Consider the following 57,671-nt stretch of genomic DNA (forward strand, 5'->3'; position numbering starts at 1 on the left):
GGCACGCTCCCTCATCCCCAACAGACCGTAACCGGAGCCACTGACAGTGAGCTCTCCCCCGGCACCGTCTCCACCCGAATCGCTGATCTCCAGAGCGATGGCATCCGTTTGGTACTCCAGCCTGATCAGCACCCTGGCCCCCGGGGCGTGCTTGCGCACATTGGTGAGCGCCTCCTGCGCCACGCGCCGGACCGTCTGTCCGGCCTCGGCGGTCAGCGCCCGGTGCTCCCCCTCCACCCGCACCTCGACCGGCTCGGCAGCCACCAACTGCCGCAGGAAATCCTCCACCGGAGACACCTCGCCCCGCAGGGCCGAGAGTGCCTGCCGGGTCTCCGCAAGCCCCTCACGAGCCATGGAGCGGGCAGCGACCACCCTCTGCAGGACCTGGTCCCGGAACTCCCCCTCCGGCTCTCTCTCGATCAGCAGGCGCGCTGCCTCCAGATGGACCAGTTGCGCGGAAAGGCTGTGCGCGAGCACATCATGGATCTCGCGGGCGATCCTGGACCGCTCGTCCAACGCTGCCGTTTCGGCTTCCGCAGCCCGGGCCGCCCGCTCCTGGACCAGGAGCCGGAGCGCACTTCCGCGGGCCTCGGCGTCCAGACGCAGTACGTACCCCGCGAGGCAGAGGCCGGCTGTGGTCGCGGCCGTGCTCATCCAGTCGTCGGTGTTCACCACCGCGTACATGCCGAGCGCCACGGCCGTGGCCGGGGCACCCGCCGAAAGCGGCAACCGCTCCAGCGCGGTGACGGCACAGCCGCACCAGAGAACCGCCGCGGGCAGCCCGGCCCCCGCCTGCTGCGCGCCGCATGCCGCGAGCAGAAGCAGGGACAACAGGCCGAGAGAGAGCCAGAGTCGGTTCTCCAGCGTGGTCCGGAAGAAGGCCACGGCAACCGCCGCGCACCCGGCGACCCCCGCCAGACCGGCCACGATCTCCCACGGGCCGAACAAGCCGCCCGAAAAGGTCCCCCAGAGCATCAGGGCGAGCAGCCCGGCCCTCACGAACCAGCCGATCGCGGTCCGGGAACGGGAGCGGGTCTCCCGCGAGAGGGCTTCCCTCGACGGCCAGCTCGTCCAGGCAGCGGATGTCACACACGGTCCTTCCAGGCCGAGCGGAACGGAGTGCCCGCGGCAGGGTCAGGGCGCGGCTGCGGTATCTCCGCTGCCCGCAGGGCCAGTACACCGCTGCGCACCAGCAGCGTGGCCGCGAGAGCCATCATGAGGGCCGGGCCGCCCTGATGTATGCCCATGGCCGTGGCGAGCCCGTACAGGGCCGCTCGCAGTATCAGCCCTCCGGTCCAGACGTAGACGGTCGCCTTGGTGCCCTTGCTCCACAGACTCCCGTCCTCCGCGCGCCAGAGCCGGGTGGTCCACGCCCAGCCGGCACCGGTGATCAGGCCCACCGCCAGTTCGGCGCCCAGGACTACGACAGACAGCGCCTCGTCGTGCGGATCCACGAGGCCGGGCTCGCGCAGAGCCATGACGAGCAGCACGCCCGGCAGGACCCACCAGCGTCGGTCGCCCGAGATCTGCTGCGCAGAGCACTGACGGACGATGACGAGAGCGATGACCGCGGTGATCACCAGGACATTGACCAGCCCAGGCATGGGCGCCTCCGAGTTGCCGAAATTTTCTGCCATTCCGACGGTACGGAAACGACCTGCTCAACAGATCGGCTCAGGGGTGGACAACGGGTGGAGCCGTTGTCTCCACCCGTGGGTGGAGACAACGGCCCGGTCCGGCGGGATGCCGGGGAGAACGCAGACTCAGACGTCGATGCGGGAGCGGTCCAGTGTGGCCGCCGAGCTGGTGATGAACTCCTTGCGGGGCGCCACTTCGTTGCCCATCAGCAGGTCGAAGACCTTCTCGGACGATTCCAGGTCGCCGATGTTGATCCGACGCAGGGTTCGGTGGCGCGGATCCATCGTCGTCTCCGCCAGCTGGTCGGCGTCCATCTCCCCCAGACCCTTGTAGCGCTGGATCGAGTCCTTGTACCGGACGTTCTTGCGCTGGAGCTCCAGCAGCCGCTGGCGGAGCTCGTTGTCCGAGTACGTGTAGATGTACTTGTCCTGCCCCTTCTTCGGCTGGACCAGTTCGATCCGGTGCAACGGGGGCACGGCGGCGAAAACCCGCCCGGCCTCGACCATGGGCCGCATGTACCGCTGGAAGAGCGTCAGCAGCAGGATGCGGATGTGGGCCCCGTCGACGTCGGCGTCGACCAGCAACACGATCTTGCCGTAGCGGGCGGCGTCGATGTCGAAGGTCCGGCCGGACCCGGCTCCTATCACCTGGATGATCGCCCCGCACTCAGCGTTCTTCAGCATGTCGGTGACGGATGCCTTCTGAACGTTGAGGATCTTGCCGCGGATCGGCAGCAGCGCCTGGAACTCGCTGTTCCGGGCCAGCTTGGCGGTGCCGAGCGCGGAGTCACCCTCCACGATGAACAGCTCGCTGCGCTCCACGTCGTCACTGCGGCAGTCGGCCAGCTTCGCCGGCAGGGAGGAGGACTCCAGAGCCGTCTTGCGACGCTGCGCGTCCTTGTGCTGACGGGCTGCGATCCGGGTCCGGGCGGCTGCCACCGCCTTCTCCAGCACGGCCCTGGCCTGGGCCTTCGCGTCGCGCTTGGTGGAGGTCAGGAACGCCTTGAGCTCCTTGGCCACCACGTTGGCGACGATCCGGTTGGCCGCCGAGGTGCCCAGCACCTCCTTGGTCTGCCCCTCGAACTGCGGCTCGGCCAGCCGTACGGTCACGACCGCGGTCAGGCCCTCAAGTGCGTCGTCCTTGACGATGTCGTCCTCGGCGACGCGCAGCATCTTCGCGGAACGCAGCGCCTCGTTGATCGTCTTGGTCACGGACCGTTCGAACCCGGACACGTGGGTGCCGCCCTTGGGAGTGGCGATGATGTTGACGAAGGACCTGACGACGGTGTCGTAGCCGGTGCCCCAGCGGAGCGCGATGTCCACGCCGAGCTCACGGGTGACCTCGGTCGGGATCATGTGGCCCCGCTCGTCCAGGACCGGCACGGTCTCCTTGAAGGTGCCCTGCCCGGTCAGTCGCTGGACGTCGCAGACCGCCTTGTCCTGGGCCAGGTACTCGCAGAATTCGCTGATGCCGCCGTCGTAGTGGAAGGTCTCCTCGCTGACGGGCGCACCGTCGATCCCCCGCTCGTCGCGGACGACAAGGGTGAGGCCGGGCACCAGGAACGCCGTCTGGCGGGCGCGCTGGTACAGCGTCTCCAGGTTGAGCTTCGCTTCCTTCAGGAAGACCTGCCGGTCCGCCCAGTACCTCGTACGGGTTCCTGTACGGGTCTTCGGGATCCGCTTGGTCTTGCGGAGCCCGTTGGCGGGATCGAACGGGCTCTCCGCCCCCTGCTCCGTGAAGATGCCGGGGACACCGCGGCGGAAGCTGATCGAGTGGGTCGAGCCGTTGCGGTCGACCTCGACGTCCAGCCGCGCAGAGAGCGCGTTGACGACCGAGGCACCCACGCCGTGCAGACCGCCCGAGGCGGCGTAGGAGCCGCCGCCGAACTTTCCGCCCGCGTGCAGCTTGGTCATGACGACCTCGACGCCGGAGAGCCCCGTCTTGGGCTCCACGTCGACCGGGATGCCGCGTCCGTTGTCGCGGACCTCGACGGAGGCGTCCTCGTGCAGGATCACCTCGATGTGGTCACCGTAACCGCCCAGGGCCTCGTCGACGGAGTTGTCGATGATCTCCCAGAGGCAGTGCATGAGGCCGCGGCTGTCGGTGGACCCGATGTACATGCCAGGGCGCTTGCGAACCGCTTCAAGCCCTTCGAGTACGAGCAGGTGCCGCGCGGTGTAGTTGGAACCGTCTCGGTCTGCTCCGGTCAGCAGCGCAGTGGACGGCACGGACGTATCGGCGGTCACGCGGTTCGCTCCTCGCTGAATTTCATTTGGGGCCCAGTGGGTAACGGGCTCGGCTTCGGTCGCCGCTGAGAGGGTACCGAGGCCTGGTAGAGCGGGTGTAACGCCACCCTAGGGAAACCCTCACACTAGTCCAGCCTCGCATACACGTTCGATCCATCCTTTGAGTGACGTGCACATCACGTTCCCTTCCAGGCATGAACCATTTAGGCTCCGGGCACGTCCTCATGAACAACCGGCAAGCCAGCCGGCGGGACCGACCCTGACAAGCAACGCGAAACCGTAGCGCCACGCAATACGGCACATTCGCCGCGAACCGGCAACAGACAGCCATCCTGAGAAGAAGTTTCGAAGAAATGCCACGAGCGGGAACGTTTTCGGCCTGGTTGGATGTTGACCCTGGTACGACAGCTCGTCGAGCTAGAGAAGAGGCGACGTGACTACTGTTCTGACCCCCGCGAGCCCGCTGACCGCAGCAGACCGCTGTGACCGTTGCGGCGCCCAGGCCTACCTGCGCGTCGTCCTTATCAGCGGCGGTGAACTGCTCTTCTGCGCCCACCACGGTCGCAAGTTCGAGCCGGAACTCAAGAAGATCGCCGCGGAAATACAGGATGAGACGGACCGGCTGACGGCCGTGCAGGCCCAAGCCGCCGAAGAGGAACAACACTGACACCTCGCATCCACGACGAGCCAGGGACCGGTCCCACACCGGCCGACGGGCGGCTTCCCGCAAGGGAAGTCGCCCGTTCTCGTACCCGCTCGACCCGCGCAGGTCAGCTGGCGCCCTCCATCCACTCGATGGCGGCGGAGATGCGCGTGTAGACACCCGGGCTGCCTGCGCGGCCGCATCCGTTCCCCCAGGACACGAGGCCGACGAGCTTCCCCTGGGCCACCAGGGGCCCTCCACTGTCTCCCTGGCAGGCGTCGTACCCACCCTCCGGTTCACCGGCGCAGAGCATCGCTGAGGCGTCGTACGTGCCGTTTGCGCCCCCCGGGTAGGCCTGCTCGCACGAACTGTCCGGGAGTACGGTCACCTTCGCGGAGCGGAGCGACGACGCATAGTCACCGTTACCGGTCGTATCACCCCATCCGTAGACGACCGCGGCGGTACCCGAGTCGTACGCGGAGTCACCGGCCCCGGCCATGGGGATCACACTCTGTTCGGGCAGCGCCTCGGCGAGGGTGAGCACCGCGACGTCACCACTGTTGGTACTGGCGTCGAAACCGGGATTGACCCACGTTCCGCTCACCGCGATCTCCTTGCCGTCGGTGCCGTTCAGCTCGTCCCGGCCCGAGATGATCCGCAGATCGCGCACCTGACCGACGTCGACGCCCAACGCCTCACGGCTGAGGCAGTGCGCGGCTGTCAGCGCCTTCTTCGGCCCGACCACGACAGCTCCGCAGAACTGGCCGGCACGGGTACCACCGAACCGGTCACGGCTGGAGAGGGCCACCACCCACGGACTGTCCTTGACATGAGCGGGCTGGCCGCCGATGACGATGCTGTCCGCGACTGCTGGGGAGGGTGAGGCGAGCGGTATCACAGCCGTTGCGGCAGCGAGGGCGAGCGCCCTGGGCACGATGCGGACGACGGTACGGGACATACGTACTCCTGACTCTGTGATGGACCATGCCTACCCAGAGTCATTGGGTCGGGCCCGCCCCGCACCCCCACCCGCACCCGTGTATGGCCGAGGGCCCGGATCCCTGTGGGGATCCGGGCCCTCGGCCATACGACTGAGCGACCTAGTCGAGGTAGTCGCGCAGGACCTGCGAACGGGACGGGTGGCGCAGCTTGGACATCGTCTTGGACTCGATCTGGCGGATGCGCTCACGCGTCACGCCGTAGACCTTGCCGATCTCGTCCAGCGTCTTCGGCTGGCCGTCGGTGAGACCGAAGCGCATGGAGACAACGCCCGCCTCACGCTCGGACAGGGTGTCGAGCACCGAGTGCAGCTGCTCCTGGAGGAGCGTGAAGCTGACCGCGTCGGCCGGAACGACCGCCTCGGAGTCCTCGATCAGGTCACCGAACTCGCTGTCTCCGTCCTCACCCAGCGGGGTGTGGAGGGAGATCGGCTCACGGCCGTACTTCTGGACCTCGATGACCTTCTCGGGGGTCATGTCGAGTTCCTTGGCCAGCTCCTCCGGGGTGGGCTCGCGGCCCAGGTCCTGGAGCATCTGACGCTGCACGCGCGCGAGCTTGTTGATGACCTCGACCATGTGCACCGGGATGCGGATGGTGCGGGCCTGGTCGGCCATGGCGCGAGTGATCGCCTGACGGATCCACCAGGTGGCGTACGTGGAGAACTTGTAGCCCTTGGTGTAGTCGAACTTCTCGACGGCACGGATCAGACCGAGGTTGCCCTCCTGGATCAGGTCCAGGAAGAGCATGCCGCGGCCGGTGTAACGCTTGGCCAGCGAGACCACGAGCCGGAGGTTGGCCTCCAGCAGGTGGTTCTTGGCGCGGCGGCCGTCCTCGGCGATGATCTCCAGCTCACGCTTGAGCTTGGGGGCGAGCTTGTCGGCATTCGCCAGCTTGTCCTCGGCGAACAGGCCCGCCTCGATGCGCTTGGCGAGCTCGACCTCCTGCTCGGCGTTGAGGAGCGGGACCTTGCCGATCTGCTTCAGGTAGTCCTTGACCGGGTCGGCCGTGGCGCCGGCGACGGCGACCTGCTGCGCAGGCGCGTCGTCCTCGTCGTCGTCGGAGAGGACGAAGCCCTTGTTCTCGCCCTCGCCCTCCTCTTCCTCACCCTTGCCGGCCTTGACCTCCTCGGCGGCGTCGTCGCCGTCGAGGATCTCGTCGTCCTGCTTGCCGGCCTTCTTCGACGCGGTCTTCTTCGCCGCCGTCTTCTTCACGGCGGTCTTCTTGGCAGCCGTCTTCTTGGCTGCCGTCTTCTTCGCAGGCGCGGCCGCGTCATCGGCCGCCGCGTCCACGGTCTCGGCCGACGGGGCGGCGGTGGCCGCGACGCTCCGCGTCACGGTCGTCTTGGCCGCGACGGTCTTGGTGGCGGTGCGCTTGACCGGGCTCTTCGCTGCGACGCTCTTGCGGGCGCGCTTCGACGGCTCCGCGGCACTGACCATCAGCGTCACACCCTCTTCCTCGAGGATCTGGTTGAGGCTGCGCAGAACGTTCTTCCACTGGGTTGGCGGAATCTGGTCAGCCTCGAAGGCCCGACGCACGTCGTCGCCGGCGATCTGCCCATCAGCCTTTCCCCGCTCGATGAGCGCCATGACAGATTCGGACTCGGCGATCTCCGGCGGGAGCGTACGGGATGTGCTGGCCGACACGAACAACCTCTCGGAACGATGGAAACGGCTTCCGGCCCGGCCCTGAGAGGGCTGGAGCCGACGACCGTCGGGCTGGGAATGTACCGACGGCGCGGGCTAGGCCTCAGAACTGCACAGCGCACTCCATGGCTGCTGTATTCCTTCCGCGGCGGTCACCTCTTAAGTCATCGCGCTGTTTCGAGGAGTGTTACGCCCAATCCGCGTGGCCCGAGTCACACCTCATTTACGGCGAACCAGACCAGGGGCGACATCTCTCCACAATTGTGCCGCCGGACCGCGGGGGTCCGACGACACGTGGCGCGTACACCCCGACAGCGCCGCCGTCAGTGCTCGCGCGGCGCCGGGACCACTCGATCGGAGTGACCCACGAGCAACTGGCGCATGGCTGCCTCGGCGCCCGCCGAGTCGCCCGTCGCCAGGGCGTCGACAATGCGTGCGTGATGCCCGAGGGAGACCTCATTGGGCCGGTCGCAGCCGGTGACCGGACCACCCGAGACCTGAAGGGCGGCGGAAACGATGCCTGAAAGGTGCTCCAGCATCCGGTTGCCCGCGGCCTGGATGAGCAGGGAGTGGAATTCCGCGTCGGCGCGGGCACAGGTGATCGCGTCGCCCTGCCCGAGGGCGTGCCCCATGATCTCGACCATGTCCCCGAACCGCTGCTGAAGGTCTTCGCGTCCATGGCCGGCGGCCAGCCGGGCGGCAAGGGGCTCGATCGTCCATCGGAGCTCTACCAGCTCACGGCGCTGGTCGTCACGCTGCGGTCCGAACGCCCGCCATTCGATGATGTCGGGATCGAGCAGATTCCAGTCACTGACCGGTCGGACCCGGGTGCCCACGTTGGGGCGGGCGCTGACCAGGCCCTTGGCCTCCAGCACGCGCAGCGACTCCCGTACGACGGTGCGGGAGACCTCGAATCGCTGGCCGATCTCCTCCGGGACCAGGGGCCGGTCGGCGCCGAGGTCACCGGAAACGATCATCTGACCCAACTGCTGAACAAGTTGGCCGTGCAGGCCGCGGCCCCGGCTGGCCGATCCGCGACGGGTCATGCGGCCGAGCTCGGTATCGGAGCCGTCCCAGGGCGGCCGGACGGCGGCACGTTCACCGGGCGGCGCCTCCGCATAGGTGAAACGGTCGAGTTCGCCCGGGCCGGCGGCGTGGCCGGAGTCGGCGGTGCGGGCGGCGGTCATCATGGTGTGCGCAAGGGTACTCACGCATCCTTTTTCGGCGCAGCTCAGCCACCCCTTGAGGTCTTTGGTGAAAAGCACACGAAAGGGTGATCGGCACCCGCCTCACAATTGACGCCTTAATGGTATGAAACGGGCATTTCCAATGGAGTTGTGGTGCTGGATTCGTCCAGGATTTCCTCGCCGATCACCAACGCACTCTGCCGCGGAGGCTCATGAACAGATACGCGCAGACAAGGACGGACAACGACAGGGTCAGCGCGGTGCCCACGGGGTGTGCCACGACCCTCGCCGCGGCCAGCAGCCACCGGTCCGCCTCGCTCGGCCACATCAGCCAGGTGAGTTCCCTGAGTCGGCCCGGAAGTCCGATCACCGAACGCGCAGTCGGCACCTTCGGCACCGCCTGGATGAGCGGAACCATCAGTACGGGAACGGCGAGTACGGCGGCGACGCCGGCAGCCGTCACACGGAAGATCCCGGCAGCCAGCAATCCGGCCCAGGCGCAGCCGACCGTGAGGCCTGACCAACTCACGGCCAGGGAAACCGCATTCGGGGGGACCCGGACCAAGTCCCCGCCATACACGAGGCGCAGCGATTCGGCCGAGGCCAGCACGGCAAGCAGGCCCAGCAGCAGCGCGACGCCTGCCGAAACGGCCAGCTTGGCGAGGAGCAGCCCGAGCCGGCGGGGCACGGTCCCCCGGCCCGCAGCGAGGGCGGGGTAGCGGAACTCGTCGCCGAAGGAGAGCGCCCCGAGCAGTCCGGCACCGAGCGCGGCGGGGGGCAGCGGCAACAAGGAAGGCCAGGCGGCCAGTACGTCCGGCAGCGGGGTACGGCCGTTGCGGGCGAGCAGAACAGAAAGCGCGGCCGAGACAACGAGTGCGACGACGACGATCAGTGTCGTGGTCCTGACACCGAACAGGCGTCGCAGTTCATAACGCACCGGGCGCAGAGGCCCGCGGGCGGGTCGCCGCCTGATCGGGGGCAGCACCTGCGACGCGCCGGCTCTGACTGCCGGGCGCACGTCGGGCCCGTAAGAGTCGACGCCAGCCGCGGGGGCGGCGCCGGTCCCTTCGGAGAAGCCAACCCCCGGGGCAGCACCGCGGCTGCCGGCGCCAGCGGCGCCCACGACGGGACCGAAGGGTGCGGAGCCGGAGTTGAGGGTGGCGGAGGCGGAGAGGGCCGAGCCGGAGTTGAGGGTGGCGGAGGCGGAGGGGACGGGGGTCGAACAGCTGGCGAGGGCCGGGCGGCCGGCGGGACCGGCCGGGCCGAAGCCATTGAGGCGGCCGGTGTCGCCCACCTCGTCTGCGAGCTGATGAACGGGAAGACCGTGGCGGAATGCCGTGTCCCCGATCTCCGCGCAGCTGCTGCCGTAGACGGAGAGGCGGCTGCTGCTCGCCTCGGTGACGACCTCGACGGAGCGCCGGGCGGCGCGTGCCTCACGGCTGACGATCGCAGCGAGCCGGGCGGCGTGCGGAGTACGGACCGCGACGCGTGGGCGCAGACGAGTACGGGAGAAGTCTGCGACGTCCTGATCGGCGACAAGACGTCCGGCGTCGATGGTCACCACATGACCGGCCGACCGGGCGGCCTCCTTGGGATTCTGTGTGGTGTAGAGAACGGTGCCGCCCGCATCGGCGTGGGACCTGAGCATCCCGTACAGCCAGTCGGCCTCCCGTACGGTGAGGCCTTCCGCGGGCTCGTCGAGGATCAGGGTGTGAGGGTCGCCGAGCAGCGCGGAGGCCAGTGCCAGCCTGCGGTCCATGCCCAGGGAGAGCGTGCCGATGCGCTGGTCCCCCAGCCCGGCGAGACCGACGGCGTCCAGCAGGGCGTCGGCCCGGGAGGCAGGCACTCCGGCAGCGGCACAGAGCATGCGGAGCTGCCCGCGGGCGGTGCGGGCAGGATGACCCGGCACGTCTCCGAGCAGCACCCCCACTTCCCTGGCCGGGTGGGCCACGCGATGCAGCGGTCTGCCCCGGAAGTAGGTGATGCCGCGTCCCGGCTCGAGTTCGAGCATCAGCCGCAGGGCCGAGGTCTTGCCGGAACGGGGTGGGCCCAGCAGTGCGGTGACGCAGCCGGATCCCGCTTCGAACGTGAGGTCGTCCACGGCGGGCGCGACTCCGCGGCGGCGGGCGCTGGTGAGTCCGATGGCCTGGAGCATCGTTTCTCCCCCAGGAGGTGAGACCGCTCGACAGCAGAAGGTACGCAGCAAGATAACCCGATATATTGGACTTTTCGCGCAACGTTGCGCCCGCGTCGTTCGGGCACGCCCGTACCGATGAGCGCCTCGGGTTCAGGCCGGGGCGCACCTTCGGGCCGGGCAGCCGGACCCACCGGGTGGGCTGCGGTGGCCGGACCGCAGGGATCAGACCTCAGGCCGCAGCATCGGCGGATTCAGCACGGTGGCCGAACCCGATCGGAACAACTGGGCGGGGCGACCCCCCTGCCGGGTGGTCGTGCCGCCGGCGGGCACCAGGAAGCCGGGCGTACCCGTCACCTTGCGATGGAAGTTCCTCGGATCGAGCACCACGCCCCACACCGCTTCGTACACCCGCCGCAGCTCGCCGACGGTGAACTCGGGCGGGCAGAAAGCGGTGGCCAGGGACGAGTACTCGATCTTGGAGCGGGCCCGCTCCACGCCGTCGGCGAGGATCCGGGCGTGGTCGAAGGCCAAAGGCGCCTGGCGCTCACCGTCCCGCCCATAACCCCCCTCCGGTCCGAGCAGGTCCTCGACGGGTGCCCAGCGCGCACTGTTCGCGTCGCCGCCCGCACGTGGAGCGGGCAGATCAGGAGCCAGGGCGAGATGGGCGACGCTGACGACCCTCATTCGCGGATCACGCGCGGGGTCCCCGTACGTGGCGAGCTGTTCGAGGTGGGCCCCGTTGCCGACCGCCGGGGTCGCCGGGTCGTGCGCGCACAGCCCGGTCTCCTCGGCGAGCTCGCGCGCCGCCGCGGCGCCGAGGTCCTCATCGGCCCTGACGAAACCGCCGGGCAGCGCCCATCTGCCCTGGAACGGCGTCTCACCCCGGCGCACCACCAGGGCGCAGAGCGCGTGACGGCGCACCGTGAGCACGACCAGGTCGACGGTGACAGCGAAGGGCGGGAAGGTCGACGGGTCGTAGGGCGGCATGCCGTGATCATAGTCGTCTGCCTGACGATAAACACTCCCTTCGCGAGGGTCTTCGTCCGTCCCGGCCCGGGCAGGGCCCGGCGGTGCGGCGCCGGAATCCGGCACCGCACCGCTCTCACCGACCGGTCCTGGTACCGCGCCGGTTCTGGCTGCGCGGCAGTCCGGACCGGCGCCGCCCGGGCGCCGCGCCGGGCCCGTCGGAGCCGGGCCGCGTCCGGCGGCGCCCGGCCGTCTGCGAGGGCACGGAACGGATGGGACGGGCCCCCGCGACCCGTCCCGCACCGCGACCGCGTCGCACCGCCCGTGTGCTGCGCTCCCCGCGCAGGCAGCGCCGCAGCGTCTCCGGGTCGAGGCCCTGGTTGCAGGCCTCGTGCAGCAGTTGGGCAAAGGTGTACCCGGGGTCCAGCCGCAGGGCGAGACCGAGTGCGACCCTCGCCGCCGGCTCGTCACCCGTCGACCACGAGACCCAGCCCGCCAGGGTGAGCGGCGCCGCCGCATGCTCCTCGTACGGCGCGACGCAACGGCGCGCCAACGCCCGCCACAGTCTCAGCGCGGACTCCGCCTCAGGTCCCTCCATCCACTCCGCGGCCCTGTCGCGGGTCTCCCGGTCCTGGAGGCCGAGAATCACCGCTGCCGCCTCCTCATGGCTGATCAGCCGATCATCGTTGAGATCGGACAGCGAAGGCGTTGCCGCCGGGGCCCGGCCAAGGCGCTCCATGAGCCGTCGGGCCATTTCCAGGGTCGCGTCGCCCACCTCCTTGCGGCTCGTCTCGTCAAGGAGTTTCGGCACCAGCACGGACCCGGCCGCATCCAGGGCCCGTTGCTGCTCCAGTCCTGCCGCATTCGACTGGGGCGCCAGCCTGGCCTCCATCTCGCGCAGTGATCCCCGCACCTGAACGCCGGCGTAGGTCGCCGCCGCTGCCATCACGGAGGTGCCGGGCATAGCCATCGGATTTCCCTCGGCCGGGCAGCAGCGGGCGTCGGGGCAGACATAGGACCAGAACCTGTCGCCGGAGATGCAGAGCGCTTCGAGCACCGGCACGTCGAGTGCCCCGCAGGCCGTCCGCAGGTGCTGAGCGAAGGGCCGCAGCCGCTCCATGGTCTGCTTGCCCGATTCGCCGTCGGCAGGGTCCTGGCAGAGGAAGACCACGATTGCGTCGGGGCGCCCGCCGCGACGCTCGCTCCCCCTGATCAGGCACTCGGCCAACTGCTCGGCGACCGATGGCCACTCGTGCGCGGCCTGCGGAATACCGAGCCTGAGGCGCCCGCCGAATCGGCCCCGGCCGCCGTGCAGCGCGACCATGACCACGCTGTCGTTCGGGTGGAATCCCATGAGGTACGGGAGGGCGTCCGCCAATTCGGCGGGCCCTCGCAAGGTGATCTGCTGCTCGTCGGACGGTCCGGTGGATTCGTGGTGCTTGTTCATGGGATGACCGTCCCCCGGCGGAGCAATTTCCGCGACCCCCTGTGGATAACTTATCCACAGGGGGTCGCCTGTCACTCGCGGTAATCGCACCCTTCGGGTTGCATGGGTGCATGACCCGACCCGGGCCAGGCGGTGCTCCATCAGTGGCGCCGCTTTCGAGAGGAGGCGGCACCGATTCGGATCACGACGCCGTACGGGCGCGGGCCCTGCGGGCGCTTGGCCGTGCGTGTACCGCTGCGGCCTGCGCGCCGCGTCCTCGGCCTCTGCCGCGCGAGCGGTCCGGGCTCTCCAGCGACCGCGTACCGGGCCGCCGGTCGAACTGTGCCGGCCCGGGCACCACGGAAAGTTGGCACCGGCATGGACCGCACGCGCCCGAGTGGACCGGCCGCACCGGGCGCCCGCCAGGATCACCTCGTGCAATCAGCACAGCCCGCGCGAGGTCGGGCGCCTGCCCTACCCGGCCAGCGCCAGGACGAGGGGCAGCACCGGGCCTGCTCCGTTCTGGCGCAGGAGCCTCGCGCCGACGGCCAGGGTCCATCCGGAGTCGGCGTAGTCGTCGACGAGCAGGACCGGACCGGGAGCGGCGGCCAGGGCGGCGGAGAGCTCGTCGGGCACGGTGAACGAGGCGGCCAGGGCCCGCAGCCGCTGGGCGGAGTTGCTGCGGTGCGCGGCGTGCTCATCGGCATGCGGGGTGTAGGCGAGGCTTCCGAGCAACGGGAGCCTGCCGACCCTGGCCACCCCCTCGGCCAAGGACGAGACCAGCCGGGGGCGGGTGCGGGACGGCATGGCGACGATCCCCACAGGCCGTGCCACCGCGTCGGGAGAGCCGTCGGCCCAGCCGCCCGGCGAGCGGGCCCAGTCGGCCAGCACGGTCACGACGGCGTTCAGCACATCATCCGGAAGCTGTCCGTCCGCTGCCTGCTCCGACAGGAGCGGACGCAGGCGGTTGCCCCAGCCGATGTCCGACAGCCTGCCCAGCGCCCGCCCGGTGACCGCTTGCTGGCCCACGGGGATACGGCCCTTGAGATCCACGCCGACCGCGGCGAGCCCGGTCGGCCACATCTTGCGGGGCTCGACATCGACTCCCGGCCGGTCCAGCTCGCCCGTCGCGGCCGCGAGGGACGCGGAGGAGACGGCAGCATCGAGCCATGGGCCGGCGCAGGTGTCGCAGCGGCCGCAAGGAACCGCCTTCTCGTCGTCGAGCTGCCGCTGCAGGAACTCCATCCGGCACCCCGTGGTCCCCACGTAGTCCCGCATGGCCTGCTGCTCGGCCTCCCGCTGCCGGGCCACCCACGCGTACCGCTGCGCGTCGTAGGCCCACGGCTGCCCCGTCGCGGTCCAGCCGCCCTTCACGCGCTTGACCGCCCCGTCCACGTCCAGGACCTTCAGCATCGTCTCCAGCCGCGAGCGCCGGAGATCCACCAACGGTTCCAGCGCCGGCAGCGACAAGGGACGACCCGCCTGCTCCAGCACATCCAGCGTGCGGCGCACCTGTTCCTCGGGCGGGAAACCCACCGAGGCGAAGTAGGCCCAGATCGCCTCGTCCTCCTTGCCAGGGAGCAGCAGCACGTCCGCATGGTCCACGCCGCGCCCCGCACGCCCCACCTGCTGGTAGTACGCGATCGGGGACGAAGGCGAACCCAGATGCACGACGAACCCCAGATCCGGCTTGTCGAAGCCCATCCCCAGCGCCGAGGTCGCCACGAGCGCCTTCACCCGGTTCGCCAGCAGGTCCTCCTCGGCCTGAAGCCGGTCGGCGTTCTCCGTCTTCCCCGTGTACGAAGCCACCGGGTAGCCGCGCTGCCGCAGGAACGCCGCGACCTCCTCCGCAGCCGCCACCGTCAGTGTGTAGATGATGCCCGAACCGGGAAGATCGCCCAGTCGCTCGCCCAACCACGCCAGCCGATGCGCCGCGTTCGGCAGCTCCAGCACCCCCAGCCGCAGGCTCTCCCGGTCCAGTGGCCCCCGCAGGACCAGTGCGTCGCCACTCCCGGTGCCCAGTTGCTCCGCGACGTCCGCCGTCACCCGCGCGTTCGCGGTCGCCGTCGTGGCCAGCACCGGCACGCCCGCCGGCAACTCCACGAGCATCGTGCGCAGCCGACGGTAGTCGGGCCGGAAGTCGTGCCCCCAGTCGGAGATGCAGTGCGCCTCGTCGACCACCAGCAGACCGGTCGTGGCCGCAAGCTTCGGCAGCACCTGATCACGGAAATCGACGGAATTGAGACGCTCCGGGCTGACGAGGAGTACGTCGGTCTCGCCGCGCTCCACCTCCCCGTAGATCGTCTCCCACTCCTCCGGGTTGGCCGAGTTGATCGTGCGTGCCCGAATACCGGCCCGCGCCGCGGACTCGACCTGGTTACGCATCAGGGCCAGCAATGGCGAGATGATCACCGTGGGGCCCGCGCCACGTCGCCGCAGCAACGCGGTGGCCACGAAATAGACGGCCGACTTCCCCCAGCCGGTGCGCTGGACCACCAGCGCACGACGCCGGTCCTGCACCAGAGCGGCAACCGCCTGCCACTGGTCCTCCCGCAGCCGGGCCGGACCCCCGGGGGCGCCGACGAGCTCGGCGAGGATGGCATCGGCTTCGGTGCGGAGCTCCAGGTTGTCCATGCCTCCATGCAACCCGATGGCACCGACAATCGACGACTTCACCCCGCGTGATGATCCGCTCACCTGCGAGGCGGCCGAAGCGGATGGCGTGTTTCCGCTGGTCCCCGCCGTTCGGGCATGACGGGTGGCATCAGCAGGTACGGGACTGGGCAGGGATATCCGTGGCATTCCGGCTGATTACCGTCAGCTGCGCCAATTGCTCGTTGCCGCCTGCCGATACGCCAGGAAGAATTGGACTCGCTCCCCGCACGGTCTCTTCGCGGGCCCGGAAGGGCTGTGCCGCGGCGCGCCCTCACCCGACCCTGCCCGCATCGTGGGCGCGTATGCGAAGGGAGGACCGTGACCTTCGGATTCGCTCCGTCCGCAGCCACATCGATGTCGGCAGCAGCCGACTCCACCAACCGCCTTGCCCGAACGCTCGAACCGGCCGAGTGGTCAGCGGCGGGCATACCCCTGCTGCGCAGTCCGCGCGAGGTGGTCAACGGCCTGCACGCCAGGCACCGGCCGGCTCCGGAAACAGCCGTCGTCGCAGTGCTCGACCACGAAGAACGCCTGACGGCCAGCGCCTCGTTCGCCCGCCGTTCGGTGACGGCCGACGGATGGGAATTCCGTAACGCACTGCTGGCGCACCTGCGCCGGGTCATCCCGCACGACCTGCGCCGCCGCACGCCTGTCCGTACCGCGGTCCTGCTCTACTGCCGCGAGGGGGACGAGCGTTGGACGGAGGAGGACGGGGCGTGGATGTGGGGGCTGCGGGACGCCTGCACCCTGCACGGACTGCGGTGCGGCGCGTACATCACGCTGACGCGCGGGGGCTGGCAGGTGCTCGGGGAGGGCCGGGGAGGCCGTCGGCCAAACTCCACGTCTCAGCCCTCCGCTCTCGCCGACGCCGCTCTGGACCAGGATTCCGGTCCGCTGCGCACGGGCGGTGGTGCGGTCCAGGCGCTGCACCGCGTCGCGGCTCGCTGATCAGGTCGGGGCGACCCGGCTGCCGACAGGGGCAGCCGGGTCGCCCCGGACCGTCTGCGCAGTGGGTCAGACGCTCGCGCCGAGCACGGCGTTGATCCGCTGCGGGTCGCCGCAGACGATCAACAAGGCGTCGGCGCGTCCCCGCGCCGCCGACAGCGCGTGCGCGACAGCATCCTCGTCGGCGCCGTTGACACCGACGATCACGACCGGCCGCGACTTCACCCGGTCCGCGGCTGTGGCGGCGGCGAAGAACACGTCGTCACCCGCTTCGTGCTGGGCCCAGTAGGCGGCTTCCCCGAAGGAGAGCTCGTGCGTCGCCCACGGGTGCTGCTCGCCCGTGGTGAGCACCAGGATCTCGCCGGGTGCGCGGCCGGAGTCGAGCAGCAGGTCCACCGCCTCGTCGGCGGCGTCGAGCGCACCGTCGGCCGCGGCGGGGATCACCTGGAGCTGGGGTGCGGAACGATTCTCCTGCCGGTCCGCCTGGGGCCGGCCGGAGGTGGAGTGCGGGCGCGGCGCCGGGGGCGCGGGCCTCGCGGGGCCGGGGCCCGGACGACCGGGGCGCGGCGTGGCCGCGGAACGCGGACCGGGTACGGGACGAGGGGTCGACGCGGTACGGCCGGTGGCCGGCGTGGCGCGGGGACCCTGGACGCTCTCGTGAATCTGAGGCTCCTCGGGGATGAGAGGCATGGGTGGTTGTCTATCAAACGCCGACGCGCGTGGCGTCAGCGGGTGGGCACATGTGCGCGATCAGAAATCGAAGCCGAGCTGGCCCCCGCTTTCGAGTGCGGCCGCCTCGGCGGGCAAGCGGACCTTCTTGAGGTGCTGCCACCTGGGCAGCGCGTCGAGGTAGGACCACGAGAGGCGGTGATGGGCCGTGGGGCCCCGCTCCTCCAGCGCGGCCCTGTGCACAGGGGACGGGTAGCCGGCGTTGGCCCCGAAGGCGAAGTCCGCGTAGTCGCCTGCCTCCGCGCCGAGTTCGGCCATCACGGTGTCCCTGCGGACCTTCGCGATCACCGAGGCCGCGGCGACCGCGATGCAGGACTGGTCGCCCTTGATGACCGTACGCACTTGCCAGGGCGGGCCCAGGTAGTCGTGCTTGCCGTCCAGGATCACCGCGTCGGGTCGCACCGGCAGCGCTTCCAGGGCCCGCACGGCGGCGAGCCGGAGCGCGGCGGTCATGCCGAGCTCATCGATCTCCTGCGGCGACGCGTCGCCGAGACCGTACGCCGTGACCCAGCGCTCCAGGAGCGGCGCGAGCTCCGCGCGGCGCTTCGGGCTGATGAGCTTGGAGTCGGTGAGTCCGGCGGGAGGCTTGCGGAGGCCGGTGACTGCGGCACACACGGTGACCGGTCCCGCCCACGCTCCGCGTCCGACCTCGTCGACACCGGCGACGGTCTTGGCACCGGTGGTGGCGCGCAGTGAGCGCTCGACGGTGTGCGTGGGTGGTTCGTACGGCATGGCGCCAGCAAGCGTACGCCGATGGGAGCGCCCGGAACACCCCGGGGCGTACCTCTGCCGCCTCCGTCCGGTTCGCGGACGCCGGAAGGAGGCGGGAGGAGGCCTTGGTGCGGGTCGGGCAAGGCGCGATGCGGAACCCTCAGCGGGGGCCGGCGCGGAAGAACGGAACCGCCACCTGATCGATCAGGTCGGCGATGTCCCCATCGGTCCATTCACTGCCGCACACTTTGCTCCGATACATCATCATCGCGGGGATGACATCGAAAGCCAGCCCGCGGAGCGCGTCGGCGCGCACCTCGCCGCGCTCGACCCCCCTGTTCACCACTTCCCTTATGAGGGCGGTCGTCGGCCCGATCACACCGCTGAGGATGACCGACTGGAACCGTTCGGCCGTGTCCGCGTCACATTCGTGAAGGACTGCGCGGAGCGCCGAACCCGACTTGGAGAGCATGGCATCGCGGAGCCCGCAGCACAGCTGGTAGAGGTCCTCGCGGATGTTCCCGGAGTCCGGCGCATCGGCGATCGCCGGAAGGGCACTGCGCAGCGCGTCCGCGACGAGGTCCTCCTTGGAGGGCCATCGCCGGTAGATCGCGGCCTTGCCCGTCTGGGCGCCGGCCGCGACCCCTTCCATCGTCAGTCCGCTCCAGCCGACCGTACTCAGCCGTTCCAGCGCGGCATCGAGGATCGCGCGTTCCAGCACGGGCCCGCGGCGGCGCAGGGAAACCACCGGCTGCCGGGCGGCGGCGGCCGATCGCGAAGTGACCATGAGCTTCTCTCCATCGGAACAGGTCGGTACGCCCGCACCGGCCGGCGCTCGGAACCGGGCAGGCGGCGGCTGGACGGGCGTAGGCAACGGGTCGGCGCGGAACTGAGCGATTCCGGGCCGGAATCGGTGGATCCGGACGCGCCACGACAACGAATGATTCAGTGAACGCTTGCGTTCACTGAAGGGGACTCACTAACGTTGACGCGACAGTGAACGGATCCGTTCACTAATTCACTTGTGGGGGACCCATAGTGACAACCTCTCAGTTAGAAGCACAAAGCGCACCGGGCGCGGCACGACGACAAGGGCGCCCGGGGATCGCTCTGGCCGTCATCGCCGCCTGCCAGTTGATGGTTGTGCTCGACTCCACGATCGTCAACATCGCCCTCCCGCACATCCAGGATGCACTGAGCTTCTCGACCACTGATCTCTCCTGGGTCCTCAGCGCCTACACGCTCACCTTCGGCGGTCTGCTGCTGCTCGGGGGGCGGGCAGGGGACATCCTGGGCCGCCGCCGCGTCTTCATGACGGGCATCCTGGTCTTCACGCTGGCCTCCCTGTTGGGCGGATTCGCCCAGGAGCCCTGGCAGTTGCTCGCAGCCCGGGCGCTCCAGGGCATCGGCGGCGCCATCGCCTCACCGACATCGCTGGCCCTGATCACGACCACCTTCCCGGAAGGCCCCGAGCGCAACCGCGCGTTCGGTGTCTTCGCCGCGGTATCCGCGGGCGGCGGGGCGATCGGCCTGCTGGCGGGCGGGCTGCTCACCGAATGGCTCGACTGGCGCTGGGTCTTCTTCGTCAACGTGCCCATCGGCGTGCTGATCGCGGTCCTGGCACCGCTGTACATCAACGAGTCCGAGAAGCATCCGGGCCGCTTCGACATATCGGGCGCCCTGACCTCGACCCTCGGTATGGCCTCGCTCGTGTACGGGTTCATCCGGGCCTCCGAGGAGGGCTGGCGGGACTCTCTCACCCTGGGGTCGTTCGGCGCCGCGGTGATCCTGCTCGCCTCGTTCGTCCTCATCGAGATGCGGGCCAAGGAGCCGATCACCCCGCTGCGGATGTTCGCCGACCGCAACCGTTCCGGGACGTACGTGATCATGCTCAGTTTGGCCGCGGCCATGTTCGGCATGTTCTTCTTCATCGTGCTGTTCGTGCAGAACGTGCTGGCGTACAGCCCCATCGAGTCGGGCCTGGCATTCCTGCCCGTGACCGTCGCGATCATCGTGGGAGCGGGGCTCTCGCAACGGTTCCTACCGGTGCTCGGACCGAAGCCGTTCATGGTCACGGGCTCGGCGTTCACCGGCGTGGGTCTGATCTGGCTCACGTTCATCTCCCCCGACAGCTCCTACCTGTCCGGGGTCCTGGGCCCGATGCTCGTGTTCGGTTTCGGCATGGGGCTGAACTTCGTCACCCTCACACTGACGGCGGTCTCCGGAGTCGCCCAGCACGAGGCCGGAGCGGCTTCCAGCCTCCTCAACGCCAGTCAGCAGGTGGGTGGTTCGCTGGGACTCTCCATCCTGGTCACGGTCTTCGGTACGGCAAGCCGCAACGAGGCGGAGAAGCAGGTCCCGCAGTTCCTGGCACAGGCTTCACCGGAACAGAAGGCGGAGTTCGCCAAGACCCAGGAGCTGCCCGGGAGCTGGGGCCACGCGGTGCTCTCCCAGGGGATCTCGACCGCCTTCCTCGCCGCGGTGGCCATGGCGGGCCTCGCCCTGCTGACGGCGCTGCTGGTGATCCGGGTGCGCAAGAGCGATCTGGAGGCGCTGAGCGGAAAGGCGTCGGCAGGAGGACCGGCCGCCTAAGGGCTGACGGCCGCCGTGCAGAAGCTTGTGGGCGAGGACGAGTCCCTGGACCACCCGAATCAGTACGCACAGGAGCCCTACTCACAGGGCCCTCACGCGCAGGAGCAGTTCACACGGTACGCACGGGAGCGGGCCGCCCTGAGGGACGACCCGCTTCCGGGCGGCGCGTGCTACGACGATCAGTAAGGGTCGTAGGGATCGTAGGGATCGTCCGTGTCGCCACGTTCGCTCCCGTTCTCGCCCGCGCCGAGCCCACGGCAGTCGCGCGTACGGTACCCGGGATCCCAGTCGCCCAGGATGTCCCGGGCCCTTGCCTCGCCCCAACTCGTGGCGTACCAGGGCTCGTCCGAGTCGCGCAGCGCCCGCTGGATCTTCTCCAGGGCGCAGGAGCGCAGCGGCTCCGGCAGGGTGTCGAGGGCCGGCACGGCGTCGGCCGAGAGGCCGCTCAGGTACTCGATGTCGATCGAGTGATCGCTGCGGTGGTAGCGCTCGACGTTCTGTTCGGCGATCAGGCCGTCCGGCGAGACGAGCCCGAATACCAGGACGCCGACGGCCGCACTCGCCGCGACGGCGCGGGGCAGCACCTTGGCGCCGAACACGCCGGCCGCCATGATCAGCACGAGAATCACGCCGAGCCACAGCTCGACCGCTGCCACGGAGATCCGCAGCCTGGTCAGGCCGTAGGCGTCGACGTAGAGATCCATGCGTCGCAGTGCGGAGGCGACGACGACGAGCGTGAGCAGGCACAGAGTCCCGAGGACGGTGCGTACGAGCGTACGGTCGCGCGCTCCACCGCGCGGCGCCCAGCGCAGGGCGAGCGCGATCACCAACAGGGTGAGCAGCGTGGCCCAGAGCAGCTGCCAGAAGCCCTCGCGGGCGTACTGGGAGTAGCTGAGATGCGTCTCGGCCATCACCTTGTCGTACCCGCCGAGCAGCACCGTGAGCTGGATGGCGAGGAAGGCGGCGAAGAGCAGGTTCAGGACGACCAGCGGCAGCGCCCACTCCAGACGCCCGCGCGCCTTGCCCGGCCGCACCGTCAGACCGTCCCATCGCACGGGGGCCGCGGCGGTGTACGCGGCCGCGAGCGCGCCGACGAGCCCGAGCACGCCGAGGAAGAACCGCCACGGACTGTCACCAACGGACACATCCGGCATCAGACTGCTGAGCACGTCGGCGAACGCCGCGTCGGCGCTCGCGAAGAGAGCTCCGAAGACGACGAGCAGGACGACGGCCACGACCGTGGACCGGAAGACCACGCCCCAACGGCCCCGGGAGCCCGTCATCCGGTCGCGTACGCCTCGAACACCCCAGCCCAGCGATTCGGCGACGGAGGTGAGCAGCCCGAGGGACCCGAGGAACATCCCGAGCCAGCTGCGGCTGCCGTGCAGTGCGAGGGAGCCGAGCGCGAAGGCGGACACGACGGCGAGGAACGTCGGCCAGCCGGCGTCGCGGAGCGCCGGGACGACGAGCAGCGCCAGCCCGCCGACTGCCCAGACAGCCGTCCAGGGGCGCAGCCGACGGGAGGCTCCACGGGCGGCGAAATAAGCCGCGAGTGCTGCGGGGACCGCCACGAGGAGCAGATTCAGGCCGATGCCCTCGCCGAGCAGCAGGGCGCTGAGCAGTCCCGTCGCGAGTACGGCCCAGAGCGTGGCGGCCGGAATGGCTCCCGGCTTGACCGGACGGAGCCGGGAGAGCTCCGAAGGCGCCTGCCTGGTCTGGCCCCACGGGTTGGGCTGCGGCGGCCGCGCCCGTTGCGCGTAGGCCGGAGTCCTCGGCGGCTCGGGGGCTCCGGACGTCGGGGGCGGCCGTTCGGTGTCCCGCGGACGCGGGACCGCAGGTGTCCCGGGCTTCTGCGCGCTGCCGTGCGGCTGCGGGACCCCGACGGGCGGGCCGGCCGGACCACCGGTCGACGGCGGCCCGGATGCCTGAGCCTCTCCGGATGCCGGAGCGTCTGCGGGCTCGGCCTCCGGCTGGGACCCGGCCGGCGGCTCAGCCGCCTCTGGTGCCCCCGGCGCACGCTCCGGCCGGGGTGATTCTGACGCGTGATCTGACACGGGACCCCTCCCCACCGAGGTCCGCTCACGCGAGCCATGGGCAGCGCGGCCCCCCGGCGTCTCGTTCGGTGCACACCCGTCGTGATGATCGCCGCGGGCAGCGTGGCCGAAAGAGTAACCCCCCGTGACGGCCGTCAGCCGTACGGGGCGACGCTGTGGCAGTTCCGTGACAGTCGGGCGGGTGACGCCCTACCGCGTCATCCAGTCGGGCAGGTCTTCCGTCTGCGCCGTCCATTCCGCCGGCGGCGTTCCCGTCTTACCCGCCGCGACCACTCCGCCGACGATCGCGCACGTCGTGTCGACGTCGCCACCCGCCTGCGCGGTCACCCAGAAGGCCTGCTCGAAATCACCGAGGCTGCGTGCCGCGGACCAGAGGGCGAAGGGCACGGTGTCGTGCGCGCTCGTACGACGCCCGTTGCCGAGGACCGCGGCAACCGTGCCCGCGTCCTTGTAGTCCAGCATGTCGCGGGCCCGGCGCAGTCCGGCGCCGACCGCGCTGCGCGGCACGAGCGAAATCACGCCGTCCAGGAGGTCCGTCGGTGTCGGCGGCCCGGTGGGCGAGGCCGCGAGCGAAGCGGCCGCGGCAACCGCCATCGCGCCGACGACGGCTTCACGGTGCTGGTGGGTGGTGTACGAGGAGATCTCGGCCTGATGCGTGGCCTGCTCGGGGTCGTCCGCGTACCAGGCGCCGAGCGGGGCGATGCGCATCGATGAGCCGTTGCCCCACGAGCCCTGCCCCTGGAAGAGCGCCGAGGCCAGCTCGCGCCAGTCCTCACCCTCCCGGACCAGCCTGAGCATGCGGTTCACGGCAGGGCCGTATCCCCGGTCGAAGTCATGGCGCACCGCGAAGGAGCGGGCGAGAGCGTCCTGGTCGATACGGCCGTGCTGTCCCAGCACGGCCAGCACCGAGGCGGCCATCTCGGTGTCGTCGGTCCACTGCCAGGGCCCGGGCGGCAGGGCGCGGTCCTTCAGGAGCGGATAGTTGGCGGGCACGAAGAACTGGGATCCCAGGGCGTCCCCCACGGAGAGGCCACGCAGGCTGGCAAGGGCGCGGTCGAAGCGCTGGTCGGAAGCGGATGCGGTCATCGCCTCCACTCTATCCGGTGATGCCGTACGGCTCAGGGGTGCGCCACCGTTCGAACGGCCTGTCCAGTGTGTAGCGGCCGTCCTTGCCGAGGACCAGCGTCCGGGATTCCCCGTTGCCCGGGTTGGACAGCGATTCGAATTCGGCCACGGACCAGTGGAACCAGCGCATGCAGAACAGCCGCATGGTCAGTCCGTGCGTGACCAGCAGGACGTTCGGTGGGTGGTCGGGGTCCTCGAAGCTCCGGTACAGGCTCTCAAGGAACGCGCCCACCCGGTCGTACACGTCGGCGCCGGACTCGCCCTGCGCGAAGCGGTAGAAGAAGTGCCCGTAGGCGTCCCGGTACGCCTTCTGGAGGCGGACGTCGTCCCGGTCCTGCCAGTTCCCCCAGTCCTGCTCGCGCAGCCGGGGCTCCTCCCGCACCCGTACGCGTTCGAGATCCAGCCCGAGGGACCTGAACGTCTCGTGCGTCCGGCGGTACGGCGAGACGTACACACTGACGCGCTCCCCGTCGAAGAGCTCGCGCAGCCGCACCCCCGCCTCACGGGACTGCCGCAGCCCGGCCGGGGTGAGCCTCAGTGCGTGGTCGGGCTCGCGTTCGTACACGGTGTCGTCGGCGTTGCCCTCGGATTCGCCGTGCCTGACGAGAACAATGCGTTGCGGTCTTGCCATGTACCGACCCTAAGGGCCTTTCGTTCGGAGCATGCCGGGCCGCGGGTCGGCAGCGCATCTCCCGGCGGCGTGGCCGGTCGGCATGGCTCCGCCGCGACTTCCTCCTCTGCCGTGCGATGCACCGCGCCAGTGCCCTCTCCCGGATCGGGGCGGTCCCCACGAAAGACCCTGGAGCGGATCGCGGCCGTTCGAGCAAGTGTCCGGAACGCGACGGTGGGCGTCGCCGGTGAAGCCGCGGCCGCACAGGACGGTCACACGGTCCATGCCGGTTCGAGCTGGACGACGTCGCCGGCGAGCGAGGCCACGTCGTCGGCGGTCTGCGCCCGCTGCGAGAGCCGCTCGACACTCGACGGCCGGTACTTGCCTCGCTCGGCGCTCGACTGCCACATCGACAGGACCAGGAACTCGTGCCCGGGCGCTTCTCCGAATACGCCGCGCAGCATCCCGGGAGACCCGGCCATCGCGGGATTCCACACCCGCTGCTGCATCAGCGCGAAGTGCTCGACCCGGTCCTCGTGGACCCTGCTGTGGGCCACCCGGACCACATCCGCGTCGGCGAAGTGGGGTTCGAAGCCGGTCTTGACGTCGAAGCGGTACTCGAACAACTTGACCTGGATGTCGTTGCACGTACCGGCCTGCGCAGCGGCCAGTGCGTCGTGCCCGCGCGCCATGAACGAGTCGTAGAAAACCCTGTTCTCCCAGAACGCGAAGACGTGGGCCACCTCGGGCCGGCTGCGGCTCCAGCCGCCGCCCTGTCCCCTGAACCCCGGCTCACCGAGCAGCCCCGCCCACTTCCGCTGCTCCCGCTCGAAACCTCGACGGTCCCCCACACTGCAGCGAATCCACTTGACCAGCACTGCACCATCGTACGGGTGACGGACGTGGCGTGGGTCACGCTCCGAGTGAGTGCGTCAGAACCGGTCAGGGGTGACCACACAATGATCGCCATGACCTCGCTGCACACCAACCCCCTGTTCGACCGCCTGGATTCGGCGGAGCGGATCCTCGTCGCCGGTGCGGGCGGGGGCTTCGACATCTACGCCGGGCTCCCCCTCGCGCTCTCCCTGATCCACCGGAACAAGCAGGTGCAGTTCGCCAATCTGTCCTTCAGCGCACTCGAAGGCCTCCCCCTCGATTCCTGGCTCGCCCCCGACGTCGCGGTCGTCACCCCCGAAACCTCCCTCCACCAGCCGTACTTCCCGGAACGGACCCTCGCGCAGTGGCTCACCCTGCGCGGCTACCCCGGCCGCGTCCACGCCCTGTCCCGTACGGGCGTCCAGCCGCTGCGCGACGCGTACCGCGCCCTGATCGAGCAGTACGACATCGACGCCGTCGTTCTCGTCGACGGAGGTACGGACATCCTGATGCGGGGCGACGAATCCGGCCTGGGCACCCCGGAGGAGGACCTGACCAGCGTCGCGGCGCTCGCGGCGATCGAAGGACCGGACCGCCTGGTCGTCTCCATCGGCTTCGGCGCCGACGCCTACCACGGCGTGAGCCACGGCCTCGTCCTGGAGAACATCGCCGCGCTCGAACGCGACGGTGCGTATCTGGGCGCGTTCTCCGTACCCCGCACGACCCGCGAAGGCGCGCTGTTCGTCGACGCGGTGGCCCATGCCCAGGAGCACACGCCCGATCATCCGAGCATCGTCAACGGATCGATCGCCGCCGCGGTGCGGGGAGAGTTCGGGGATGTCCGGTTCACCTCGCGGACCAACGACAGCGAGCTCTTCATCAATCCTCTGATGTCCCTGTACTTCGCCTTCGAGCTGGAAGGCATCGCCCGTAACTGCCTCTATCTCGACCGCATCGAGCACACCCACCTCATACGTCAGGTCAGCAGCGCGATCGAGGCGTTCCGGGACGAGGTGCGACAGCGTCCGCCACGTCGGATCCCGCACTGAGACACCCGGTCCCCCGGGGTGGCCCGAATACGCCGCTCGCTTCCAAGCCGGTTGATTCCAGGCGCGGTTGCGGACACGATCGGGTGATAGAACCGGACCGACGGCCCCGCGCGAAGGAGCGAAGTCCGATGAGCACTCCCAATAAGGACATCGAGAAGGTCGAGGTCAGGGTCAAGTGGGACCCCAGCCCTCACGGCGAACCCGCCAACGACCTCGACATCATCGCGGCGACCTATCCGGCCGGGGAGCCGTACGGCGACCCCGCGTATCTCGTGCACTTCGACAGTCGCGCGCCCGACGGCACCATCACGCTCAACCGCGACAGCAGGACCGGTCAGGGCCTCGGTTACGACGAGGTCATGACGCTGGAGCTGGACCGGCTCTCGGAGACGTACTCCCGGGTCGTCGTAGGCGTCGCCATCCAGCAGCACGACGGCCGGAAGACGTTCGGGGCGATAGAGAACACCGGCGTCCAGATCCGCGAGGGCTACACCAGCCTCGCCGAGGACGACTTCTCGGCGGTCCCCACGGCGACGGCGGCCGTCGTCGCCGAGTTCGTGCGCGACTCCTCGGGCGTCTGGCAGTTCCACGACACGGTGCGGGGATTCGACGGGGACGCCGATTCGTTCGCCACCGCGATGGGAAGCCGTCCGCCCGCAGGGTGACGCTCCGGGCGCACAGCAGGGGGCGGGCCTGGCCCGTGGTTCGGAGTCGCGCCCGCCCCGTGCACGCCGCCGCCCCGCCCAGCGCGCATGGGACCGGTGCAGCGGAAGTTTCCTGTCGCCGGACTGCACCGGCCACCGGCCTCGGATTCACGATCGGCAAACGTGCACAACCTCAGCGCTGCCCCGCCCTGAGGCGGCGTTCGATCAGGGGCAGATCCAGCAGTAGGGGCCGGCGCCTCGGGTGACCGCCCGGCCGGCGACCTCGGACAGCCGTTCCAGGAAGCCGGTGAGGTCTTCAGGGTCGGCGGGGCCGTGGAACGCGCCCTCGGTGCTCGCCCAGCCGGTGGCGACATCGCACAAGGACCGGGGGTCGTGCGTCGCGAGGCCGTCCCGAAGGGCGTCCGTCAGCGAGACCACCATCAGTTCGCCTTCTTCGGCCGTACCGACGAGGCTGCCGTGTCGCGGATCGGCCCGGACCTCGTCGGCCGGGCGGCTCGTCAGGCGTACCTCCGCGGGCAGCAGATCGACCACCGGGTCGATGCCCTTGACCACCACCTGGTCGTAACCCGTCCCGCTGGGCTGATCGTGATCCCGGTCGACAGCCCGCAGAGCGTCGTCGTCATCAGCAGCGGCGAAGTAGCCGTAGAGAGCACCCATGGACCGATCGTCGCACCCGCCGCTGACAACGCTCGGGGCCGGAACGGCCTCCGGGCGGCAAGGGGGCCCGGTTCTCGGCAGGCCCGGGTTGTCGGCAGGTCCGTGACCACGCGGCGACCTGGGTCTCCGCCGGGCCGAGACGCCGGAGAGGGTGCCGGCCCAAGGCCGACACCCTCTCCCAGTGCGGATCAGCGCCCTCAGCAGGCGATGCTCAGTGCTGCATCAGGCGCGATCCCGCCCAGTCTCAGCTGCAGCCGCTGGTCGAGCCGCAGCCCTCGCAGATGTAGCAGGAACCGGCCCGCTGCATCTTCGTACCGCAGGAGAAGCAGAGCGGGGCGTCGGCGCTGATGCCGAGCTGCATCTCGACGAGCTCCGCCGAGGTGTGCGCCGTCTTCGGGGCCGGTGTGCCGGCCTCCTCGACGGTGGCGACCGCCTTCAGCGGCTCCGGCCGGGCGGCCGGGGCGGACGGGACCAGGCGCTCGGCCTCCAGCTGCTCCTCCTCGAACGACGGCTCGTAGGAGCCGGTGTCCAGGTGGCGCTGACGCTCCTCGGCGGAGTGGATGCCGAGGGCCGAGCGGGTCTCGAAGGGCAGGAAGTCCAGCGCCAGGCGGCGGAAGATGTAGTCGACGATCGACTGCGCCATCCGCACGTCCGGGTCGTCCGTCATACCGGCCGGCTCGAAGCGCATGTTGGTGAACTTGGAGACGTACGTCTCCAGCGGGACGCCGTACTGCAGACCGACCGAGACGGCGATGGAGAAGGCGTCCATCATGCCCGCGAGGGTCGAGCCCTGCTTGGACATCTTCAGGAAGACCTCACCGAGACCGTCGTCCGGGTAGGAGTTGGCGGTCATGTAACCCTCGGCGCCGCCCACCGTGAAGGAGGTGGTGATCCCGGGACGGCCCTTGGGCAGCCGCTTGCGGACCGGGCGGTACTCGACGACCTTCTCGACCGCGGTACGGATGGTGTCCTCGGCCTTGGCGGTGACCGCCTCCTTCTCCTTCTCCTTGGTCTTCGCGGAGAGGGGCTGGCCGACCTTGCAGTTGTCGCGGTAGATCGCGAGCGCCTTGACGCCCATCTTCCACGCCTCGAAGTAGACCTCTTCGACGTCCTCGACGGTGGCCGTCTCCGGCAGGTTCACCGTCTTGGAGAGCGCGCCGGAGATCCACGGCTGGATGGCCGCCATCATGCGCACGTGACCCATCGCGGAGATGGAACGTTCGCCCATCGCGCAGTCGAAGACCTCGTAGTGCTCGGTCTTCAGGCCGGGTGCGTCGATCACGTTGCCGTTCTCGGCGATGTGGGCGACGACCGCCTCGATCTGCTCCTCCTGGTAACCCAGGCGGCGCAGGGCCTGCGGGACGGTGCCGTTGACGATCTGCATGGAGCCGCCGCCGACCAGCTTCTTGAACTTGACCAGGGCGAGGTCGGGCTCAAGACCGGTGGTGTCGCAGGACATGGCGAGACCGATGGTGCCGGTGGGCGCGATGACCGAGGCCTGCGCGTTACGGAAGCCGTTCTTCGCGCCGAGCCGGATGACGTCCTGCCAGGCCTCCGTCGCGGCGGCCCAGATCGGGTTGTCCAGGTCGTCGGCGTGCACGGCCACCGCGTTGGCGTCGGCGTGCTGCTTCATGACGCGCTGGTGCGGCTCGGCGTTGCGGGCGTAGCCGTCGTACGGGCCGACGACCGCGGCCAGCTCGGCGGAGCGCTTGTACGAGGTGCCGGTCATCAGCGAGGTGATGGCGCCGGCGAGCGCGCGGCCGCCGTCGCTGTCGTACGCGTGACCGGTCGCCATCAGCAGGGCGCCGAGGTTGGCGTAGCCGATGCCCAGCTGGCGGAAGGCGCGGGTGTTCTCGCCGATCTTCTCGGTCGGGAAGTCGGCGAAGCAGATGGAGATGTCCATCGCGGTGATGACCAGCTCGACGACCTTGGCGAAGCGCTCGGACTCGAAGGACTGCTTGCCCTTGCCGTCGTCCTTGAGGAACTTCATCAGGTTCAGCGAGGCGAGGTTGCACGAGGTGTTGTCCAGGTGCATGTACTCACTGCACGGGTTCGAGCCGTTGATCCGGCCGGACTCCGGGCAGGTGTGCCACTGGTTGATCGTGTCGTCGTACTGGATGCCGGGGTCGGCACAGGCCCAGGCCGCCTCGGCCATCTTGCGGAAGAGGGACTTGGCCTCGACCTCTTCGATGACCTCGCCGGTCATGCGGGCGCGCAGCCCGAACTTGCCGCCGGACTCGACGGCCTTCATGAACTCGTCGTTCACCCGGACCGAGTTGTTGGCGTTCTGGTACTGGACGGACGTGATGTCGTCGCCGCCCAGGTCCATGTCGAAGCCCGCGTCACGCAGGGCGCGGATCTTCTCCTCCTCCTTCACCTTGGTCTCGATGAAGTTCTCGATGTCGGGGTGGTCGACGTCGAGGATGACCATCTTCGCCGCGCGACGAGTGGCACCACCGGACTTGATCGTTCCGGCGGACGCGTCGGCGCCACGCATGAAGGAGACCGGCCCGGAGGCGTTGCCGCCGGAGGACAGGAGCTCCTTGGAGGAGCGGATCCGGGAGAGGTTCAGGCCGGCACCGGAGCCGCCCTTGAAGATCATTCCCTCTTCCTTGTACCAGTCGAGGATGGACTCCATGGAGTCGTCGACGGCCAGGATGAAGCAGGCGGAGACCTGCTGCGGCTGGGGCGTGCCGACGTTGAACCAGACCGGCGAGTTGAAGCTGAAGATCTGGTGCAGGAGGGCGTACGCCAGCTCGTGCTCGAAGATCTCCGCGTCCGCGGGAGAAGCGAAGTAGTTGTAGTCCTCGCCGGCCTTCCGGTACGTCTTCACGATCCGGTCGATCAGCTGTCGCAGACCGGTCTCGCGCTGAGGGGTGCCGACGGCCCCGCGGAAGTACTTGCTGGTGACGATGTTGACCGCGTTCACCGACCAGAAGTCGGGGAACTCGACGCCACGCTGCTCGAAGTTGATCGAGCCGTCGCGCCAGTTGGTCATGACGACGTCACGGCGCTCCCACGCCACCTCGTCGTACGGATGCACGCCGGGAGTGGTGTGGATGCGCTCGATACGCAGGCCCTGCTTGGTCGCAGTCGACTTGGTTCCCTTGGTGCGGGAACCTCGTGCCGGGCCGCTCGCCGTCTCTGTCATGCCGCCTCCCATATGTGGGCAAAAACGCCCTGAAGTGCCGAGAACTTCCCCGGGCACAGTGTGTGTCTGATGCTTCGGACGCCGCTTTACGTCATGCGTCGCCCGGAGCAGGTCCAGGTGCCGGCCCGCCACCGATCCTGGGATCAGCGGGGCCGGCGAATGCCGCTCAGTCGGCGGCGACGGCGGGAACGGGGACCTCAAGGGTCTCGCCGGTCCCGCGTGCTTGTACGGCAGGCCGTCGCTCGCGGAGTTCCACGATGGCGGCCTCGAAGTCCTCGAGGCTGTCGAAGGCCCGGTAGACGGACGCGAACCGCAGGTACGCGACGAGGTCGAGTTCCTGCAGGGGCCCGAGAATGGCCAGACCGACGTCGTGAGTGGTGAGCTCGGCGCTGCCGGTGGCGCGCACCGCCTCCTCGACCCGCTGGCCGAGCTTGGCGAGGGCGTCCTCGGTGACCGGTCGCCCCTGGCACGCCTTGCGCACGCCGGAGATGACCTTGGTGCGACTGAAGGGCTCCGTAACGCCGCTGCGTTTGACCACCATCAGCGAGCAGGTCTCCACCGTGGTGAAGCGGCGGGAGCAGTCGGGGCACTGGCGACGCCGGCGGATCGAGGTCCCGTCGTCGGTGGTGCGACTGTCGACGACCCGGCTGTCGGGGTGCCTGCAGAAGGGGCAGTGCATGGCTCCCAACCCTCCTTCACACAGCACGACTGAATAGCCTCTTCAGGCCCGGTGAGGGGCCTTCGAAGCGGTCTCAAGCATAGGCGATGACCACACCCCCGATGGACCGGGGACCACAACTTCTGGGCGGCCGCAGCAATCCAACCACTAGATCTTGGGTTTGGTCGCGCATTTGGCCCTGGCGCGTGTCGCGCGCCCCGAGCGGCCGGAAGGCAGCGTACGACCGACCACGAGGGTACGGGAAGCGGTCGGCGCCGCCGAGTGCGGGGCGCCCGCATCCGGCCCGCACGAACGGTCGGACGGCCACCCTCGCGCGCACCCCGGGCGGGCCGGGGCGGCCACCCCGCGCGGCGACGCCAGGAGCGCGGAGGGTAGCGTAATGGTCCGAATTGCGGGTCGGTCCACCCAGGCGGACACAGGGCCGGCCCGACTGCGGAACACCTCTCCCCACTCCGCTCATACACCCGGCACTGAGCACTCGATAGACTTTTATTCGTTTTTCACTCGAACGTGTGTTTGGCGCAACCTTTCGAAAGCTACTACCGTTGTCCAGCTAGGGAGACCATTCGAGAGGGGCCGACGTGACCACCACCGCAGACAGTGCCATCATCACTGCCCAGGACCGCTCCCAGAGCCGACTCGAGCCGGTGCATGCCATGAATGACTCAGTCACGAACACGGAGGGGCCGGAGCCCGCGCGCCCAGCGCGCTCGCTGCCCGGACGACCTCCTGGAATCCGGGCGGACAGCTCGGGGCTCACGGACCGGCAGCGGCGAGTGATCGAGGTCATCCGGGACTCCGTACAACGGCGGGGCTACCCCCCGTCGATGCGGGAGATCGGTCAGGCGGTGGGCCTTTCCAGCACGTCCTCCGTCGCACACCAGCTGATGGCCCTGGAGCGCAAGGGCTTCCTGCGCCGCGACCCCCATCGCCCCCGGGCGTACGAGGTGCGTGGTTCGGACCAGCCCAGCACCCAGCCCACGGACACCACCGGAAAGCCCGCGGCCTCGTACGTGCCGCTGGTGGGCCGGATCGCGGCCGGTGGGCCGATCCTCGCCGAGGAGTCGGTCGAGGACGTGTTCCCCCTCCCCCGCCAGCTGGTCGGGGACGGAGAGCTCTTCGTGCTGAAGGTCGTCGGTGACTCGATGATCGAAGCGGCGATCTGCGACGGGGACTGGGTCACGGTGCGCCGCCAGCCCGTGGCGGAGAACGGCGACATCGTCGCCGCCATGCTGGACGGCGAGGCCACGGTCAAACGCTTCAAGCGCGAGGACGGCCATGTGTGGCTGCTCCCGCACAACTCCGCGTACCAGCCGATCCCCGGTGACGAGGCGACGATCCTCGGCAAGGTCGTGGCGGTGCTGCGACGGGTGTGAAGCCCCACCCGTGTCCCACAGGGCCCCTGAATCCGGACCGCGGATTCAGGGGCCCTGGCCGTGTCCGTGCGGCCTGTTCGGGCAGGCCGTGTCCGTGCGGCCTGTTCGGGCAGGCCGTGTCCGTGCGGCCTGTTCGGCCTACTTCGACTCGGCCTTGGCGGCCGCGTCGATCGCAGCGAGGGAGCGGCGCGCCTGGTTCGGGTCCGTCGTATACCAGAAGTCGGGGAGCGAGGCCCGGAGATAGCTGCCGTACCTGGCATTGGCCAGGCGCGGGTCGAGGACCGCGACCACACCCTTGTCGCCGGTGGCGCGCACCAGACGGCCGGCGCCCTGGGCCATCAGCAAGGCCGCGTGCGTGGCGGCCACGGCCATGAAGCCGTTGCCCCCTGCCTCCTCGACCGCCTTCTGGCGTGCGCTCATCAGCGGGTCGTCGGGCCGCGGGAACGGGATGCGGTCCATGATCACCAGCTGACAGCTCGCCCCGGGGACGTCAACACCCTGCCAGAGTGAGAGCGTGCCGAAGAGACAGGTCTCGGGGTCGGCCGCGAAGTTCTTGATCAGCTCCCCCAGGGTCTCCTCGCCCTGGAGCAGGATCGGCTTCTCCAGTCGGCCCCGCAGTTCCTCGGCGGCGGCCTGGGCCGCCCGCATGGAGGAGAACAGTCCGAGCGTGCGGCCGCCTGCGGCCTCCACCAGCTCGGCGAGCTCGTCCAGCATGTCGGTGCGCGAACCCTCCCTGCCGGGGGTCGCCAGATGCCGGGCGACGTACAGGATCCCCTGCTTGGGGTAGTCGAAGGGCGAGCCCACGTCGAGCCCCTTCCACTGCGGGACATCATCGCCCGCCGTGCCCTCCGGGGAGAGACCGAGGGAAGCCCCCACTCCGTTGAAGTCACCACCGAGCTTGAGGGTGGCCGAGGTGAGGACCACGGAGCGTTCGGCGAAGAGCTTCTCGCGCAGCAACCCGGAGACCGAGAGCGGGGCGACCCGCACGGAGGCGCCGAAGCGGTCATGGCGCTCGAACCAGACGACGTCGTACTCGGAGCCCTGCGTGATCCGCTCGGCCACGGCATGGATCGATTCGACCGAGGCCAGCGCCTGCTTGCGGACCGCGTCCTCGTCCTGGACGGACTTGTCGCGGGTGGAGCCGAGTGCGGTGATCACCGTGCGGGCGGCGTCGCGCAGCGCCATCAGTGCGTATCCGAGGTCCTCGGGCACCTCCTCCAGCCGGCCGGGCAGTGCCAGCTCCATCACCCGCTCGAACCCCTCCGAAGCCGTCTGCAGGGCATCGGCGGCCTTCTCGTTGACCAGCTTCGCCGCGCGGCGCACCGCGCGGTTGACCTGGCCGGGGGTGAGCTCACCGGTGGCCACCCCGGTGACCCGGGAGACCAGCTCGTGGGCCTCGTCCACGATCAGCACCTCGTGCTGCGGGAGCACCGGGGCGCCCTCGATCGCGTCGATGGCGAGGAGCGCGTGGTTGGTCACCACCACATCGGCGAGCTTGGCGCGCTCACGGGCCTGCTCGGCGAAACACTCGGCGCCGTACGCGCACTTGGTGGCGCCCAGACACTCCCGGGAGGAGACGGAGATCTGCGCCCAGGCACGGTCCGAGACACCGGGGGTGAGGTCGTCCCGGTCGCCCGTCTCCGTCTCGTCCGCCCAGTCCCGCATGCGCAGCAGGTCCTGGCCGAGCTTGCTCGACGGGGCCGCGGCCTCGAACTGGTCGAAGAGCCCTTCCTCCTCCTCCTGCGGGACGCCCTCGTGGAGCCGGTGCAGACAGAGGTAGTTCGACCGGCCCTTGAGCATGGCGAACTGCGGGCGGCGGCGCAGCAGCGGATGCAGGGCGTTGACCGTACGCGGAAGATCGCGCTCCACGAGCTGGCGCTGGAGGGCCAGAGTCGCCGTGGCCACCACGACGCGCTCGCCGTGTGCGAGGGCGGGCACCAGGTAGCCGAGCGACTTGCCCGTGCCGGTGCCCGCCTGGACGAGCAGGTGGGATCGGTCGTCCACGGCCTCGGCGACGGCGTCGGCCATGGCGGCCTGGCCAGGTCGCTCCGTACCGCCGACGGCGGTCACGGCGGCGTGCAGGAGCTCGGGAAGGGATGGCTTCGTCATAGCCCGACCAGCCTACGGGGCGCCACTGACAACAACGCTCACTCCCGGACTCGGGCGGCGAGGTGGAGCGGATTGGCCACCGTGCCGTGGACCGCCGCGTGCGGGCGTTCGGGCCGGTCACGGTAGCCGTCCAGGTGCAGACGGTTGCGGTTCAGGCAGAGGCGTTCGATGCGGGGCGTCAGCATGTCGAACATCTCGAACCTTTCCTTCAGTTCGGGGAAGCGGGCGTGGTGGCGCAGGATCTCCGCCCGGACGAGTGACCAGAACACGTTCTCCGGAACTCCGAGCTGTTCCTCGCAGAGCGGGGAGAGGAACCGGAAGACGCCGGTGAAGAGACCGGAGTGGATGAACTGGGTGAGGAAGGCGGGTTCCTCGGTGAGCAGGACGCGCCGCACGTCCGGCGGCATCGTGTCGTGTTCGGGCAGCGGCCGGGCGCTGACGTTCACGTCGTCGACGAAGTCCTTGATCGCCAGCCGCACCGGGACGTCACGGTCGTCGAAAACGACGATGGCGTTCTCGCCGTGCGGGGAGAAGACAGTGCCGTAGCGGTACAGGAAGTGCAGCAGCGGGGGGAGCAGCGCGGAGAAGAGCCGGGTGAGCCAGACGGTCGGTGTCAGCCCGGAGCGGGCGACCAGCTCGGCGGTGAAGGCGCGGCCCTGCGGGTCGGTGTGCAGCAGGGAGGCGAGCGTGCGAGCCCGCTCGCCCGGCACGAGGCGCGGCAGGAGGGGCTCGCGCCAGATCGCTCCGAGGATCTCCTTGAACTGGTACGGCGTCTCGGGGAGGTGGTCGTAGAGCGGATGCTCGACCGTGACCGAGGCGACCTCGCCGAGGAGGATGACGCCACAGGTGTCGCGCAGGAACGGATCGTTGTCGCGCATGCCGTGCACCCAGCTGGTGACGGCGGGCGCGGCGAGGGTGCGTTCGGTCGGCAGGCCCCGCCAGACCAGCGTGTTGAGGATGGACAGCGGGAGTTTGACCGTGTGCCTGTCGGGTCGCGCCAGGTTGGCGAAGGTGCGGATGGACTGTTGCGGCAGCCGCAGGTCCGGGTCGGCGTGCAGAGGGACGATGTCGCCGGTGGCGATGGCCGGGGCGAACAGCGGCACGATCCACTCGTCCCACTGCCAGGGGTGGACGGGGAGGCAGTAATAGCCGTCCGGGTCGAGGCCGCGGCCGCGCAGCGCGGCGGAGAAGGACGCGCGGACCTCGGGGTCCAGCTCCAGGGCGTAAAGCCGGCCCGGGTCGGCGAGCGCGCCCACGCCCCGGTAGGCGGCGATCCGGGAGGAGACCGCGATCCACGGCAGGGTGACCGGCGTGCGGGCCTCAGGGGTGAAGCGGGCCGCGTCGGCGGCGGAGAAGCCGAGCCGCCCCTTGTTGGCCACGATCCAGGGGTGGCCCGTCTGATGGCCTTCGAGCTCGGCGTAGTCGAGGTCGGCCAGCTCGGCGGCGCTGAGTGCGCCGTGGTCGAGGCGGGCGTCGGCGCTGAGCGTGGTGGTGAGCTCACGGACGAGATGGCCGAGGGTGGCACCGTCCAGGTCGAGCAGACGGCGGGCACGCGCGAGGAACAGCAGCGGATCCCGGAAGGGGACGCTGCCCGCCACGTGGCCCCGGGCCGGCGCCCCGGCCCCTGCCTCACTGCCGGCCCCGACGGCCTCCGTCGCACCGCCGGCCGCGGCTGTGGCGTCGGCCTCCGTCGCCTCGCTGCTCGCCTCTCGGATCGAGTCGGGGGCGACGCGCCAGCTGCCGTAGACCCCCCGCCGGGCGCTGAAGCTCAGGCTGCCGCCGTCGTCGAGCACGAGGGTGTACGTATCGTCCCCGACGGATCGCGGAACGGGCTGGACGACCTCCTCGTAGGCGAATTCGCCGAGCATCTTGGCGAGCAGCCGGGCTGCGGCCCGGTCCCAGACCGTGCGGTTCAGTTCCGGGGTGCTGAGCAGCGCGGGCGACCGGTCTGCAGCACGGCTCGCGGGATATTTCGGCACGGGGACTCCTCGGGTGGGAACCGACGGGGTTCGAGCGGTGTGGGCGGGGCAGCGGGTCATTCACAGCTGGGCACGGTGGGCTCGGTCGCGGACCATCAGCGCGGCCCGCTTGTCCGGGAGCTGGACTTCCGCGGAGTAGCGGAAGCCGGCGCTCAGGAAGGCGGAGACGGACGGCGTGTTACGCAGGTCGGGCTCGGCGAGGACCCGGGTGCACCGGGGGCGGTTGTCGAGTACGAGGTCGGAGACGGCCCGCAGCAGTTGGCTTCCGATCCCGTGGCCGCGTTGGTCCACCTCGCCGATGAGGAGGTGGATGCCGGTGTCGTGCGGCCGGACCGGGCAGTGACGGGCCAGGGGGTCGAGGTCGGCCCGGTAGATCTCCCAGTAGCTCATCGGGACACCGGAGAGCACCCCCAGAAAAGGGATGCTGCGTCCGTCCCCGTCGAGTTGGGGTGTCAGGTGACCGGCGGTGACGGACTCGGCTCCTGCGAGTTCCCAGAAGGCCGCTACGGCGGGGTCGTTCATCCAGCGGCTGATCACCGCGAGATCCCGTTCCAGACGCACGGGGACGAGCTGGAACACTCCCGCCGGGGTCGTGACCGGCTTCCACTCCGCCGGCCGGTCGAGCAGACCGGCCCCCGGTCCGCACCGGGACACGGGGGCCTCTTCCCACAGGGACGGGAGAAGTTCGGCGGTGAGCCGCAGATCCAGCGTGTCCTGGCCGCCCGGCCCGGACCGGGGAGCGGGGCCGGGCCCGGGGTCGGCGGGCGCATCGGCGGGAGGCACGGTGACCTCTCCTCTCTCGTCGCTCGGCGTCCCGGGCTGAAGCGGGCGGCTTGTGCCGCCCCTGCCGGGACGCGGGGTGGTTTCCTCAGCCGCACAGGGGGTTGGTGATGGTGACGTAGACGGACTGGGTGTCCACCGGCCCGACGAGTTCGTCGAGGCCGCGCAGGCGCGTCAGCATGTTGGCCTTGCAGCGCAGGCGGCGGGTTTCCAGCAGTTGGGCGGGGAGCGGGGACCCCAGGGCGACGGCCGATGTCAGGAACCGCCGGAAGGCGGCGAGGAGCACCTGTTCGTCGGCGAGCTGCTGGGCGCCGAACGCCCCGATCAGTCCGAACACGTTGTTGATGCCGAGGTAGTACGCGAAGCGTTCGTCGGTGACGGCGTCGGAGACGAAGGTGTCGCTGTCCGATCCGATGCCGGGGAGCCTGTGGTCGAGAGCGGCGCGATGGGACTCGCGGAAGTAGTAACCCTGATTGTCGCGGTAGCGGCCACCGACCGGCCAGCCCTCGGCGTCGAGCAGGACGAGGGTGTTCTGCTGGTGCGCCTCCAGGGCGACCCCGGCGTTGCCGTCGAGCCAGAGGACGGGCCGCACCACGCGGTCCAGGTAGCGCAGGAACCATTCGGCTGCCACGGCCGTCGTGGTCCGCCCGGTGGAGGCGGCGAGGCGGCGGACGATGTCGGCGAGGCGGGAGCGCATCTCCGGCCGGTCGGGCCAGGGCCGCGGCGCGGTGAGACCGGCGATGCAGACCGCGTCGTCGTACCGGTGGAAGGGGTTGTGGCGCAGCATGACGTCGAGGCCGGGGATGTGTTCGCCCTCCGGGCTGTCGACCGCGAGCCACGCGGGGTCCCGGACGATGTCGAAACCGGGGTGGACCGCGTGCCACTGGCGAGCGAGTCCGCTGCGCAGCAGCCGGTGGACCTCCACGCCCCGGTGGAGTTCCTTGCGGAGGTTTTCCCGGCGGGAGTTGGTGATGCGTACGCCGAGTGAGAGCTTCAGCATCAGATCGACGCCGGGGCGTTGCACGGTACGCACCGAGGACGTGGGGTGCCAGCGCTCGCCGTACGGACCGAGGTCGTGCAGCAGGCCGGAGTCGGTCAGGGCGGCGACTTCGGGCCGCATCGCCAGCTCGCGGGCCTGCCAGGGGTGGAGCGGGATCGGCGCGGTGCGCGGGGGGAGCCGCAGGCCTTCGGCGTGGCGGGCCACGAGTTCCGTGGCCGGGACCGGGCGTCCCTGATCGGTCCAGGCGGAGTCGGTGGCCAGCACGGATCGGTCGACGGCCATCCAGTGGAGCGCGAAGGAGCCGTGCGACTCGGGTGAGTAGAGGCGGGACTCGGAGTCGGAGAGGCCTTCCCTGCTCTTGGGCGAGGGGTGGAGCGGATGGCCGAGGAGGAGCGACTGCTCGGCGGTGAGGAAGAGGTCCGCCTCCGCGGGCGCGTGGGGCCGGCGCCGTTGCCCCTCGATGAATCCGGCGGTCCGGCGCACCGAGTCGGCCACTCTGGCGACCATGTCGGCGCCCTCGTCGTGGTCGGCCTCGCGGCCCAGGAGAGCGGCGACGGTGACGGCGTCGGCGGTCGGAGCGCCTTCGGGGGCCTGTTCGAGGAGGGGCGGTCCGAAGCGGTGCCAGCCGGTCGCGGACCAGTGGCGGACGGGGACGAGCAGAGCGGTGCCGCTGGCGGGGAGCGGGATGCGGAGCGTCTCCCCCTCCGGCCGGGGCAGGTCGCATTCCCGGACCCAGCAGCGCAACAGGTTCTCGATACCCGCCACGTCGGCGGCGCGGAGCGGGTCCGGGTGGTCCAGGGGGTCGGGTGCCGGTGCGGGGCAGGCGGTCGCCGTCCGGTGGGCGTGCCACTGGGCGTGCGGCACCTCCTTCTGGCGCGGCACGGTCGACGCCTCGACGGCGAGGTGGCCGAAGGTCCCGGCCTCTCCCCGGGGGTGGCTGGAGGGAGGGCCGTCGGCCTCGGGCGCGGGGGTGGGGTTCACGGCGGTCTTTCCTGTGATGGTTTCCGGGGTCAGCGGATCGACCCGGTCGCGGTCCGTCGGTGCGGTGAACGCTCGGCGGCTGCCAGGGCGTCGGCGAGGCGGTCGACGACCGCTGTCGCCTGTTCGTCGGTGAGCGTGAGGGGTGGGAGAAGGCGCACGACCGTGGAGTGACGTCCGCCGAGTTCGACGATGAGCCCTCGGTGCAGGCACTCCTGCTGGACTGCCTGGGCCAGGACGGGGTCCGGTGGCGCCTCGCCGCCCGCGCCCACCGGGGCGGCCTCCGGGTCGACGAGTTCGACGCCGATCATCAGGCCCCGGCCGCGGACGTCGCCGATGCAAGGGTGATGGGAGGCCAGCGCCCGCAGGCTCGCCAGCATCCGGGCGCCGAGGTCCCCGGCCCGCTCGGCGAGCCGGTTCTCCCGCACGTGGGCGAGGGTGGCGGTACCGGCGGCCATGGCGAGCTGGTTGCCGCGGAACGTGCCTGCGTGGGCGCCTGGTTGCCAGGTGTCGAGTTCGGAGCGGTAGACGATCACGGCGAGCGGCAGGGAGCCTCCGATGGCCTTGGACAGCACCATGACGTCGGGCACGATGCCGCTGTGCTCGACGGCCCAGAAGGCGCCGGTCCGGCCGACGCCGGTCTGCACCTCGTCGGCGATCAGGGGGATGGACCGGGATGCGGTGATCCTCCGCATCCGGCGCATCCAGCCGTCGGGGGCGGGGTTGACCCCGCCTTCGCCCTGGACGGGTTCGAGGATCATGCCGGCCGGTGCTGGTGTTCCGCTCTTGGGGTCGTCCAGCACGCTTTCGGTCCAGCGCGCGGCGAGTTCGGCACCGTGTTCGCCGCCGGTGCCGAAGGGGCACCGGTAGTCCTGCGGGAACGGGAGCCGGGTCACCCGTACGTCCTCGGCACCGCCGGACGCGGCGAGTGCGCCCGCCGTCATGCCGTGGTAGGCGCCGGTGAAGGCGAGCAGGCCGCTGCGGCCGGTGGCGGCACGGACCAGGGTGAACGCGGCTTCGACCGCGTCGGTGCCCGCCGGGCCGCAGAACTGGATCCGGGCGTTGTCGGCGAACTCCCGCGGCAGGGTGGAGAACAGTTCCGTGGTGAAGGCGTCCTTCACCGGCGTTGCCAGATCCAGCACGTGCAGGGGCGCACCGGAGTCGAGGACCTTTTTGATCGCCTCCAGGACGACCGGATGGTTGTGCCCGAGAGCCAGCGTGCCGGCTCCGGACAAGCAGTCGAGGTAACGCCGCCCGTCCGCTCCCTCGATGGTCAGTCCCCGTGCCCGTACCGGCACGATCGGCAGCGAACGCGCATAGGTGCGGGCGGACGATTCACGCAGCGACTGGCGGCGCAGGATGCCTTCGTGGGGCGCGAGGGGTGGTGCCGGAGCTGGTTCGGTCACGGCCACGGCTGTTGATCCTCCCGCTGTAACAGTTGCGTTGCACGTCAGCACGATTCCGCAAGGACGGACTGCGGGGGTGAACGCTGTCTCCGTGTCCCCCGTACGTACCAACGACGCCGGGCGCGGCGGATCACGGGTAGGTCCGAAGATCCTTGCGGGCCGAACACGGCCCCTGCCGCACACCGTCCGCGACTGCACCGGCATAGTGGGGGACCGTGCCATGGCTCCGGAACCACCTCCCGGAGGCTTTGGCCTGCCCGGTAAGGCACTTGGACCGTTGTCCGACGGAGCCCGCCCGTGAGCAGTGGAGCAGTGCGGAAGTACAGAAGTGCAGTGCAGAAGCGTTGAGTTACGAAGTCCCAGGGGGATCACGAGATGCGACTCATTCGACCAGGATTCACCGCACGCCGTGGGGGGAGCGCTCGCCGCACCCCTTCCACCGTGCTCGCGACGGCGGCGGTCACCGCCGTCCTCGCCCTCACCGCGACGGCCTGCGGGCCGAGCGAGGACGATGCGAGCACCGAACCGAGCAGCAGTTCCGCGGGCCAGACGTCGGACAACAAGATCACCATTCCGGATGATCTGAAGGACCGGCTCAAGGAGCACGGGATCGACCTCGACCAGTGGAAGGACGGCGAGTGGAAGAACTGGGACAAGGACAAGTGGCTGCGTGAGGCCAAGGACTACATCAATCCCATCATCGAGGGGCTCTGGGACCCGGACCGGATGCGGGACGCTGACAAGGCACCCGAGCAGCCGGTCGACAACGACATCTCCGGCGACGAGGGCGTGACGGACCCGACACCCGTCCCGGTCCGGGCGGTTGGCGTGCAGACGCCGTACCACGCCAACGCCGCCGAGTCGGGGAAGCTGTTCTTCGACGGCCCCGAGGGCTCGATGGTCTGTTCGGCAACCGTGGTGAAGGACCCGGCGCACCCCGGAAAGTCCAACATGGTGTGGACCGCGGGTCACTGCGTGCACGCGGGCAAGAAGGGCGGCTGGTACCGCAACATCGCCTTCGTCCCGTCGTACAACAACAGCGGGCTGTCGACCGACGAGCTGCGCAACAACCCGCCCAAGGAGAAGGTCGCCCCGTACGGCGTGTGGTGGGGTTCGTGGGCACAGACCTCCGAGCAGTGGATCGACCAGGGCGCATCGGTCGGCGGTCTGGGTGCGCCGTACGACTTCGCCGTGCTGCACGTGACGCCGGAGAAGGGTTCGACCGGGAAGTCCCTGGAGGAGACGGTCGGTTCGGCGCTGCCGGTCGAGTTCAACGCCCCGGCGGTCCCCAAGATCGCCGATATGACGGCTACCGGCTTCCCTGCTGCTCCGCCGTACGACGGCCAGAAGCTCTTCCAGTGCAAGGACAAGCCCGGCCGGCTTTCGCTCACCAAGGACGACCCGACGATGTACCGCATCGGCTGCACGATGACCGGCGGTTCGTCCGGCGGCGGCTGGGTCGCGGCGGGGCAGGACGGCAAGCCCGCTCTGGTCTCCAACACCTCCATCGGCCCGGTGACGGCCGGCTGGCTGGCCGGACCCCGCCTCGGCAAGGAGGCCAAGGGCGTCTACGACTCGGTCAGCAAGAAGTACGCAGGACAGTAGGACCGACCGTCACCCGGGGCGGGTGACGGAGTCGGGTACGCGCAGTTATGAGGCGGGGGATCGAGCCATGACCGATGGATGCCTCCCCCGCCCCGGCGGAGCGCAGAGCTCGGAGACGGCGTGACCGGCCCAGCGACGCCCCCCTGTGAGGGCGGGTCCCAGGTCGGGTCGTCGTCCGCCCAGGTGCGGAGGACGGATATCAGGAGGCCTTCGGCGGAAACTCTCCGCCGGAGGCCTCTGAGCCGTCATGGGGCGCTCGCGGCGCGCCCGCACAGAAACGAAAGGGCCCGCACCCCCCGTGGGGTGCGGGTCCTTCGTCGGTACTTCCTGCGGTCAGTGCACCGCGGGTGCGAACGTGGCGAGGTCCGAAGCGAGCTCCTCGTGCACCCGCGCCTTGAGCAGGGTGCCCTCGGAGGTGTGCTCCTCGGAGATCACCTCACCCTCGGCGTGCACCCGGGACACGAGTCCTCCCTGGGTGTACGGCACGAGCGCCTCGATCTCGACCGACGGCCTCGGCAGTTCCCTGTCGATGAGCGCGAGCAGCTCGTCGATACCGGCGCCGGTCCGTGCCGACACCGCGATCGCGTGCTTCTCGTTGCGCAGCAGACGCTGGAGAACCAGCGGGTCGGCCGCGTCAGCCTTGTTGATCACCACGATCTCGGGCACGTCCAGCGCGCCCACCTCGCGGATCACCTCACGCACCGCGGCGAGCTGCTCCTCCGGCACCGGGTGCGAACCGTCCACCACGTGCAGGATGAGATCGGATTCGCCGACCTCCTCCATGGTGGAGCGGAACGCCTCGACCAGGTGGTGCGGCAGGTGCCGTACGAACCCGACGGTGTCGGCGAGCGTGTAGATCCGCCCGCTCGGGGTCTCGGCCCGGCGCACGGTCGGGTCGAGGGTGGCGAACAGCGCGTTCTCCACCAGCACACCCGCGCCGGTCAGCCGGTTGAGCAGCGAGGACTTGCCCGCGTTGGTGTAGCCCGCGATGGCCACCGAGGGGACCTTGTTGCGCTTGCGTTCCTGGCGCTTGATCTCGCGGCCGGTCTTCATCTCCGCGATCTCACGGCGCATCTTCGCCATCTTCTCGCGGATCCGTCGCCGGTCCGTCTCGATCTTGGTCTCACCGGGACCACGGGTCGCCATGCCGCCACCGCCGCTGGAACCGCCGCCGCCCATCTGACGGGACAGCGACTGACCCCAGCCGCGCAGGCGCGGCAGCATGTACTGCATCTGTGCCAGCGAGACCTGCGCCTTGCCCTCACGGGACTTGGCGTGCTGGGCGAAGATGTCGAGGATCAGGGCGGTCCTGTCGACCACCTTGACCTTGACGACGTCTTCCAGGTGGATCAGCTGGCCGGGGCTGAGCTCACCGTCGCAGACGACGGTGTCGGCCCCTGTTTCGAGAACGATGTCGCGCAGCTCGAGCGCCTTGCCGGAACCGATGTAGGTGGCCGGATCGGGCTTGTCACGGCGCTGGAAGACGGCGTCGAGCACCTGGGCTCCGGCCGTCTCCGCGAGTGCCGCCAGCTCGGCCAGGGAGATCTCCGCGTCATGCACCGTGCCGGAGGTCCAGACACCGACCAGCACCACGCGCTCCAGGCGCAGCTGTCGGTACTCGACCTCGGTGACGTCCTCGAGCTCGGTGGAGAGCCCCGCCACACGCCGCAGTGCGGCGCGGTCGGACCGGTCCAGCTGGTCACCGTCCCGCGCTCCGTCGATCTCGTGGCTCCAGGCGACGTCCTCTTCCATCAGGGCGTCGGCCCGAAGGCTTTCGGTGAGGCTCTCGGTGACGTTCTCCGTGGCACTCTGCGCGTCCTGCGCGTCCTGGGGAAGGGAAGAAGAGGAGGTCATTGGATCCTTACGTCGATAGGAGTGGGATACATCAGTCACAACGCGTGACCTCCCGGGATGATTCCCCAGGGGGAATTCTCCGGTCCGGCCACCGTGGCGACTCGTCGATACTGGCACGGCGGGCCCGGCCCGTCACGCGGGTTTCCCGCTCGGCCGCGGCATCGTGCTGCGCCAGTCCGGATGCCCCGGCATGGCCGGTGTCCTCGTCCCGTACAGCCAGCCGTCGAAGAACGCGGTCAGGTCGCGTCCGGCCACCCGGGACGCCAGACCGGTGAAGTCGGCCGTGGCGGCGTTGGAGTCGCGGTGCTTCCTCACCCAGAGCCTCTCCAGCCGGTCGAACGCGTCCCTGCCGATCTCCTGGCGGAGTGCGTACAGGACCAGTGCGCTTCCGTCATACACCACCGGCCGGAACAGGCTGAGCTTCGCGCCGGGTGCGGGCGCGGCGGGCCGGGCCGGCGGGCCGCCTTCGGCCCGCCAGCCGTCCGACCGGGTGTAGGCGTCGCGCATCCGGCGCTCCAGCGTCCTGCCTGCGTGCTCCTCGGCGTAGCGCGCCTCGTACCAGCTGGCGTGCCCCTCGTTGAGCCAGAGATCGGACCAGGTCTGTGGCGAGACGCTGTCGCCGAACCACTGGTGGGACAGCTCGTGGACCATGACCGATTCGACGTACCACTCGGGGAAGCCCGCGTCGGTGAACAGGCGGCGCTCGAAGAGGGAGAGGGTCTGGGTCTCCAGCTCGAACCCGGTCTCGGTGTCGGCGATCAGCACGCCGTAGTTCTCGAACGGGTAGCGGCCGACCTGCTCCTCCATCCATTCCAGCTGACCAGGGGTCTTCCTGAGCCAGGGTTCGAGCTTCTCCCGGTCGGCGGCCGGTACGACGTCGCGCACGGGCAGTCCGTGCGGACCGGTGCGCTCGACGACGGCGGACCGTCCGATGCTGACCTGGGCCAGTTCGGTGGCCATCGGGTGGTCGGTGCGGTAGGTCCAGGTGGTGCGGTCGCCGTGCCGGAACCGCCCGGTCCGCACGCCGTTGGCCACCACCGTCAGCTCCTCCGGGGCGGTGACGCGGAAGGTGAAGTAGGCCTTGTCGGCGGGGTGGTCGTTACTGGGGAAGACCCGGTGCCCGGCGTCGGCCTGATTGGCCATGGCGAGCCCGTCGGCGGTCCGTACCCAGCCCCCGCTGTCACGCTCGCCCGAGGGGTCACTGGTGTGACGGACGGTGATGCGCAGCGGTACTCCTGCCGGGAGGTGGCCCGGCGGCTCGATGATCAGGTCCTCGTCCGCGGTCGCGAAGTCCGCGCGCAGGCCGTTGACTTCGACGGAGCGCACGGTGCCGTGGGTGAAGTCGAGGTTGATCCGGTCCAACGGCTCGGTCGTCCGCGCGTCGATCGTGGTGACGGCGTCCAGCGGTTCGCCGGGGTGGCCTTCGTAGCCGAGGCCGATGTCGTAGGCGAGTACGTCGTAGCCGGGGTTGCCGAGATGGGGGAAGAGGATGTCCCCGATGCCGAGGGGCGGGGCGGGTGCGGGCAGGGTGGCGGCGACGAGGGTGGCCGATGCGGTGGCCAGCAGGGCGGCCCGCAGTCGGCGGGAGAGGAACGGCATGGACTACGGCTACCAGCGCCGCCCCCGCCTCACCGGGACGGCGCGCACCGCGCCACTCGAACGAGGTCCGCCCGGCAGCGGCCTGCGAGGCTTTCAGAGTGCGGCGGCCGGATGCTGGGCCCGGGTCACGTCGTACACCCCCGGCACGTCGCGCATGGCGCGCATCAGCGCGGGCAGGCCTGCGGCGTCGGGGAGTTGCAGGGTGTAGGTGTGGCGTACGCGTTGTTCGCTGGGGGGCTCGACGGTGGCGGAGATGACCGCCGCGTCCGCACCTGCGATCGCCTCGGTGAGGTCGGCGAGCAGCCGGGGCCGTCCGAAGGACTCCGCTACCAGGGTCACCCGGCATTCGGCCGCGTCGCCCCAGCTCACGACGACCGGCATCCGGCCGAGGGCCTCCATCTCGGCCACGGCCGGACACTCCAGCCGGTGCACGGTGACGGCGCCGCCGCGCACCGTGAATCCGGTGACGGCGTCGGGCGGCACGGGGGTGCAGCAGCCCGCGAGGCGCACGGTGGTGTCCGGCCGCTCGACCACGGCGCTCACGGTGCGGCCGGAGCGCGTGGGCCGGGCGGACCGGTCCGGCTGCGGGCCGGGCCTGCTGCCTTCGGGCGGGGTGCGTTCGAGCGGGGTGCCGGCAGCGGATCGGGCGTCCTGGGGATGAGCGTCGAGCCAGCCGGTGATGGCGATGCGCGCAGCGGGCGTGCGGGCGTGATCGAGCCAGTCGGGCGAGGGCCCGGACCCGGCGTCCTCGGCGAGGAGCGGCTGGACCGTGTCACCGTCGCCGAGCACGGTGCCGAGGGTGGCCAGCCGGCCGTTCACCCGGGCTCCGATGCAGCTGTGGGCGGCGTCCCCGTACTGCGCGTACGCGGCGTCCACGCAGCTGGCGCCCGCGGGCAGGCCGAGCGTGCCGCCGTCGGTGCGGAAGACGGTGATCTCCCGGTCCTGGGCGAGATCGGCGCGCAGGGTGGTCCAGAAGGTGTCGGGGTCGGGGGCGGACTGCTGCCACTGGAGGAGCCGGGAGAGCCAGCCGGGGCGGGTCGGGTCGGCCCGTTCACCGTCGGCGGGTTCGGCGCTCGATGCCGTGCCGTCGGCCGCGTACGGATTACCGAGCGCGATGACGCCGGCCTCCGCGACGTTGTGCATGCGATGGGTGCGGATGAGGACTTCGGCGACCTCGCCGTCGGGGCCCACCACCGCGGTGTGCAGCGACTGGTACAGGTTGAACTTGGGTGAGGCGATGAAGTCCTTGAACTCGGAGATCACCGGGGTGAAGCAGGTGTGGAGCTCGCCGAGGACGGCGTAGCAGTCGGCGTCCTCGCCCACGAGCACCAGCAGGCGGCCGAAGTCGCTGCCGCGCAGTTCGCCGCGTTTGATCCGGACGCGGTGCACGGATACGAAGTGGCGTGGCCTGATGGCCACTTCGGCGGTGATGTCGGCCTCCCGCAGCACCGAGGCGACGTTGTCCGCGATGGCGGTGAGCGGGTCCGACGTGCCGGTCGCCGCAGCGATCACGGCGCGGGTGTGCGCGTATTCCTCGGGATGGAGGATGGCGAATACGAGGTCCTCCAGCTCGGTCTTGAGCGCCTGCACACCGAGCCGTTCCGCGAGAGGGATCAGTACGTCGCGGGTGACCTTGGCGATCCTGGCCTGCTTCTCGGGGCGCATCACGCCGAGCGTGCGCATGTTGTGCAGCCGGTCGGCGAGCTTGATGGACATGACCCGGACGTCGTCGCCGGTGGCGACGAGCATCTTGCGGAAGGTCTCGGGTTCGGCGGCTGCCCCGTAGTCGACCTTCTCCAGCTTGGTCACGCCGTCGACGAGGTAACAGACCTCCTCGCCGAACTGCTCCCGCACCTGGTCGAGGGTCACCTCGGTGTCCTCGACCGTGTCGTGGAGGAGGGACGCGGTCAGGGTGGTGGTCTCGGCGCCGAGCTCGGCGAGGATGAGGGTGACCGCGAGCGGGTGCGTGATGTACGGCTCCCCGCTCTTGCGCATCTGTCCGCGGTGCGAGCTCTCCGCGAGGACGTAGGCCCGGTGCAGCACGGAGAGGTCGGCGTCGGGGTGGTGTGCCCGGTGCGCCTCGGCGACATGGCCGATGGCGTCCGGCAGCCGGTCCCGCGAGACCGGGCCGAGCAGGGCGACCCGGCCCAGCCTGCGGAGGTCGATCCGGGGACGGCCCCGCCTGCGGATGGGAGCACCTGGGTTGGTGGCCTCTGCGCTCATGGGGCACCTCCGGCAACGTCGACCGGCGGTGGGAAGGTGCGGTCGCGCCTCCGGGCCGGTGCTTGATGCTACCGACCCCACCACGTGGCGGAGTCCGGCTCTCGCCCAGCGTGAAACGGATCACCCATTCGAGCGAAGCGCTACCCGTTCAGCGTTTCGATCTTCATCCGGGCAGCGATGCGAGCCACCCGGGATCGATCGTGCCCTCGGCGACGATCACGGCCGCTCCGGTCATCTCGATCTCGCCGTCCGGGTGCTCCGTGATCACCAGGGTGCCGCCCGGCAGATCGACGGTGTACGTGACCGGGGCCCCGGTCTCCGCCGGGTCCGCCGCGTCCCGGCGGGCCGCGGCGACGGCCACGGCGCAGGCGCCGGTGCCGCAGGAACGGGTCTCGCCCGAGCCGCGCTCATGAACCCGCATCGCGACGTGCCGGGGCCCGCGATCCACGACGAACTCGATGTTGACGCCGTCGGGGTAGACGGCCGCGGGCGCGAAGGACGGCTCGCTGAACAGGTCCCCGGCGTGCGCCAGGTCGTCGACGAACGCGATCGCGTGCGGATTGCCCATGTTCACGTTGCGGGCGTCCCAGCTGCGGCCGCCGACGGTGACGGTGACTCCGTCGCCGGGAAGCACGGCGCGGCCCATGGACACGGTCACGTCGCCGTTCTTGGCGAGGTGCACCCTCTTCACACCACCGCGGGTGGCCACCGTGAGGTCGCCCTCCTCCACGGCTCCGGAGCGCTGCAGGTAGCGGGCGAAGACCCGCACGCCGTTGCCGCACATCTCGGCGACCGAGCCGTCCGCGTTGCGGTAGTCCATGAACCACTCGGCCTCGTCCGCCATGGCCCGCGCCTCGGGGTGGGCGGCGGACCGCACGACGTGCAGCAGACCGTCGCCGCCGATGCCGGCGCGACGGTCGCACAGCCCGGCGACGAGGGACGCGGGCAGGTCGAGGGCGTTGTCAGGGTCGGGAACGATCACGAAGTCGTTCTCGGTGCCGTGGCCCTTGAGGAAGGCGATCTGCGAGGTGGTCACAGGACAACTGTACGAGCCCGCACCGACAGCACGGCGAACAGGCCCGCCGGACGGCAGACGCGTCCGGCCCCCTCCGTCAGCCCCGCAGTCGTGCCACGCGCCAGACGGCCAGCGCGACCAGCACGGCGCACACCGCGACGTACAGCGCGATCACACGCCAGTCGGCCCGTTCCGCGGAGCCCCGGGACGGCAGTCCCGGCCAGGTGTGGCCGACGCGGCGGGCGGCCATCATGCCCCACCCCGCGGCGCAGCAGCTGATCAGCAGCCCCAGCATCGCGACCACGGGGCCGCCGTCGCCCACCTCGAAGGCGAGCGGGAAGGCGAACATCAGCGATCCCAGCGCGGCAAGCATGATGATGGGCGCGAGCTGCCACATGCGCATCCGGCGGGCGGGACGCAGCTCGACCTCGACCTCGGGGGTCACGGCGAGCTCATCGGGCCCGTCGGGGCTCAGGCGTCCTTCGTCGTGCTGCGCGTCCGGTGCGTCTTGCTCTGTGTCGCGAGGGCCGGCCTCCATCGCCACGCGCCCTCCCATACTCGGACTCCACTGGTCGATCGATGCTCGATGATGGCACGCCGCAGGTCGCCGAAATGACGGGCAGAGCTTCCCGATGCCATCACGTGATCAGGCTGTAACCGCTCGTTCGACCAACGCCAGCGCCCGGCCCGGGAGTTCCCCGTGGTGCTCCGCGGCACCGTCCAGCCACTGGACGCGCGGATCACGGCGGAACCAGGAGTCCTGACGGCGCGCGAAGCGTTTGGTGGCGCGCACGGTCTCGGTGCGTGCCTCGCCCTCGGTGCAGTCCCCGGCGAGGGCGGTGAGCACCTGCTGATAGCCGAGCGCCCGCGAGGCGGTACGTCCCTCCCGCAGCCCCCGCGCCTCCAGGGCGCGCACCTCGTCGACGAGTCCGGCCTCCCACATCCGGTCGACGCGCGCAGAGATGCGCTCGTCGAGCTCGGGCCGTGCCACGTCCACGCCGATCTGCACGGCGTCGTAGACCGCATCGTTACCCGGGAGGTTGGCGGTGAAGGGCTTGCCGGTGATCTCGATGACCTCAAGAGCGCGCACGATGCGCCGGCCGTTGCTCGGCAGGATCGCGCGGCCCGCCTCCGGGTCGGCTGCGGAGAGCCGCTCGTGCAGCGCGCCGGAGCCGTGCTCGGCGAGCTCGGCCTCCAGCGCGGCCCGGATACCGGGGTCCGTGCCCGGGAATTCCAGGGCGTCGATCGCGCCCTTCACGTACAGACCGGAGCCGCCCACCAGGACCGGCGTACGGCCCTCGCCGAGCAACCGGTCGATCTCGGTACGGGCCAGGCGCTGGTACTCCGCGACACTGGCGGTCTCGGTGACGTCCCAGATGTCCAGCAGCCGGTGGGGCACGGAGTCGCGCTCGGCGAGCGTCAGCTTGGCGGTGCCGATGTCCATCCCCCGGTAGAGCTGCATGGAGTCGGCATTGATCACTTCGCCCCCGAGCTGCTGGGCGAGGAACACCCCCAGGTCGGACTTACCTGCTGCGGTGGGACCGACGACGGCGATGACCCGCGGTGCGGGAGCTGGACTTCTCACTGCCACAGTCTCGCAAACGTCGGCGCCGATCCCGAATGGGCGACGCGGGGGCTGCGGGGTGACCACCTCGTGACGCACCGCCGAGTAAAATGGTGTCTATATATGGGTGGTTTCTCATGGTTCTACCGTTTGTCCTGCGGGACCGCCGATGCCGCGGCCGGGAGAGTACGGGACAACGGGGCGGGTATCGGAACCGGAGAGAGCACGCGCACGCAGCCCCCAGCAGAGAAGGTGTCCGATGGGCTTCATGGACAATTTGAAGGCGAAGCTGAGCCCGGCGAAGGACAAGGTGAGCGACCTCGCGCAGCAGCACGGGGACAAGATCGACCAGGGGCTCGACAAGGCCGCGCGGACGGTGGACGCCAAGACCAAGGGCAAGTACAGCGACAAGATCGTGACCGGCACGCAGAAGGCCAAGCAGGCCGTGGACAAGCTCGCGCAGAAGGACGGCGGCGGCACGCCGCCCGCTCCGGGCAGCACGCCTCCCGCTTCGTGACACCGGGCCGCAGGACGGCAGCCGCACGAGGGTGACCAGGGCCGTGGAGCGCATCGCTCCACGGCCCTGGTGCGTAGCCCGCCGAAGGTCAGGACCAGGCTGCGACCATGTAGCCCACGCCGTACGGTGCGTCGTCGTACAACAGCCGGCCGTCCAGTCCGGCCCCTTCAGCGGCCCCTGCGAGCACCTGCCAGGGCGCGCGGCCCGCAGCCTTGAGTTCATACGCCAGCGCCTGGTCCAGCGCGATCAGCGCGCCCGTGTCGGCCGCTCCCAGCGCCCGCGCGGCCTCCGCGTCGAACCCCGCGGCGCGCTCGTCGAGGTAGCCGGGGGACTTCAGGGTGCGGCAGGCGCTGCCGTCGCCCATGACCAGCAGCGCGACCCGGTCCGCGCGTGCCGCCAGGGCACGCCCCGTCTCCGTGCAGCGGCCTGTCTCCAGCGGCTCCCCCACCCCGAGCGCCTCGACCGGGGTGCCCTCCCAGCCGGTACGGGCCAGCAGCCACGCGCCGACCGCGAGCGACGGGGCGAGCGGGCGTTCGGCGACCGTGCCCAGGTCCCGCCCCAGCCGTACGTCGAGGTCCACGCCGAACTCCTGGAAGCCGCCGGTGGCGCCCTCGGGGTGCGGGCCGCGGCCCGCGAGGTCCGCGGGGCCGATCACGATCAGCAGATCGGGCCGGGAGGCCGCGAGCACGCCCAGGGCGTCGGTGCATGCGGTCCTCGCTCCGTCGAGCTCGGGGGCGGCACCGGCGGCGACATCGGGGACCAGCAGCGGCGGACAGGGGCAGACAGCGGCGGCGACAAGCATGAGGGGCAGCGTACTGGCCCGCCGCCGGGCCGCGCGCGGGGAGCCGTACCGCCCGTCAGTCGCAGCCGCAGCCCGGTGCCGAGGCGGCGGGGAGCGGCGCCGGTGCACCGATCCCGGGCAGGCCCAGCATGACGCCGGCCGGCTTCGCGGCCGCGGCGGCGGTGCGCTTCTCCCAGGCGTCCCCCGAGCGCGTCCGCCGCACGCCGAGGGGCGCGCCCTCGGCCAGCAGGTGGTGCGGGGCGGCGTAGCTGATCTCCACGGTCACCACGTCCCCGGGCCGTACGTCCTCGTCCGGCTTGGTGAAGTGGACCAGGCGGTTGTCGGGGGCGCGGCCGGACAGGCGGTGGGTCGCACCGTCCTTGCGGCCCTCGCCCTCCGCGACCATGACCTCCAGCGTGCGGCCCACCTGCTTCTTGTTCTCCGACCAGGAGATCTCCTCCTGGAGGGCGGACAGGCGCATGTACCGCTCCTGGACGACCTCCTTGGGGATCTGCCCGTCCATGTCCGCGGCCGGGGTTCCGGGGCGCTTGGAGTACTGGAAGGTGAAGGCGTTGGCGAAGCGCGCCTCGCGGACCGCGTGCATGGTCTGCTCGAAGTCCTCCTCGGTCTCACCGGGGAAGCCGACGATGATGTCGGTGGAGATCGCGGCGTCCGGCATCGCGGCCCGCACCTTGTCGATGATGCCGAGGAAGCGTTCCTGCCGGTACGAGCGCCGCATCGCCTTCAGGATCGTGTCCGATCCCGACTGCATCGGCATGTGCAGCTGCGGCATCACGTTCGGCGTCTCGGCCATGGCCGCGATCACGTCGTCGGTGAAGTCGCGCGGGTGCGGGGAAGTGAACCGGACCCGCTCCAGACCCTCGATCCGCCCGCAGGCACGCAGCAGCTTGGAGAAGGCCTCGCGGTCGCCGATGTCGGAGCCGTACGCGTTCACGTTCTGGCCGAGCAGGGTGATCTCGGAGACGCCTTCGGCGACCAGCGCCTCGATCTCGGCCAGGATGTCGCCGGTCCGGCGGTCCTTCTCCTTGCCGCGCAGCGCCGGGACGATACAGAAGGTGCAGGTGTTGTTGCAGCCGACGGAGATCGAGACCCACGCGGCGTACGCGGACTCGCGGCGGGTGGGCAGCGTCGAGGGGAACGCCTCCAGGGACTCGGCGATCTCGATCTGCGCCTCCTCCTGGATACGGGCGCGCTCCAGCAGCACGGGCAGCTTGCCGATGTTGTGCGTACCGAAGACGACGTCGACCCATGGGGCCCGCTCGACGATGGTGTCGCGGTCCTTCTGCGCGAGGCAGCCGCCGACCGCGATCTGCATCCCGGGGCGCTTCGTCTTCATCGGGGCGAGCCGCCCGAGGTTGCCGTACAGCTTGTTGTCGGCGTTCTCCCGCACCGCGCAGGTGTTGAAGACGACAACGTCTGCGTCACCGTCGGCGCCCTCGGGCGCACGTACGTAGCCGGCGTCCTCCAGCAGCCCCGACAGCCGCTCGGAGTCGTGGACGTTCATCTGACACCCGTAGGTGCGCACCTCATAGCTTTTTCTGACGTCCACTGCTTCGCTCCGGTTGCCGCTGCTCATGCGACAAGGGTAGGCGCTGCACGGACGTCTCCCGCCGCGGGCGGCTCCGGGGCAGCGCACCGGCCCCGCGGCGGGCAGGGGGATCCGGCGGCGCCCCTGGCCAGGGCCGGGAGACACCTGGCAGGATCACCGCCATGCTCCCGGCTCTGTCCCGAATCGGCCGGCGTCGCTCGGTGCGGGCGGGCGCCACCCTCTTCGTCGTGCTCGGACTGCTGCTCTGGTGGCTCCTCCCCCTCGGGGACGCGGCGCCGACCGGGACGCTGACCTTCAGCACCGGGGTGCGCAGCGGCGTCTACCAGCGCTACGGCGAACGGCTCGAAGGGGCGCTCGCCAAGGATCTTCCCGAGGTGTCGATACGGCTCCGGACCAGCGAGGGTTCGCAGCAGAACATCGCCCGGGTGGCGACGGGCGAGGCCGATTTCACCATCGCGACCACCGATGCCGTCGCCACGTACCTCCGGGACCGCAAGCCGGGGGCCGACCGCCTGCGCGGCTGCGTCCGCCTGTACGACGACTACATACAGCTGGTCGTCAAGCGGGACTCGGACATCCGCAAGGTCGGGGATCTGCGGGGCAAGACGGTCGCGGTCGGACAGCCGGGGTCGGGGGTGCGCCTGGTCGCCGACCGGCTGATGACGGCCGCGGGCCTGGATCCCGTCGCCGACGTGACGGCCGTGCCTGCGGGCATCGACACGATGCCGAAACTGCTGGAGGACGGCCGGCTCGACGCGTTCTTCTGGTCCGGCGGGCTGCCCACCACCGCTGTGGCCGATCTCTCGGACCGGTTCTCCATCCGGCTGGTCCCGCTGGAGGAGCCGCTCGTCAAGCAGCTCCAGGCGGCGGGCGGATCCACCCGCTACTACCGTTCGGCCGTGATGCCGGCCGACGCCTACCGCAACGCGCAGCAGGGGCAGGCCGTCCCCACGGTGGCGGTCGCCAATGTGCTGGTGACCACGGACCGTACCGACGCGGCGATGACGGAGGCGTTCACCCGGACCGTGATCGACAGCCGCGACCGGATCGGGCGCGAGGTGCACGCCGCTCAGCTGGTGGACCTGCGGACGGCGATCTACACGGATCCGCTTCCGCTGCACGAAGGCGCCAAGCGCTACTACCGCTCGGTCAAGCCCTGAGCCCCTGCCGCTCGGTCAAGCCCTGAGGCCCTCCCCTCGGTCGAACCACGAGCCGGCTGCGCCCCGGCGGCCCAGCCCTTCAGCCCTGCGGCCCGTTGCGCGGCACCGAGACCGTCACGCGCAGTCCGTGCGGTTCGTTGCGCGTGCAGGCGAGCGTGCCGCCGCTCGCGGCGAGGAGCGCCTTGGAGATGGAGAGGCCCAGCCCGGACCCCCGCACGTTCTGATGCTGGGAGCTGCGCCAGAACCGGTCGCCGACACGCTCCATCTCCTGCTCGGTGAGCCCCGGCCCGCCGTCCGCGACGACGACGGTGACGCACGTGCTGTCGGAGGAGACCGTGACCCGGACCTCGTGGTCCTCGGGGGTGAACTTGAGGGCGTTGTCGATGATGGCGTCGAGCGCGCTCGACAGGGCGATGGGGTCCGCCCAGGCGGTGACGGCCCCGATGCCGTCCGCCCGTAGCCGTACGCCTTTCTCCTCGGCCACCGGCCGCCAGGAGGCGACCCGTTCGGAGCTGAGGGCGCCGATGTCCGTGAGCTGCAGATCGGCGTCGGCGTGCTCGGCCAGCGCCAGGTCGAGCAGGTCGTCGAGCACTTGGCCCAGGCGCTTGCCCTCCGTACGCACGGAGGCGATCTCCTGGTTCCCCTCGGGGAGTTCGAGGGCGAGCAGCTCGATCCGCAGCAGCAGGGCGGCCAGGGGGTTGCGCAACTGGTGCGAGGCATCCGCCACGAAGGCACGCTGCTGTTCCAGCACGTCCTCGACGTTGTCGGCCATCTCGTTGAACGACCGGGCCAGGCGCCTGAGTTCCGGAGGCCCGCCCGACGCCACCACCCGGGACCGCATCCGGCCGCTGGCGATGTCGTGGGCGGCCACGTCCAGCGTCCGCACGGGGAGCAGCACCCAGCCGGTGAGCCGGTTCGCGGCGCCGACGGCCACCAGCATCGCGATGACCTCCCCCGCGGCGATGAGCAGCCATCCGCGGAGCGTGGCGGCGCGCATCTGGTCGGTGGGTGAGTCGATGACGACGACGGCGATCACATCACCGTCCCGCACGACGGGCGAGGCGACGACGACCCGGCCGTCCTGCCAGGGCCAGACCTGGGGCGGATCATGGCTGCGACGGCCGAGCAGCGCCTCCTTGAACGCCTCGCGGCCCTCACCCTCGACGGGCAGCCGCCAGGACTGCGGCGCCTTGGCCATGGCGGAGTCGTCGCGGTAGAAGACACCTGCCCGGATTCCGTACACGGAGTCGTACGTCTCAAGCTCGGCCCGGAGTGTGCGGCGCCGTTCGTCGTAGTCGCTGGTGCTTCCGGTGATGAACTGGGCGAGCGCGGCGAAGCGAGCCGTGTCGTCGATGCGATCGATGACGACGCCCTGTTGCCGGGCCGCCGCCACGCTCACGGCCAGCGGGAAGCCGAGGGCGAGCAGGACGCTCGCCATGAGGACGATGAGCAGCGGAAGCAGCCGGGTACGCAACGGGAACGTGTGCCCTCTACGCGGCCGGCGAGACGAGCCGGTAGCCGACCCCGCGCACGGTCTCGATCAGGGCGGGCAGCCGCAGCTTGGAGCGCAGGGAGGCGACATGCACCTCCAGGGTGCGTCCCGTCCCCTCCCAGCTGGTACGCCACACCTCGCTGATGATCTGCTCCCGGCGGAACACCACCCCGGGCCGCTGGGCGAGCAGCGCGAGCAGATCGAACTCCTTGCGGGTGAGCTGGACTTCGGTCCCGTCGACACTGACCCGGCGGGTCGGCAGCTCGATGTGCACATGCCCCAGGCGCAGTGCGGCGGCGGGCGTGGGGGCGGTGTCCTCGGGGCCCGTCTTGCGCCGGCTGACGGCATGGATCCGGGCGAGCAGCTCGCCGGTGTCGTACGGCTTGGTCACGTAGTCGTCGGCGCCGAGGTTGAGCCCGTGGATCCGTGAGCGGACGTCGGCACGCGCGGTCACCATGATCACGGGCACAGAACTGCGCTTGCGGATCTTCCCGCAGACCTCGTAGCCGTCCTGGTCGGGCAGGCCCAGGTCGAGGAGTACAACGCCGAAGGGTTCCGAGTCGGTGGGAAGGAGGGCCTGCAGGGCCTCCTCGCCGCTGCGGGCGTGCACCACCTGGAAGCCGTGCCGGGCGAGGATCGCGGACAGGGCGGCGGCAACGTGGTTGTCGTCCTCGACGAGCAGCAGTCTCATGGCCCCCCTCTCCGAACGTATGGGTGTCTGCACGGTCGCGTACGCCCCCGGTCACTTCCCCGTACCGGGGCGTTTCACGTCAGGGTGTACCAGAGCATCCACTCCGATGACGGGGGGACAGTCAAGTGCCCGCCTGTTGCATCCGGGTTTCCGTTATGCACCCGGTACGCCCCGGGGCCCCGCAAGGCGCCCCGTTCACGCGGTGTGTCCGGTTGCAGCCGGATCGTTATGCTCAATTTCCGCTCAGATGTAATGACGCTGGTCGCACTGCGTCACTAAGGTCCTTCCCAACCGAGGAGGACGGAGCATTAAGCCGATGAGCGGAGTTTCAGTGACCAAGGGCGCCGAGGACGCTGCACCCGCGGCCGGCGACGACCTGGTCGTGCTGAGCAACGTCAACAAGCACTTCGGCGCGCTGCATGTGCTCCAGGACATCGACCTGACGATCGCCCGCGGCGAGGTCGTGGTCGTCATCGGACCCTCCGGGTCCGGGAAGTCCACGCTGTGCCGCACGATCAACCGCTTGGAGACGATCGACTCGGGCGCGATCTCGATCGACGGAAAGCCGTTGCCCGCGGAGGGCAAGGAG

At 70.3% G+C, this 57,671-nt stretch carries 46 protein-coding genes (2 of these 46 running past the window's edge); 11 read left to right on the forward strand and 35 right to left on the reverse strand.

Annotated elements, in window-relative coordinates:
• The 3 genes from OG538_RS08580 to OG538_RS08590 all read right to left on the reverse strand — a co-directional run.
• A protein-coding gene (locus tag OG538_RS08580) for a sensor histidine kinase (RefSeq protein WP_406091739.1) crosses the window boundary here: on the reverse strand, positions 1-1,089 show its 5' portion. It extends 75 nt beyond the left edge of the window; only the first 1,089 of its 1,164 coding nucleotides appear in the window; it begins with the start codon at positions 1,087-1,089; its stop codon lies beyond the left edge, outside the window.
• The gene (locus OG538_RS08585) at positions 1,086-1,604 is read right to left on the reverse strand and encodes a DUF1453 domain-containing protein (RefSeq protein ID WP_406100029.1); all 519 of its coding nucleotides are present in this window, start codon (positions 1,602-1,604) and stop codon (positions 1,086-1,088) included. The genes OG538_RS08580 and OG538_RS08585 overlap by 4 nt, the downstream gene beginning before the upstream one ends.
• Positions 1,605-1,763: 159 nt before the next feature.
• Positions 1,764-3,884, reverse strand: coding sequence for a type IIA DNA topoisomerase subunit B (locus OG538_RS08590; protein ID WP_406091741.1), 2,121 nt, complete (start codon positions 3,882-3,884; stop codon positions 1,764-1,766).
• 433 nt (positions 3,885-4,317) lie between these two features.
• On the opposite strand from OG538_RS08590, the gene OG538_RS08595 reads away from it, so the two are divergent.
• A complete protein-coding gene (locus OG538_RS08595; protein ID WP_024489001.1) occupies positions 4,318-4,551 on the forward strand; it encodes a hypothetical protein in 234 nt (77 codons plus the stop codon).
• A gap of 103 nt (positions 4,552-4,654) precedes the next feature.
• Here OG538_RS08595 and OG538_RS08600 read toward each other — a convergent pair whose 3' ends face one another.
• The 7 genes from OG538_RS08600 to OG538_RS08630 all read right to left on the reverse strand — a co-directional run bounded on the left by OG538_RS08600 (position 4,655) and on the right by OG538_RS08630 (position 15,519).
• Positions 4,655-5,485 carry a S1 family peptidase gene (locus OG538_RS08600; protein ID WP_406091743.1) on the reverse strand — a complete coding sequence of 277 codons (831 nt, stop codon included), beginning with the start codon at positions 5,483-5,485 and terminating at the stop codon, positions 4,655-4,657.
• 142 nt (positions 5,486-5,627) lie between these two features.
• Positions 5,628-7,169: an RNA polymerase sigma factor gene (locus tag OG538_RS08605; protein ID WP_406091745.1), complete on the reverse strand. Its 1,542-nt coding sequence runs from the start codon at positions 7,167-7,169 to the stop codon at positions 5,628-5,630.
• A 323-nt stretch (positions 7,170-7,492) separates the two neighbouring features.
• Positions 7,493-8,359, reverse strand: a complete 867-nt coding sequence (locus OG538_RS08610) for a FadR/GntR family transcriptional regulator (RefSeq protein ID WP_406100030.1) — start codon at positions 8,357-8,359, stop codon at positions 7,493-7,495.
• 181 nt (positions 8,360-8,540) lie between these two features.
• The gene (locus OG538_RS08615; RefSeq protein ID WP_406091747.1) at positions 8,541-10,511 is read right to left on the reverse strand and encodes an ATP-binding cassette domain-containing protein; all 1,971 of its coding nucleotides are present in this window, start codon (positions 10,509-10,511) and stop codon (positions 8,541-8,543) included.
• 204 nt (positions 10,512-10,715) lie between these two features.
• Positions 10,716-11,480 carry an NUDIX hydrolase gene (locus OG538_RS08620; RefSeq protein WP_406091749.1) on the reverse strand — a complete coding sequence of 255 codons (765 nt, stop codon included), beginning with the start codon at positions 11,478-11,480 and terminating at the stop codon, positions 10,716-10,718.
• Between the two features lie 115 nt (positions 11,481-11,595).
• Entirely contained in the window at positions 11,596-12,906 is a 1,311-nt protein-coding gene (locus OG538_RS08625; RefSeq protein ID WP_406091751.1) for a DUF4192 domain-containing protein, read from the reverse strand.
• A gap of 453 nt (positions 12,907-13,359) precedes the next feature.
• Positions 13,360-15,519, reverse strand: coding sequence for a DEAD/DEAH box helicase (locus OG538_RS08630; RefSeq protein WP_406091753.1), 2,160 nt, complete (start codon positions 15,517-15,519; stop codon positions 13,360-13,362).
• A 339-nt stretch (positions 15,520-15,858) separates the two neighbouring features.
• Here OG538_RS08630 and OG538_RS08635 point away from each other — a divergent pair, with 339 nt between their 5' ends.
• Positions 15,859-16,488 (forward strand): hypothetical protein, encoded by a 630-nt coding sequence (locus OG538_RS08635; protein ID WP_406091755.1) that lies wholly within the window; start codon positions 15,859-15,861, stop codon positions 16,486-16,488.
• A 66-nt stretch (positions 16,489-16,554) separates the two neighbouring features.
• On the opposite strand, the gene OG538_RS08640 is transcribed toward OG538_RS08635, so the two are convergent.
• The 3 genes from OG538_RS08640 to OG538_RS08650 all read right to left on the reverse strand — a co-directional run bounded on the left by OG538_RS08640 (position 16,555) and on the right by OG538_RS08650 (position 18,712).
• Positions 16,555-17,175 carry a hypothetical protein gene (locus OG538_RS08640; protein ID WP_406091757.1) on the reverse strand — a complete coding sequence of 207 codons (621 nt, stop codon included), beginning with the start codon at positions 17,173-17,175 and terminating at the stop codon, positions 16,555-16,557.
• Between the two features lie 60 nt (positions 17,176-17,235).
• Positions 17,236-17,946: a ribonuclease HII gene (locus tag OG538_RS08645; RefSeq protein WP_406091759.1), complete on the reverse strand. Its 711-nt coding sequence runs from the start codon at positions 17,944-17,946 to the stop codon at positions 17,236-17,238.
• A 139-nt stretch (positions 17,947-18,085) separates the two neighbouring features.
• Positions 18,086-18,712: a TetR/AcrR family transcriptional regulator gene (locus tag OG538_RS08650; RefSeq protein ID WP_406091761.1), complete on the reverse strand. Its 627-nt coding sequence runs from the start codon at positions 18,710-18,712 to the stop codon at positions 18,086-18,088.
• Between the two features lie 251 nt (positions 18,713-18,963).
• Between OG538_RS08650 and OG538_RS08655 the strand changes: the two genes are divergently transcribed.
• Both OG538_RS08655 and OG538_RS08660 read left to right on the forward strand, forming a co-directional pair.
• Positions 18,964-20,517: an MFS transporter gene (locus OG538_RS08655; RefSeq protein ID WP_406091763.1), complete on the forward strand. Its 1,554-nt coding sequence runs from the start codon at positions 18,964-18,966 to the stop codon at positions 20,515-20,517.
• Positions 20,518-20,532: 15 nt separating this feature from the next.
• Positions 20,533-20,703 (forward strand): hypothetical protein, encoded by a 171-nt coding sequence (locus OG538_RS08660; protein ID WP_406091765.1) that lies wholly within the window; start codon positions 20,533-20,535, stop codon positions 20,701-20,703.
• On the opposite strand, the gene OG538_RS08665 is transcribed toward OG538_RS08660, so the two are convergent.
• From OG538_RS08665 to OG538_RS08680, 4 genes are all read right to left on the reverse strand, one after another.
• Entirely contained in the window at positions 20,697-22,571 is a 1,875-nt protein-coding gene (locus OG538_RS08665; RefSeq protein ID WP_406091767.1) for a DUF4153 domain-containing protein, read from the reverse strand. The genes OG538_RS08660 and OG538_RS08665 overlap by 7 nt on opposite strands.
• 189 nt (positions 22,572-22,760) lie before the next feature.
• Complete coding sequence (locus tag OG538_RS08670) at positions 22,761-23,657, reverse strand: ADP-ribosylglycohydrolase family protein (RefSeq protein ID WP_406091769.1); 897 nt, start codon at positions 23,655-23,657, stop codon at positions 22,761-22,763.
• 10 nt (positions 23,658-23,667) lie between these two features.
• A complete protein-coding gene (locus tag OG538_RS08675) occupies positions 23,668-24,327 on the reverse strand; it encodes a histidine phosphatase family protein (protein ID WP_406091771.1) in 660 nt (219 codons plus the stop codon).
• 251 nt (positions 24,328-24,578) lie between these two features.
• Positions 24,579-25,184: a YdbC family protein gene (locus tag OG538_RS08680; protein ID WP_406091773.1), complete on the reverse strand. Its 606-nt coding sequence runs from the start codon at positions 25,182-25,184 to the stop codon at positions 24,579-24,581.
• A 90-nt stretch (positions 25,185-25,274) separates the two neighbouring features.
• On the opposite strand from OG538_RS08680, the gene OG538_RS08685 reads away from it, so the two are divergent.
• Positions 25,275-26,231, forward strand: a complete 957-nt coding sequence (locus OG538_RS08685; RefSeq protein WP_406091775.1) for a DUF1152 domain-containing protein — start codon at positions 25,275-25,277, stop codon at positions 26,229-26,231.
• A 128-nt stretch (positions 26,232-26,359) separates the two neighbouring features.
• Positions 26,360-26,896, forward strand: coding sequence for a TerD family protein (locus tag OG538_RS08690; RefSeq protein ID WP_406091777.1), 537 nt, complete (start codon positions 26,360-26,362; stop codon positions 26,894-26,896).
• Between the two features lie 204 nt (positions 26,897-27,100).
• Here the strand turns inward: OG538_RS08690 and OG538_RS08695 are convergent, their stop codons facing one another.
• The 3 genes from OG538_RS08695 to nrdR all read right to left on the reverse strand — a co-directional run bounded on the left by OG538_RS08695 (position 27,101) and on the right by nrdR (position 31,383).
• On the reverse strand, positions 27,101-27,553 hold the full coding sequence (locus tag OG538_RS08695; protein ID WP_406091779.1) for a hypothetical protein: 453 nt from the start codon (positions 27,551-27,553) through the stop codon (positions 27,101-27,103).
• Positions 27,554-27,797: 244 nt separating this feature from the next.
• Entirely contained in the window at positions 27,798-30,704 is a 2,907-nt protein-coding gene (locus OG538_RS08700; RefSeq protein WP_406091781.1) for a vitamin B12-dependent ribonucleotide reductase, read from the reverse strand.
• Between the two features lie 166 nt (positions 30,705-30,870).
• Positions 30,871-31,383 carry a transcriptional regulator NrdR gene (nrdR, locus tag OG538_RS08705; RefSeq protein ID WP_406091783.1) on the reverse strand — a complete coding sequence of 171 codons (513 nt, stop codon included), beginning with the start codon at positions 31,381-31,383 and terminating at the stop codon, positions 30,871-30,873.
• A gap of 581 nt (positions 31,384-31,964) precedes the next feature.
• On the opposite strand from nrdR, the gene lexA reads away from it, so the two are divergent.
• Entirely contained in the window at positions 31,965-32,759 is a 795-nt protein-coding gene (gene lexA / locus OG538_RS08710) for a transcriptional repressor LexA (RefSeq protein ID WP_219573501.1), read from the forward strand.
• Positions 32,760-32,897: 138 nt separating this feature from the next.
• Here lexA and OG538_RS08715 read toward each other — a convergent pair whose 3' ends face one another.
• The 5 genes from OG538_RS08715 to OG538_RS08735 form a co-directional block, all read right to left on the reverse strand.
• Positions 32,898-34,868 carry an ATP-dependent DNA helicase gene (locus OG538_RS08715; RefSeq protein WP_406091786.1) on the reverse strand — a complete coding sequence of 657 codons (1,971 nt, stop codon included), beginning with the start codon at positions 34,866-34,868 and terminating at the stop codon, positions 32,898-32,900.
• Between the two features lie 38 nt (positions 34,869-34,906).
• Positions 34,907-36,847 carry an IucA/IucC family protein gene (locus tag OG538_RS08720; protein ID WP_406091788.1) on the reverse strand — a complete coding sequence of 647 codons (1,941 nt, stop codon included), beginning with the start codon at positions 36,845-36,847 and terminating at the stop codon, positions 34,907-34,909.
• Between the two features lie 60 nt (positions 36,848-36,907).
• Complete coding sequence (locus tag OG538_RS08725; RefSeq protein WP_406091790.1) at positions 36,908-37,630, reverse strand: GNAT family N-acetyltransferase; 723 nt, start codon at positions 37,628-37,630, stop codon at positions 36,908-36,910.
• Between the two features lie 85 nt (positions 37,631-37,715).
• Positions 37,716-39,608: an IucA/IucC family protein gene (locus OG538_RS08730; RefSeq protein WP_406091792.1), complete on the reverse strand. Its 1,893-nt coding sequence runs from the start codon at positions 39,606-39,608 to the stop codon at positions 37,716-37,718.
• A 29-nt stretch (positions 39,609-39,637) separates the two neighbouring features.
• Entirely contained in the window at positions 39,638-41,017 is a 1,380-nt protein-coding gene (locus OG538_RS08735) for a diaminobutyrate--2-oxoglutarate transaminase family protein (RefSeq protein WP_406091794.1), read from the reverse strand.
• A gap of 369 nt (positions 41,018-41,386) precedes the next feature.
• On the opposite strand from OG538_RS08735, the gene OG538_RS08740 reads away from it, so the two are divergent.
• Entirely contained in the window at positions 41,387-42,616 is a 1,230-nt protein-coding gene (locus OG538_RS08740) for a trypsin-like serine peptidase (RefSeq protein WP_406091796.1), read from the forward strand.
• Positions 42,617-42,949: 333 nt separating this feature from the next.
• Here the strand turns inward: OG538_RS08740 and hflX are convergent, their stop codons facing one another.
• The 6 genes from hflX to miaA form a co-directional block, all read right to left on the reverse strand.
• The gene (hflX, locus tag OG538_RS08745; RefSeq protein ID WP_406091798.1) at positions 42,950-44,470 is read right to left on the reverse strand and encodes a GTPase HflX; all 1,521 of its coding nucleotides are present in this window, start codon (positions 44,468-44,470) and stop codon (positions 42,950-42,952) included.
• Between the two features lie 132 nt (positions 44,471-44,602).
• The gene (locus tag OG538_RS08750) at positions 44,603-46,069 is read right to left on the reverse strand and encodes a M1 family metallopeptidase (RefSeq protein ID WP_406091800.1); all 1,467 of its coding nucleotides are present in this window, start codon (positions 46,067-46,069) and stop codon (positions 44,603-44,605) included.
• A 93-nt stretch (positions 46,070-46,162) separates the two neighbouring features.
• Complete coding sequence (locus OG538_RS08755; protein ID WP_406091802.1) at positions 46,163-48,292, reverse strand: RelA/SpoT family protein; 2,130 nt, start codon at positions 48,290-48,292, stop codon at positions 46,163-46,165.
• 163 nt (positions 48,293-48,455) lie between these two features.
• On the reverse strand, positions 48,456-49,328 hold the full coding sequence (gene dapF, locus OG538_RS08760; protein ID WP_406091803.1) for a diaminopimelate epimerase: 873 nt from the start codon (positions 49,326-49,328) through the stop codon (positions 48,456-48,458).
• 76 nt (positions 49,329-49,404) lie between these two features.
• Positions 49,405-49,845, reverse strand: a complete 441-nt coding sequence (locus OG538_RS08765; protein WP_406100031.1) for a hypothetical protein — start codon at positions 49,843-49,845, stop codon at positions 49,405-49,407.
• 108 nt (positions 49,846-49,953) lie between these two features.
• Complete coding sequence (miaA, locus tag OG538_RS08770) at positions 49,954-50,892, reverse strand: tRNA (adenosine(37)-N6)-dimethylallyltransferase MiaA (protein WP_406091805.1); 939 nt, start codon at positions 50,890-50,892, stop codon at positions 49,954-49,956.
• A gap of 238 nt (positions 50,893-51,130) precedes the next feature.
• Here miaA and OG538_RS08775 point away from each other — a divergent pair, with 238 nt between their 5' ends.
• On the forward strand, positions 51,131-51,388 hold the full coding sequence (locus tag OG538_RS08775; protein WP_406091808.1) for an antitoxin: 258 nt from the start codon (positions 51,131-51,133) through the stop codon (positions 51,386-51,388).
• Positions 51,389-51,476: 88 nt separating this feature from the next.
• Here the strand turns inward: OG538_RS08775 and OG538_RS08780 are convergent, their stop codons facing one another.
• Together OG538_RS08780 and miaB are read right to left on the reverse strand one after the other, a co-directional pair.
• A complete protein-coding gene (locus OG538_RS08780; RefSeq protein WP_406091810.1) occupies positions 51,477-52,190 on the reverse strand; it encodes a class III extradiol dioxygenase subunit B-like domain-containing protein in 714 nt (237 codons plus the stop codon).
• A gap of 55 nt (positions 52,191-52,245) precedes the next feature.
• Positions 52,246-53,766, reverse strand: a complete 1,521-nt coding sequence (miaB, locus tag OG538_RS08785; protein ID WP_406091812.1) for a tRNA (N6-isopentenyl adenosine(37)-C2)-methylthiotransferase MiaB — start codon at positions 53,764-53,766, stop codon at positions 52,246-52,248.
• A gap of 134 nt (positions 53,767-53,900) precedes the next feature.
• Between miaB and OG538_RS08790 the strand changes: the two genes are divergently transcribed.
• Positions 53,901-54,899: a TAXI family TRAP transporter solute-binding subunit gene (locus OG538_RS08790; RefSeq protein WP_406091814.1), complete on the forward strand. Its 999-nt coding sequence runs from the start codon at positions 53,901-53,903 to the stop codon at positions 54,897-54,899.
• 79 nt (positions 54,900-54,978) lie between these two features.
• Here the strand turns inward: OG538_RS08790 and OG538_RS08795 are convergent, their stop codons facing one another.
• Together OG538_RS08795 and OG538_RS08800 are read right to left on the reverse strand one after the other, a co-directional pair.
• Complete coding sequence (locus OG538_RS08795) at positions 54,979-56,373, reverse strand: ATP-binding protein (protein ID WP_406091816.1); 1,395 nt, start codon at positions 56,371-56,373, stop codon at positions 54,979-54,981.
• Between the two features lie 16 nt (positions 56,374-56,389).
• Positions 56,390-57,082, reverse strand: coding sequence for a response regulator transcription factor (locus OG538_RS08800; protein WP_406091818.1), 693 nt, complete (start codon positions 57,080-57,082; stop codon positions 56,390-56,392).
• Between the two features lie 316 nt (positions 57,083-57,398).
• Here OG538_RS08800 and OG538_RS08805 point away from each other — a divergent pair, with 316 nt between their 5' ends.
• Positions 57,399-57,671: the beginning of an amino acid ABC transporter ATP-binding protein gene (locus tag OG538_RS08805; RefSeq protein ID WP_359084837.1), read on the forward strand. 516 nt of this gene lie beyond the right edge of the window; the window shows 273 of its 789 coding nt (coding positions 1-273); it begins with the start codon at positions 57,399-57,401; its stop codon lies off the right edge, out of view.

Origin of the sequence: Streptomyces sp. NBC_01013 (genome assembly GCF_045162765.1) — a bacterium.
Classification (GTDB): domain Bacteria; phylum Actinomycetota; class Actinomycetes; order Streptomycetales; family Streptomycetaceae; genus Streptomyces.

Bases quoted from the DNA above. Each gene is read 5' to 3' on its own strand.
- OG538_RS08585 (WP_406100029.1), bottom strand. From the start codon at position 1,604: ATGCCTGGGCTGGTCAATGTCCTGGTGATCACCGCGGTCATCGCTCTC.
- OG538_RS08600 (WP_406091743.1), bottom strand. From the start codon at position 5,485: ATGTCCCGTACCGTCGTCCGCATCGTGCCCAGGGCGCTCGCCCTCGCT.
- OG538_RS08610 (WP_406100030.1), bottom strand. From the start codon at position 8,359: ATGATGACCGCCGCCCGCACCGCCGACTCCGGCCACGCCGCCGGCCCG.
- OG538_RS08615 (WP_406091747.1), bottom strand. From the start codon at position 10,511: ATGCTCCAGGCCATCGGACTCACCAGCGCCCGCCGCCGCGGAGTCGCG.
- OG538_RS08620 (WP_406091749.1), bottom strand. From the start codon at position 11,480: ATGCCGCCCTACGACCCGTCGACCTTCCCGCCCTTCGCTGTCACCGTC.
- OG538_RS08625 (WP_406091751.1), bottom strand. From the start codon at position 12,906: ATGAACAAGCACCACGAATCCACCGGACCGTCCGACGAGCAGCAGATC.
- OG538_RS08630 (WP_406091753.1), bottom strand. From the start codon at position 15,519: ATGGACAACCTGGAGCTCCGCACCGAAGCCGATGCCATCCTCGCCGAG.
- OG538_RS08640 (WP_406091757.1), bottom strand. From the start codon at position 17,175: ATGCCTCTCATCCCCGAGGAGCCTCAGATTCACGAGAGCGTCCAGGGT.
- OG538_RS08645 (WP_406091759.1), bottom strand. From the start codon at position 17,946: ATGCCGTACGAACCACCCACGCACACCGTCGAGCGCTCACTGCGCGCC.
- OG538_RS08650 (WP_406091761.1), bottom strand. From the start codon at position 18,712: ATGGTCACTTCGCGATCGGCCGCCGCCGCCCGGCAGCCGGTGGTTTCC.
- OG538_RS08670 (WP_406091769.1), bottom strand. From the start codon at position 23,657: ATGACCGCATCCGCTTCCGACCAGCGCTTCGACCGCGCCCTTGCCAGC.
- OG538_RS08675 (WP_406091771.1), bottom strand. From the start codon at position 24,327: ATGGCAAGACCGCAACGCATTGTTCTCGTCAGGCACGGCGAATCCGAG.
- OG538_RS08685 (WP_406091775.1), top strand. From the start codon at position 25,275: ATGACCTCGCTGCACACCAACCCCCTGTTCGACCGCCTGGATTCGGCG.
- OG538_RS08690 (WP_406091777.1), top strand. From the start codon at position 26,360: ATGAGCACTCCCAATAAGGACATCGAGAAGGTCGAGGTCAGGGTCAAG.
- OG538_RS08695 (WP_406091779.1), bottom strand. From the start codon at position 27,553: ATGGGTGCTCTCTACGGCTACTTCGCCGCTGCTGATGACGACGACGCT.
- OG538_RS08700 (WP_406091781.1), bottom strand. From the start codon at position 30,704: ATGACAGAGACGGCGAGCGGCCCGGCACGAGGTTCCCGCACCAAGGGA.
- nrdR (WP_406091783.1), bottom strand. From the start codon at position 31,383: ATGCACTGCCCCTTCTGCAGGCACCCCGACAGCCGGGTCGTCGACAGT.
- OG538_RS08715 (WP_406091786.1), bottom strand. From the start codon at position 34,868: ATGACGAAGCCATCCCTTCCCGAGCTCCTGCACGCCGCCGTGACCGCC.
- OG538_RS08740 (WP_406091796.1), top strand. From the start codon at position 41,387: ATGCGACTCATTCGACCAGGATTCACCGCACGCCGTGGGGGGAGCGCT.
- hflX (WP_406091798.1), bottom strand. From the start codon at position 44,470: ATGACCTCCTCTTCTTCCCTTCCCCAGGACGCGCAGGACGCGCAGAGT.
- OG538_RS08750 (WP_406091800.1), bottom strand. From the start codon at position 46,069: ATGCCGTTCCTCTCCCGCCGACTGCGGGCCGCCCTGCTGGCCACCGCA.
- OG538_RS08755 (WP_406091802.1), bottom strand. From the start codon at position 48,292: ATGAGCGCAGAGGCCACCAACCCAGGTGCTCCCATCCGCAGGCGGGGC.
- OG538_RS08765 (WP_406100031.1), bottom strand. From the start codon at position 49,845: ATGGAGGCCGGCCCTCGCGACACAGAGCAAGACGCACCGGACGCGCAG.
- OG538_RS08775 (WP_406091808.1), top strand. From the start codon at position 51,131: ATGGGCTTCATGGACAATTTGAAGGCGAAGCTGAGCCCGGCGAAGGAC.
- OG538_RS08780 (WP_406091810.1), bottom strand. From the start codon at position 52,190: ATGCTTGTCGCCGCCGCTGTCTGCCCCTGTCCGCCGCTGCTGGTCCCC.
- miaB (WP_406091812.1), bottom strand. From the start codon at position 53,766: ATGAGCAGCGGCAACCGGAGCGAAGCAGTGGACGTCAGAAAAAGCTAT.
- OG538_RS08790 (WP_406091814.1), top strand. From the start codon at position 53,901: ATGCTCCCGGCTCTGTCCCGAATCGGCCGGCGTCGCTCGGTGCGGGCG.
- OG538_RS08800 (WP_406091818.1), bottom strand. From the start codon at position 57,082: ATGAGACTGCTGCTCGTCGAGGACGACAACCACGTTGCCGCCGCCCTG.